Source organism: Streptomyces sp. NPDC033221 (genome assembly GCF_055577005.1).
The window spans coordinates 1,037-55,032 of record NZ_JBVIQN010000045.1 but is presented as its reverse complement, the minus strand read 5'-3'; the positions used below and the strand labels follow the sequence as shown (position 1 = coordinate 55,032).

Annotated in this window: 46 protein-coding genes; 15 read left to right on the top strand and 31 right to left on the bottom strand. The window is 72.8% G+C overall.

The genetic code is table 11. The features are described from left to right. Positions 1–189: 189 nt before the first annotated feature. From der to ACZ53K_RS37835, 6 genes are all read right to left on the bottom strand, one after another. Positions 190–1,650, bottom strand: coding sequence for a ribosome biogenesis GTPase Der (gene der, locus ACZ53K_RS37860; protein ID WP_468846220.1), 1,461 nt, complete (start codon positions 1,648–1,650; stop codon positions 190–192). A gap of 65 nt (positions 1,651–1,715) precedes the next feature. After that, positions 1,716–2,303 (bottom strand): lysophospholipid acyltransferase family protein, encoded by a 588-nt coding sequence (locus tag ACZ53K_RS37855; protein WP_468846233.1) that lies wholly within the window; start codon positions 2,301–2,303, stop codon positions 1,716–1,718. A gap of 89 nt (positions 2,304–2,392) precedes the next feature. Then, positions 2,393–3,106, bottom strand: coding sequence for a (d)CMP kinase (gene cmk, locus ACZ53K_RS37850; RefSeq protein WP_468846217.1), 714 nt, complete (start codon positions 3,104–3,106; stop codon positions 2,393–2,395). 147 nt (positions 3,107–3,253) lie between these two features. Beyond that, positions 3,254–4,339: a prephenate dehydrogenase gene (locus ACZ53K_RS37845; protein ID WP_468846215.1), complete on the bottom strand. Its 1,086-nt coding sequence runs from the start codon at positions 4,337–4,339 to the stop codon at positions 3,254–3,256. Next, positions 4,336–4,698, bottom strand: coding sequence for a chorismate mutase (aroH, locus tag ACZ53K_RS37840; RefSeq protein ID WP_468846212.1), 363 nt, complete (start codon positions 4,696–4,698; stop codon positions 4,336–4,338). Before aroH ends, ACZ53K_RS37845 begins: the two co-directional genes overlap by 4 nt. 345 nt (positions 4,699–5,043) lie before the next feature. Then, positions 5,044–5,511, bottom strand: a complete 468-nt coding sequence (locus ACZ53K_RS37835) for a YidB family protein (RefSeq protein ID WP_468846209.1) — start codon at positions 5,509–5,511, stop codon at positions 5,044–5,046. Positions 5,512–5,652: 141 nt separating this feature from the next. On the opposite strand from ACZ53K_RS37835, the gene ACZ53K_RS37830 reads away from it, so the two are divergent. Then, positions 5,653–6,399 carry a nucleotidyltransferase domain-containing protein gene (locus tag ACZ53K_RS37830; RefSeq protein ID WP_468846207.1) on the top strand — a complete coding sequence of 249 codons (747 nt, stop codon included), beginning with the start codon at positions 5,653–5,655 and terminating at the stop codon, positions 6,397–6,399. Here the strand turns inward: ACZ53K_RS37830 and ACZ53K_RS37825 are convergent. The 11 genes from ACZ53K_RS37825 to ACZ53K_RS37775 all read right to left on the bottom strand — a co-directional run bounded on the left by ACZ53K_RS37825 (position 6,352) and on the right by ACZ53K_RS37775 (position 19,526). Next, complete coding sequence (locus ACZ53K_RS37825; protein ID WP_468846204.1) at positions 6,352–7,137, bottom strand: nucleotidyltransferase domain-containing protein; 786 nt, start codon at positions 7,135–7,137, stop codon at positions 6,352–6,354. The genes ACZ53K_RS37830 and ACZ53K_RS37825 overlap by 48 nt on opposite strands. After that, on the bottom strand, positions 7,130–8,137 hold the full coding sequence (locus tag ACZ53K_RS37820; protein ID WP_468846202.1) for an ADP-ribosylglycohydrolase family protein: 1,008 nt from the start codon (positions 8,135–8,137) through the stop codon (positions 7,130–7,132). Before ACZ53K_RS37820 ends, ACZ53K_RS37825 begins: the two co-directional genes overlap by 8 nt. A gap of 93 nt (positions 8,138–8,230) precedes the next feature. Continuing rightward, on the bottom strand, positions 8,231–9,433 hold the full coding sequence (locus ACZ53K_RS37815; RefSeq protein WP_468846199.1) for a pseudouridine synthase: 1,203 nt from the start codon (positions 9,431–9,433) through the stop codon (positions 8,231–8,233). Continuing rightward, on the bottom strand, positions 9,433–10,092 hold the full coding sequence (gene scpB / locus ACZ53K_RS37810; protein ID WP_468846196.1) for an SMC-Scp complex subunit ScpB: 660 nt from the start codon (positions 10,090–10,092) through the stop codon (positions 9,433–9,435). Before scpB ends, ACZ53K_RS37815 begins: the two co-directional genes overlap by 1 nt. Before the next feature lie 20 nt (positions 10,093–10,112). Further along, complete coding sequence (locus ACZ53K_RS37805) at positions 10,113–10,997, bottom strand: segregation and condensation protein A (protein ID WP_468846194.1); 885 nt, start codon at positions 10,995–10,997, stop codon at positions 10,113–10,115. Positions 10,998–11,289: 292 nt separating this feature from the next. Further along, positions 11,290–11,877: a hypothetical protein gene (locus ACZ53K_RS37800; protein WP_468846192.1), complete on the bottom strand. Its 588-nt coding sequence runs from the start codon at positions 11,875–11,877 to the stop codon at positions 11,290–11,292. Beyond that, a complete protein-coding gene (locus ACZ53K_RS37795) occupies positions 11,874–12,890 on the bottom strand; it encodes a ParA family protein (RefSeq protein ID WP_030019435.1) in 1,017 nt (338 codons plus the stop codon). The genes ACZ53K_RS37800 and ACZ53K_RS37795 overlap by 4 nt, the downstream gene beginning before the upstream one ends. 495 nt (positions 12,891–13,385) lie before the next feature. Continuing rightward, positions 13,386–14,501: an alanine dehydrogenase gene (gene ald / locus ACZ53K_RS37790; RefSeq protein WP_468491542.1), complete on the bottom strand. Its 1,116-nt coding sequence runs from the start codon at positions 14,499–14,501 to the stop codon at positions 13,386–13,388. A gap of 165 nt (positions 14,502–14,666) precedes the next feature. Further along, positions 14,667–16,907, bottom strand: a complete 2,241-nt coding sequence (locus ACZ53K_RS37785) for a tetratricopeptide repeat protein (RefSeq protein ID WP_468846188.1) — start codon at positions 16,905–16,907, stop codon at positions 14,667–14,669. A gap of 185 nt (positions 16,908–17,092) precedes the next feature. Beyond that, positions 17,093–17,719 (bottom strand): NUDIX domain-containing protein, encoded by a 627-nt coding sequence (locus ACZ53K_RS37780; RefSeq protein WP_468846185.1) that lies wholly within the window; start codon positions 17,717–17,719, stop codon positions 17,093–17,095. A gap of 127 nt (positions 17,720–17,846) precedes the next feature. After that, on the bottom strand, positions 17,847–19,526 hold the full coding sequence (locus ACZ53K_RS37775; RefSeq protein ID WP_468846182.1) for a CTP synthase: 1,680 nt from the start codon (positions 19,524–19,526) through the stop codon (positions 17,847–17,849). Positions 19,527–19,961: 435 nt separating this feature from the next. On the opposite strand from ACZ53K_RS37775, the gene ACZ53K_RS37770 reads away from it, so the two are divergent. Further along, positions 19,962–21,773 carry a glycoside hydrolase family 15 protein gene (locus ACZ53K_RS37770; protein ID WP_468846180.1) on the top strand — a complete coding sequence of 604 codons (1,812 nt, stop codon included), beginning with the start codon at positions 19,962–19,964 and terminating at the stop codon, positions 21,771–21,773. 147 nt (positions 21,774–21,920) lie between these two features. Here the strand turns inward: ACZ53K_RS37770 and ACZ53K_RS37765 are convergent, their stop codons facing one another. Further along, positions 21,921–23,087 (bottom strand): beta-1,3-glucanase family protein, encoded by a 1,167-nt coding sequence (locus ACZ53K_RS37765; protein WP_468846177.1) that lies wholly within the window; start codon positions 23,085–23,087, stop codon positions 21,921–21,923. Further along, a complete protein-coding gene (locus ACZ53K_RS37760; protein ID WP_468846175.1) occupies positions 23,084–24,049 on the bottom strand; it encodes a glycoside hydrolase family 16 protein in 966 nt (321 codons plus the stop codon). Before ACZ53K_RS37760 ends, ACZ53K_RS37765 begins: the two co-directional genes overlap by 4 nt. Before the next feature lie 174 nt (positions 24,050–24,223). Between ACZ53K_RS37760 and ACZ53K_RS37755 the strand changes: the two genes are divergently transcribed. Both ACZ53K_RS37755 and ACZ53K_RS37750 read left to right on the top strand, forming a co-directional pair. Next, on the top strand, positions 24,224–25,270 hold the full coding sequence (locus ACZ53K_RS37755) for a LacI family DNA-binding transcriptional regulator (RefSeq protein ID WP_468846172.1): 1,047 nt from the start codon (positions 24,224–24,226) through the stop codon (positions 25,268–25,270). 76 nt (positions 25,271–25,346) lie between these two features. Then, the gene (locus ACZ53K_RS37750; protein WP_468846169.1) at positions 25,347–26,972 is read left to right on the top strand and encodes a PucR family transcriptional regulator; all 1,626 of its coding nucleotides are present in this window, start codon (positions 25,347–25,349) and stop codon (positions 26,970–26,972) included. A 221-nt stretch (positions 26,973–27,193) separates the two neighbouring features. On the opposite strand, the gene ACZ53K_RS37745 is transcribed toward ACZ53K_RS37750, so the two are convergent. From ACZ53K_RS37745 to recN, 3 genes are all read right to left on the bottom strand, one after another. Continuing rightward, on the bottom strand, positions 27,194–28,336 hold the full coding sequence (locus tag ACZ53K_RS37745; protein ID WP_468846166.1) for a glycosyltransferase family 4 protein: 1,143 nt from the start codon (positions 28,334–28,336) through the stop codon (positions 27,194–27,196). 270 nt (positions 28,337–28,606) lie between these two features. After that, on the bottom strand, positions 28,607–29,464 hold the full coding sequence (locus tag ACZ53K_RS37740) for a hypothetical protein (protein WP_468846164.1): 858 nt from the start codon (positions 29,462–29,464) through the stop codon (positions 28,607–28,609). A 189-nt stretch (positions 29,465–29,653) separates the two neighbouring features. Further along, positions 29,654–31,381, bottom strand: coding sequence for a DNA repair protein RecN (gene recN, locus ACZ53K_RS37735; protein WP_468846229.1), 1,728 nt, complete (start codon positions 31,379–31,381; stop codon positions 29,654–29,656). Between the two features lie 178 nt (positions 31,382–31,559). Between recN and ACZ53K_RS37730 the strand changes: the two genes are divergently transcribed. From ACZ53K_RS37730 to ACZ53K_RS37720, 3 genes are all read left to right on the top strand, one after another. Next, entirely contained in the window at positions 31,560–33,110 is a 1,551-nt protein-coding gene (locus tag ACZ53K_RS37730; protein ID WP_468846161.1) for an ABC transporter permease, read from the top strand. A gap of 178 nt (positions 33,111–33,288) precedes the next feature. Next, positions 33,289–34,866, top strand: a complete 1,578-nt coding sequence (locus ACZ53K_RS37725) for a S41 family peptidase (protein WP_468846158.1) — start codon at positions 33,289–33,291, stop codon at positions 34,864–34,866. Between the two features lie 47 nt (positions 34,867–34,913). Continuing rightward, entirely contained in the window at positions 34,914–35,849 is a 936-nt protein-coding gene (locus tag ACZ53K_RS37720) for a CPBP family intramembrane glutamic endopeptidase (protein ID WP_468846156.1), read from the top strand. On the opposite strand, the gene ACZ53K_RS37715 is transcribed toward ACZ53K_RS37720, so the two are convergent. The 3 genes from ACZ53K_RS37715 to ACZ53K_RS37705 all read right to left on the bottom strand — a co-directional run bounded on the left by ACZ53K_RS37715 (position 35,785) and on the right by ACZ53K_RS37705 (position 38,010). Beyond that, positions 35,785–36,657: an NAD kinase gene (locus tag ACZ53K_RS37715; protein ID WP_406526324.1), complete on the bottom strand. Its 873-nt coding sequence runs from the start codon at positions 36,655–36,657 to the stop codon at positions 35,785–35,787. The genes ACZ53K_RS37720 and ACZ53K_RS37715 overlap by 65 nt on opposite strands. Positions 36,658–36,761: 104 nt before the next feature. Next, positions 36,762–37,577, bottom strand: a complete 816-nt coding sequence (locus ACZ53K_RS37710; RefSeq protein WP_468846153.1) for a TlyA family RNA methyltransferase — start codon at positions 37,575–37,577, stop codon at positions 36,762–36,764. A gap of 7 nt (positions 37,578–37,584) precedes the next feature. Beyond that, on the bottom strand, positions 37,585–38,010 hold the full coding sequence (locus ACZ53K_RS37705; protein WP_468846151.1) for a hypothetical protein: 426 nt from the start codon (positions 38,008–38,010) through the stop codon (positions 37,585–37,587). A gap of 76 nt (positions 38,011–38,086) precedes the next feature. Between ACZ53K_RS37705 and ACZ53K_RS37700 the strand changes: the two genes are divergently transcribed. Next, complete coding sequence (locus tag ACZ53K_RS37700; protein ID WP_468846149.1) at positions 38,087–38,434, top strand: sterol-binding protein; 348 nt, start codon at positions 38,087–38,089, stop codon at positions 38,432–38,434. Between the two features lie 46 nt (positions 38,435–38,480). On the opposite strand, the gene ACZ53K_RS37695 is transcribed toward ACZ53K_RS37700, so the two are convergent. The 3 genes from ACZ53K_RS37695 to ACZ53K_RS37685 all read right to left on the bottom strand — a co-directional run bounded on the left by ACZ53K_RS37695 (position 38,481) and on the right by ACZ53K_RS37685 (position 41,595). Next, positions 38,481–39,293, bottom strand: coding sequence for an ABC transporter ATP-binding protein (locus ACZ53K_RS37695; RefSeq protein WP_468846146.1), 813 nt, complete (start codon positions 39,291–39,293; stop codon positions 38,481–38,483). A 149-nt stretch (positions 39,294–39,442) separates the two neighbouring features. Continuing rightward, the gene (locus ACZ53K_RS37690) at positions 39,443–40,555 is read right to left on the bottom strand and encodes a FecCD family ABC transporter permease (RefSeq protein WP_468846144.1); all 1,113 of its coding nucleotides are present in this window, start codon (positions 40,553–40,555) and stop codon (positions 39,443–39,445) included. After that, complete coding sequence (locus ACZ53K_RS37685) at positions 40,552–41,595, bottom strand: FecCD family ABC transporter permease (protein ID WP_468846141.1); 1,044 nt, start codon at positions 41,593–41,595, stop codon at positions 40,552–40,554. Before ACZ53K_RS37685 ends, ACZ53K_RS37690 begins: the two co-directional genes overlap by 4 nt. Before the next feature lie 186 nt (positions 41,596–41,781). Between ACZ53K_RS37685 and ACZ53K_RS37680 the strand changes: the two genes are divergently transcribed. Both ACZ53K_RS37680 and ACZ53K_RS37675 read left to right on the top strand, forming a co-directional pair. Beyond that, entirely contained in the window at positions 41,782–42,807 is a 1,026-nt protein-coding gene (locus tag ACZ53K_RS37680; RefSeq protein ID WP_468846138.1) for an ABC transporter substrate-binding protein, read from the top strand. Between the two features lie 110 nt (positions 42,808–42,917). After that, positions 42,918–43,808 (top strand): siderophore-interacting protein, encoded by an 891-nt coding sequence (locus ACZ53K_RS37675; protein ID WP_468846136.1) that lies wholly within the window; start codon positions 42,918–42,920, stop codon positions 43,806–43,808. 168 nt (positions 43,809–43,976) lie between these two features. On the opposite strand, the gene ACZ53K_RS37670 is transcribed toward ACZ53K_RS37675, so the two are convergent. Further along, positions 43,977–45,005: an HAD-IIA family hydrolase gene (locus ACZ53K_RS37670; protein ID WP_468846133.1), complete on the bottom strand. Its 1,029-nt coding sequence runs from the start codon at positions 45,003–45,005 to the stop codon at positions 43,977–43,979. Positions 45,006–45,147: 142 nt separating this feature from the next. Between ACZ53K_RS37670 and ACZ53K_RS37665 the strand changes: the two genes are divergently transcribed. The 5 genes from ACZ53K_RS37665 to ACZ53K_RS37645 all read left to right on the top strand — a co-directional run bounded on the left by ACZ53K_RS37665 (position 45,148) and on the right by ACZ53K_RS37645 (position 52,239). Further along, complete coding sequence (locus ACZ53K_RS37665; RefSeq protein ID WP_468846131.1) at positions 45,148–46,410, top strand: DUF1015 family protein; 1,263 nt, start codon at positions 45,148–45,150, stop codon at positions 46,408–46,410. A 295-nt stretch (positions 46,411–46,705) separates the two neighbouring features. Then, a complete protein-coding gene (locus ACZ53K_RS37660; RefSeq protein WP_468846128.1) occupies positions 46,706–48,292 on the top strand; it encodes a pyridoxal phosphate-dependent decarboxylase family protein in 1,587 nt (528 codons plus the stop codon). 241 nt (positions 48,293–48,533) lie between these two features. After that, the gene (locus ACZ53K_RS37655; RefSeq protein WP_468846125.1) at positions 48,534–49,856 is read left to right on the top strand and encodes a lysine N(6)-hydroxylase/L-ornithine N(5)-oxygenase family protein; all 1,323 of its coding nucleotides are present in this window, start codon (positions 48,534–48,536) and stop codon (positions 49,854–49,856) included. Continuing rightward, positions 49,853–50,425, top strand: a complete 573-nt coding sequence (locus ACZ53K_RS37650; RefSeq protein WP_468846122.1) for a GNAT family N-acetyltransferase — start codon at positions 49,853–49,855, stop codon at positions 50,423–50,425. The genes ACZ53K_RS37655 and ACZ53K_RS37650 overlap by 4 nt, the downstream gene beginning before the upstream one ends. Continuing rightward, positions 50,419–52,239, top strand: coding sequence for an IucA/IucC family protein (locus ACZ53K_RS37645; protein WP_468846119.1), 1,821 nt, complete (start codon positions 50,419–50,421; stop codon positions 52,237–52,239). Before ACZ53K_RS37650 ends, ACZ53K_RS37645 begins: the two co-directional genes overlap by 7 nt. An 88-nt stretch (positions 52,240–52,327) precedes the next feature. Here ACZ53K_RS37645 and ACZ53K_RS37640 read toward each other — a convergent pair whose 3' ends face one another. Continuing rightward, a complete protein-coding gene (locus tag ACZ53K_RS37640; RefSeq protein WP_468846225.1) occupies positions 52,328–53,155 on the bottom strand; it encodes a tetratricopeptide repeat protein in 828 nt (275 codons plus the stop codon). After that, positions 53,092–53,996, bottom strand: a 905-nt coding sequence (locus ACZ53K_RS37635; protein ID WP_468846223.1) for a hypothetical protein, incomplete at its 5' end; no start/stop codon positions are given. The genes ACZ53K_RS37640 and ACZ53K_RS37635, both read right to left, overlap by 64 nt.

Here is a 53,996-nt window from a genome sequence, read left to right as displayed (position 1 = left end):
GTCGTGGCGTTCCTTGAGAGCCCGCAGGATGCGGTCCCGTTCGGGGTGGCGGACGACGTACAGGTAGTACACGTGGTCGTTGCCGGGGGCCGTGGGGGGGGGGGAAAAAAACACCCCCCCCCCCCCCCCCTCCTCCCCCCCCCCCCCCCCCCCCCCCCCCCCCCCCACCGTCCGCCGCTGAAGCGGCGGCTACTTCTTCTTGCTGCGCTTCTCGCGCACCCGTACGGAGATGTGGATCGGCGTCCCCTCGAAGCCGAACTCCTCACGCAGCCGGCGCTCGACGAAGCGGCGGTAGCCCGCCTCCAGGAAGCCGGACGCGAAGAGCACGAAGCGCGGCGGCTTGGTGCCCGCCTGCGTGCCGAACAGGATGCGCGGCTGCTTGCCGCCCCGGATCGGGTGCGGGTGGGAGGCGACGATCTCACCGAGGAAGGCGTTCAGCCGGCCGGTGGGGACGCGGGTCTCCCAGCCGTCCAGCGCCGTCTCGATCGCCGGGACCAGCTTCTCCATGTGGCGGCCGGTGCGCGCCGAGACGTTGACCCGCATCGCCCACGGGATCTGTACGAGGTCCCGCTCGATCTCGCGCTCCAGGTAGAAGCGGCGCTCCTCGTCCAGCTGGTCCCACTTGTTGTACGCGATGACCAGCGCGCGGCCCGCCTCCACGGCCATCGTGATGATCCGCTGGTCCTGGACGCTGATGGACTCGCTCGCGTCGATCAGGACGACCGCGACCTCGGCCTTCTCCACGGCGGCCGCGGTGCGCAGCGAGGCGTAGTAATCGGCGCCCTCCTGGAGGTGGACGCGCTTGCGGATGCCCGCGGTGTCCACGAACTTCCAGGTCTTGCCGCCCAGCTCGATCAGCTCGTCGACCGGGTCGCGGGTGGTGCCGGCCATCTCGTTGACGACCACCCGCTCCTCGCCGGCGACCTTGTTCAGCAGCGAGGACTTGCCGACGTTCGGGCGGCCGATCAGCGCGATCCGGCGCGGTCCGCCGAGCGCGGTGCCGAAGGTCTGCGCGGGCGCCTCGGGCAGCGCGTCGAGGGCGGCGTCCAGCATGTCGCCCGTACCGCGGCCGTGCAGCGCGGAGACCGGGTGCGGCTCGCCGAGGCCCAGCGACCACAGCATGGCGGCGTCCGCCTCGCCGGACGGGCCGTCCACCTTGTTGGCGACCAGCACGACGGGCTTGCCGGCCCGGCGCAGCAGCTTGACGACGGCCTCGTCGGTGTCGGTGGCGCCGACCTTGGCGTCCACGACGAAGACCACCGCGTCGGCGGCCTCGATCGCGAACTCGGCCTGGGCGGCCACGGACGCGTCGATGCCGAGGACGTCCTGCTCCCAGCCGCCGGTGTCGACGACCTTGAAGCGGCGGCCGTTCCAGTCGGCCTCGTAGGTGACCCGGTCGCGGGTGACGCCCGGCTTGTCCTCGACGACCGCCTCACGGCGGCCGATCATGCGGTTCACCAGGGTCGACTTACCGACATTGGGGCGGCCGACGACGGCGAGGACGGGCAGCGGGCCGTGCCCGGCCGCGGCGATGTCGCCCTCGACCTCCTCCAGGTCGAAGCCCTCCTGCGCGGCGAGCTCCATGAACTCCGTGTACTCGGCGTCACCAAGCGCACCGTGCTCGTCGCCGGTGGGGGTCTGGTCGTTCATGAAGTCCGTTCCTCGTTCTCCGTCATCGGTGCCCGCTCGTGCGCGGGCCGCCGTTCAAGTCTCGTTCAGTGCCCGGTCAGGCGCCTGGCCTGGGCAAGGTGAGCGGTCAGCCGCTCCTGTATGCGTACGGTGGCCGCGTCCAGCGCCGTACGGGTGCGCCGGCCGCTGCCGTCGCCCGCCTCGAAGGCGTCGCCGAAGACCACGTCGACGCGGCTGCGCAGCGGCGGCACCGCCTTTATCGCCCGGCTCCGGCGCTCCGCGCTGCCCAGCACGGCCACCGGCACCACGGGCGCGCCGGAACGCACCGCGAAGTACGCCAGCCCGGCGCGCAGCGACGCGAAGTCGCCCTCGCCCCGGGTGCCCTCGGGGAAGATCCCCAGCACGCCGCCCTGGTCCAGCACCGCCAGCGCGTCGGTGACGGCCTTGCGGTCGGTGCCGGAGCGGTCCACCTTCAGCTGGCCGATGCCGCGCAGGAACGGGTCCAGCGGGCCGACGAACGCTTCCTTCTTGATCAGGAAGTGCACCGGCCGCGGCGCGGTGCCCATCAGCATCGGGCCGTCCAGACCGTGTGCGTGGTTGACCGCGAGGATCACCGGCCCGGTGGACGGCACCCGCCAGGCACCCAGCACCCGCGGCTTCCACAGCCCGTACATCAGGCCGATGCCGATCCGCCGTCCGACGGCGGCGCCGCCCGCGCTGGGCAGCCGGTCGCCGCCCGCGCCCGCCGCTGTGCCGCTGCGCGTCACCGCGCCGCCTTCACGGCCATCGCCGCCTCGGTCAGCGTGACCACGCACTCGATGACCTGCTCCAGCGTGAGGTCGGTGGTGTCCACCTCGACCGCGTCGTCCGCCTTGGCCAGCGGCGAGGTCTTCCGGCTGGAGTCGGCCGCGTCCCGCTTGACCAGGGCCTCGCGGGTGGCCGCCAGGCCGGCGGCGTCCTTGCCGGTCAGCTCACCGCTGCGGCGGGCCGCGCGGGCCTCCGGCGACGCGGTCAGGAAGATCTTCAGGTCGGCGTCGGGCAGCACCGTGCTGCCGATGTCCCGGCCCTCGACGACGATGCCCTCCGGGGCCCCGGCGGCGATCTCCCGCTGGAGCTCGGTGATCCGGGTCCGTACCTCGGCGACCGCGCTGACCGCGCTGACGGCCGAGGTGACCTGCTGGGTGCGGATCGGGCCCGCGGCGTCCAGGCCGTCGACGGTGATCGTCGGCGCGGCCGGGTCGGTACCGGAGACGATCACGGGCTTGGCCGAGGCGTCCGCCACGGCGATGGCGTCGTTCACGTCGACGCCGTTGTTCAGCATCCACCAGGTGATCGCGCGGTACTGGGCACCGGTGTCCAGGTAGCCCAGCCCCAGCTTGGCGGCGACGGCCTTGGAGGTGCTGGACTTGCCCGTGCCTGCGGGGCCGTCGATGGCGACAATCACTGCAGCCGGGGCGGTCCGGGCGGGGGTTTCCACGGTGTCGGGCACCTTCCTCGATCACGGGGCGGGACGGGGGCCGCTGCGCGGGGCCCCGCACAAGGTTACTGGCAAGCAGCGGCGCCCCGTGCAGCCCGTACGCCCCTGCCGTCGGCACCGGTCCCCGCCCCGGGCACCGGACCCCGGCTACTGGCGTATCGACCAGCCACGCTCGCGCAGCTCCGCCGCGAGCACCGACGCCGCCTGCGGCTCGACCATGAGCTGGATGAAGCCCGCCTGCTGGCCGGTGGCATGCTCGATCCGTACGTCCTCGATGTTGACCGCGGCCCGCCCGGCGTCCGAGAAGATACGGGCCAGCTCGCCGGGCTGGTCGCCGATGTGCACCGAAACGATCTCGTACGCGGCCGGGGCGGCGCCGTGCTTGCCCGGCACCCGCTCGCGGCCCGCGTTGCCGCGCCGCAGCACGTCCTCGACGCCGCGCGCGCCCTCGGCGCGCTTGTCCTCGTCGGCGGCCTGCAGCGCGCGCAGCGCCCGTACGGTCTGCTCCAGGTCGGCCGACACCTCGCTGAGCACGTCGGCGACCGGCCCCGGGTTGGCGGAGAGGATGTCCATCCACATCCGGGGCGCGGAAGCGGCGATCCGCGTCACGTCCCTGATGCCCTGCCCGCACAGCCGTACGGCGGTCTCGTCCGCGCCCTGCAGGCGGGCGGCGACCAGGCTGGAGACGAGCTGGGGCGTGTGCGAGACCAGGGCCACGGCCCGGTCGTGGGCGTCCGCCTCCATGACGACGGGCACCGCGCGGCACAGCGCGACCAGTTCCAGCGCCAGGTTGAGCACCTCGGTGTCGCCGTCGCCGGCCGGGGTGAGCACCCAGGGCCGTCCCTCGAAGAGGTCGGCGGTCGCGGCGAGCGGCCCGGAGCGCTCCTTGCCCGCCATCGGGTGGGTGCCGAGGTACGCCGTCAGGTCACAGCCCAGCGCCTCCAGCTCCCGGCGCGGGCCGCCCTTGACGCTGGCGACGTCGAGGTAGGCGCGGGCGGCGCCGCGCCGCATCACCGCGGCCAGCGTCGGCGCGACGTGGGCGGGCGGTACGGCCACCACGGCCAGGTCGACCGGGCCCGGCGGCTCCTCGGCGGTGCCCGCGCCGAGCGCGGCGGCGGTCTCGGCCTGCGCCGGGTCGTGGTCGGCCAGGTACACCTGGACGCCGCGGGCGTGCAGCGCGAGGGCGACGGACGTGCCGATCAGGCCGGTGCCGATGACGAGCGCGGTCCTCACTGGGCGATGTCCTTCCGGAGGGCCCCGGCGGCACCGAGGTAGACGTGCGCGACCTCGGCCTTGGTGCGGTCGGTCTCGATGTGCGCGAGGACGCGCACCACGCGCGGCATGGCGCCGGCGATGTCCAGTTCCTGCGCGCAGATCAGCGGGACGTCGGTGATGCCCAGCTGCCGCGCGGCGACCGCGGGGAAGTCGCTGTGCAGGTCGGGGGTGGCGGTGAACCACACGCTGATCAGGTCGTCCGGGGCCAGGTCGTTGCGCTCCAGGACGGCCGTCAGCAGCGCGGACACCTGCTCGTGCATGTGCCCGGCCTCGTCCCGCTCCAGTTGCACGGCCCCGCGTACCGCTCGTACCGCCACGTCACCGCTCCCCTGACATTCCGTGTCCGGCGCCCGGCACGTACCCCGCGCCCACCGGCTTCCTCCCCGTCAGCCTAGGCCCTGTCGTCAAATTCCCGTCTGCCGCGCGACGCCTGGCACGCACGCTCGCCGCGTTGTCGGGATCGTCCACGTAGACCCACTACGAGGACGACCCTCCGCCTTGCGATCGCACGCACCAGACGCCGCGCGGCCCGCCCTTCGGGCGAACGACGGGAATTTGACGACAGGACCTAGCCAGGTCCACGACCCGAGCACGACGCCGGCCGGTCCATCAGACACGGACCGGCCGGGTACGGGACGCGAGGCCGCGCCCGGGGGGGGGCGCTAGCGCTGCCCGGCGGTCCGGTGCCGGCGGGCGATGAGGTCCTGGAGCTCGGGGTCCTGCGGTATCTCGCCGTCGGGCGTCAGCCGGTCCACGGCCTGCGGCAGGGTGTGCGCGAGCTGCTGTGCGGCCTCCTGTGCGCTGACCCCGTTCTCCTCGGCGATCCGCCGCAGGGTATCGCCGGGCAGCGCCTGGGCGACCTGCTCGGGGGTGACCGGTTCGTTGGCGCCGTGCCCCACCCAGGAATGCGCCTGGCGTCCCAGCTCTCCTTGGAGGAGCTTGCCCAGTACGGTCCGTATGCCACCGCCGTGTCCGGGACCGCCGCCGTGTCCGGGTGCGCCGTGCCCTCCGGTACCGGTACTGCCGCCGAGCGCCCCCAGCAGCGATCCGATGAGGTCTCCTGCCGCGCCGCCGTGGCCGCTGCCGGGCCGCCGGCCCATCAGTCTCCCGAGGTCTGGTGATCCCGTCATGTCCGTGCCTTTCCACGCATTCCCGGCAGTGTCGATGAGGCCCACGCGACGAGTGACTTCATTCCAACGTACCGACGCGCGGCGTTTCCGCCACCCGAAACCGGCTGGCGCAGACCGCTCCCACCAGCCACAATCCCCCTCATGCCGTCCCCCGTCACCGGCCACGCCCCGCTCGCCGACCACGCCCTGGTCACCGGCCACACCGTCTACGCCTGCGTCATGGGTTCCCGTGCCTTCGGGCTCGCCACCGACGGAAGCGACACCGACCGGCGCGGTGTCTATCTCGCGCCCACCCCGCTGTTCTGGCGCTTCGAGAAGCCGCCGACGCATGTGGAGGGGCCGCGCGAGGAGGAGTTCTCCTGGGAGTTGGAACGCTTCTGCGAACTGGCGCTGCGCGCCAACCCCAACATCCTGGAGTGCCTGCACTCCCCCCTCGTCGAACACCTCGACGCCACCGGCCGCGAACTGCTCGCCCTGCGCGGCGCGTTCCTCTCCCGCCACGTGCACCGCACCTTCACCGGCTACGCGGCCGGCCAGCTCAAGAAGCTGGAGGCGGACGTACGGCAGCACGGCGCGCCCCGCTGGAAGCACGCCATGCACCTGTTGCGCCTGCTGCGCAGCTCCCGTGACCTGCTGCGTACGGGCGTGCTCACGCTGGACGTCGGCGACGCGCGCGACGAGCTGCTCGCCGTCAAACGCGGCGAGGTGCCCTGGGCCGAGGTCGAACGCCGGGTGACCGTACTGGCCGAGCAGGCCGCGGCGGCCGAGCCCGGCTCCCCGCTGCCGCCGGAGCCCGACCGCCGCCGCGTCGAGGACTTCCTGTACCGCGTCCGGCGCGCGTCAGCGCTCCGCTGCGCCGAGCCGGGCCCGTACGACGAGGTCGTGTAGCGCGTCGTACCCGCCGGGGGCGTCCGGCAGCGCGGAGGCGGCCTGCGCCGCGTCCAGCCGGCCGTGCAGCTCCGCCACGTCGGCCCGCAGCCGCTCCACGTCCACCAGCTCGGCGGCGGACCCGTGCTCCGCCGCGGCCTTGGCCTCGACCAGCTCGGGCACGTACGAAGGCGCCGGCACCAGCCCGATCAGCGTGGGCAGATGCGCCTGCACCTCACCACTGCCCATCAGGTGAATGCCGGTCAGCAGCACCCGCAACGTGTAGAGCAGCGGCTTCAGCTCGCCGGTCTTCTCGAAGAGCCGCCACTGCGTGGTCGCGAAGCCCCGGTAGTGGTGGGCGTGATGGCGGGTGAGGACGGCGGGCGCCAGCGCCACCAGTTCCTCGTGCACCGCGCTCGTCCGCACCACCAGCGGTGAGAGCAGCTGCTCCAGTACGTAGCCGTTGCGCCGCAGCATCAGCCGCGCGAACTTGCGCAGGTCGTGCGTGACGAGGTCGACCTCGACGCCGTCCCGGTCCGCCATCCAGGACCGCGTCTCGTCCGGCTCCCGCAGTCCGACCAGCGCGGCAGCCGGCAGCAGGTGCGCGCCGCGCAGGTCCACGTCCGAGTCGCGGGAGGGAAAGCCGTACAGGTGCGCGCCGGAAACCGTCGCGAAGACCAGCGGATCCCCCTCCCCCGCCGTCACCACACCCAGGTCGATCTCCGGCAGCCCGGCCGCCGCCAGGACAGCGCTACGCATCCCACGCCTCCCCAAGGGCCAGCAGCTGGTCGCGGTACTCGATCCGGCCCGCCCACTCCTCGGGCCACGCCCCGGCGCCCAGGTGGGCGCCGGCGAAGGCACCGGCGAGGCAGGCGATCGAGTCGGAGTCGCCGGAGGAGCAGGCGGCCCGGCGCAGCGCGGTCAGCGGCTCTTCGGGGAAGAGCAGGAAGCACAGCAGGCCGGTGGCGAACGCCTCCTCGGCGATCCAGCCGGCGCCGGTGGCCGGGCACGGGTCGGCCTCCGGGTCGGGCGCGCGCAGCGCGGCGTCCAGCCGGTCCAGCACGCCGAGGCACTCGTCCCAGCCGCGCGCGATGAAGTGCTCCGGAGACGCGTCCTGGGCATACCGCCACAGATCACCGAGCCAGTCGGCCCGGTACACGCCACGGCTCCCGACCGCATAGGAGCGCAGCAGCCCGGTCAGCTCGTCCGGCCGGGCACCCTGCGCGAGCACGTGCACGGCGTACGCCGTCAGGTCACTGGCGGCGAGCGCGGTCGGATGCCCGTGCGTCAGCGCGGACTGGAGCTGTGCCGCCCCGGAACGCTGCTCCGGGCTCAGCCCCGGAACCAGCCCCACGGGCGCCACCCGCATATTCGCGCCGCACCCCTTCGAGCCGGTCCTGCTGGCCTCCGCCCACGGCCGCGTACCGTCGCTGAGCAGCCGGCAGGCCGTGAGGCAGGTGTTGCCCGGCGCCCGGTTGTTGTCCGGGGAGCGCCACCAGTCGACGTACTCCTGCCGTACGGGCGGCAGCAGACTCGCGGCGTCCAGGACGCCACCGCCCGCCATGGCCGTCCGCAGACCGCGCCCGAGGGCGATCGTCATCTGCGTGTCGTCGGTGACGTACGCGGGGTCGGGCAGTGCCATCTCCCGCCACGGGCCGCACTGCGCCAGAATCGCGGGTACGTCGTTGAACTCGGTCGGAAACCCGAGCGCGTCACCGAGCGCCAGCCCGATGAGCGATCCGGTCGCGGCGGACGCCATGAAAAAACCACCCCTTAATCGTCACAGTGACAATAAGGGGTGGTCCGGCCCACCGGCAAGGCACCCGGCCCGGGTGCCCGGCTCCCGTGACCGCTACATGTCCACCTCGCGCATCAGCATCCCGACCTCGGTATTGGTCATCCGCCGCAGCCAGCCGGACTTCTGGTCACCCAGCGAGATCGGCCCGAACGCCGTCCGCACCAGCTTGTCCACCGGGAAGCCCGCCTCGGACAGCATCCGGCGCACGATGTGCTTGCGGCCCTCGTGGAGGGTCACCTCGACCAGGTAGTTCTTGCCGGTGTTCTCCACCACCCGGAAGTGGTCGGCGCGCGCGTAGCCGTCCTCCAGCTGGATACCGTCCTTGAGCTGCTTGCCCAGGTCACGCGGCAGCGGGCCCTGGATCGCGGCCAGGTACGTCTTCTTCACGCCGTACCGCGGGTGGGTCAGCCGGTGGGCCAGCTCGCCGTGGTTGGTGAGCAGGATGATGCCCTCGGTCTCCGTGTCCAGCCGGCCCACGTGGAACAGCCGCGTCTCGCGGTTGGTCACATAGTCGCCCAGGCACTGCCGCCCGTCCGGGTCCTCCATCGTCGAGACGACACCGGCCGGCTTGTTCAGCGCGAAGAAGAGGTACGACTGCGTGGCGACCGTCAGGCCGTCCACCTTGACCTCGTCCTTCTCCGGGTCGACGCGGACGCCCTGCTCCATGACGATCTGCCCGTTGACCTCGACCCGCGCCTGGTCGATCAGCTCCTCGCACGCGCGGCGCGAGCCCATGCCCGCACGGGCCAGCACCTTCTGCAGGCGCTCGCCCTCCTGGTCACCGAACGTCTTCGGCGTCTTGATCTGCGGCTTGCTGTGGCGAGCGCGGTTACGCTCCTCCACCTGCGCGTCGTACTCACGGGGCCGCGCCGGGGCCTGCCCCCGGCCACGCTGCTGCGGGCCCTTGCCGCCGGGCTTGCCGCCGCTCTTCGGGCTCGTACGGGGGCCGCCCTTGGCGCCGCCGCGGGCCGCCGCGCCGCGGCCCCTGCGCTCCTCGCCACGGTCCGGGGACCCGCCACGGCCGCCGGAGCCGCCGCGACCGCCCTGGCCGCCGGAGCCGCCCTGGCCGCCACGGCCGCCGGAGCCGCCACGGCCCGCGCCGTCGCCACGGCCCTGGCCGCCCTCGCCCACGTCGTAGCGGCGCTCCTCGGGACGGGGCCGGCCGGCGCGCTGCTGCTTCTCGTCCTTCTTGTTGCCCGCACCCCGGTAGTTGTTGCCCCTACCGGTGTCCCTGTTGTTCCTGCCGCTGCTTCGCATCAATGATCCGTCTGAGAGTCGCCGCTGTCGTCTACGTCGAACGACGGAACACCTTCCCGGGAATCGCCCTCGACCGCCTCCGCCTCCGGGAGGAAGGGAGCGAGCTCCGGGAGCTCGTCCAGGCCGCGCAGGCCCATCCGCTCCAGAAAGTAGTTCGTCGTCCTGTACAGGATCGCACCTGTTTCAGGTTCCGTCCCCGTCTCCTCCACCAGACCGCGCTGGAGAAGAGTGCGCATCACACCGTCACAGTTCACCCCGCGAACGGCCGAGACCCGGGAACGGCTGACCGGCTGACGGTACGCGACCACGGCCAGAGTCTCCAATGCGGCCTGCGTGAGCCGGGCCTGCTGGCCGTCCAGCACGAAACTCTCCACGGCGTCCGCGTACGCCGGCCGCGTGTAGAAACGCCACCCCCCGGCCACCAGCCGCAGGTCGAAACCGCGCCCCTGCCGGGTGTAGTCCTCCGACAGCTCCCGCAGCGCGAGCGCCACCTCACGGCGGGACCGCTCCAGTACCCTGGCCAGGTGTTCCTCGGTCGCCGGCTCGTCCACGACCATCAGCACCGCCTCCAGCGCGGGCCGCAGCTCCAGATCCGCGACGGCAAGCGCGCCGACCGGGCCCTCGGCCGAATGGGCCACAGCCGAATCGGCCTCGGCCACGCTCTCCTGCTCCACGCCGCTCACCCCGGCTCCACCTGCTCTCCCTCGTCCTCACCGGCCCGCGCGTCCCGCTGCCCCGGCTCCCGGTCGAACTCGTCCGTCACGACCGGCTCCGCCTCCACACCACCCGTCCACCGGACCGTCAGCGTGCCCAGCGCCTGATCCTGGTCCAGCTCCACCACACGCTCCCGGTACAGCTCCAGCAGCGCCAGGAAGCGGGCGACGACGGTGAGCGTGTCCGGCGCGTCCTCGGTCAGCTCCGCGAATGCGGCCGTACCGGCCGCGCGCAACCGGGCCACCAGCACCTCCGCCTGCTCCCTGACACTCACCAGCGGCGCATGAATGTGATCCACATACACCTGCGGCCTGGCCTTGGGCTGCATCGCCTTCACCGCGAGCCGGGCGAACCCCTCCGCGCCGATGCTGAGGGCGACCTCGGGCAGCAGCTCCGCATGATGCGGCTCCAGCCCGACCGTACGGGGGTAACGGCGCCCCTCGTCCTCCAGGCGCTCGCTGAAGATGTCCGCGATCCGCTTGTACGCCCTGTACTGGAGCAGCCGCGCGAACAGCAGATCCCGCGCCTCCAGCAGCGCCAGGTCCGCCTCGTCCTCCACCTCGGCCACGGGCAGCAGCCGCGCCGCCTTCAGATCGAGCAGCGTCGCCGCCACGACCAGGAACTCCGTGGTCTGGTCCAGGTCCCAGTCCGGCCCCATGGCCCGGATGTACGCCATGAACTCGTCCGTCACCCGGGACAGGGCAACCTCGGTGACGTCCATCTTGTGCTTGGAGATCAACTGAAGCAGAAGATCGAACGGCCCCTCGAAGTTCTCCAGCCGAACGGTGAACCTGCCGTCACCGGTCTCACCGTCCGCGAGCGACGGGGCAAGGTCTTCGGTGGTGGCCATCCCCCAAAGCGTAGCCGTCCCGGGGGGCAGCCGAATTCAAGCTCGGCGTTGCCGGCGTGGGTGGGGTTCGGCTTCCCGGCGTCGTGGTTGCCGCTCAGGTGTCCTCAAACGCCGGACGGGTTGGGGCTGCGCGGGGCGGGTGGTGGGGGGCTCGGGCCCCGCAGGGGTCCCGCACCCACCACCAAAACATTGCGAACCCGGCGCAAAGCGCCACCCCCTCGCGCGGAGCGCGAGAACGTTCACACCCGTGGGGGCGCGCCCACGATTCAGGGTTCAGCCCTCTGAGGCCGTCTCACCGGCCCCGCAACCTCCGCACCAGAATGCTCGCGTCGCCCCGGGACTCCAGGTCCGCCAGGACCACCGCCACCGCCTCGCGGACGATGCGTCCGCGGTCGACCGCGAGTCCGTGCTCGCCCCGCAGGACCAGCCGCGCGTGTTCGAGGTCCATCAGCTCTTCGGCGGAGACGTAGACCGTGATCTTCTCGTCGTGCCGTTCCCGGCCGCTGGGGCGCCGGTTCGCGCCCCGCCCGCGGCGCCGGGAGGAGCCGGCTTCCTGGGGCGTGCCGGCCGACGCCGGCCGCCCCTCCGCTTCGGGGCCGCGTCCACGCCCGCCGTGCTCGGCGGGCGCCGTCCCGTCCGCACCGGCTTCCGGTTCGGCCCGTCGCTGCCGCGGGGTCGTTTCCTCGCCGGCCGCGGGCACGGCCGCGGCCTCGGCTCCCGGCTCACCACCGGGTGCCGGCACCCGAGGCGTTCCCCCGTTACCCGGCGGGACCCCGTCCCCGTTCGCCGCTGCCGGGCCGTTGGACTTGCGGGGCGCCGGGGACTGCAGCCCCGACCCCCCGGTCGTGCGGAACAACTCGTCGGCTCCGGGCAGACTCACTCGGCGTGACACCGGGCGAGCACCTCCCTGGCCAGCTGACGGTAGGCGGCGGCACCGACGGAGTTGGACGCGTACGTGGTGATCGGCTCACCCGCGACGGTGGTCTCCGGGAAGCGCACGGTACGGCCGATGACCGTGTGGTACACGTGGTCGTCAAACGCTTCGACGACGCGCGCGAGGACCTCGCGGCTGTGGACGGTCCGCGAGTCGTACATGGTCGCCAGGATGCCGTCGAGTTCCAGGTCGGGGTTGAGCCGTTCCTGGACCTTCTCGATCGTCTCGGTGAGCAGCGCCACACCGCGCAGCGCGAAGAACTCGCACTCCAGCGGGACGATGACCTTGTGAGCCGCCGTCAGGGCGTTGACGGTGAGCAGGCCGAGCGAGGGCTGGCAGTCGATGACGATGTAGTCGTAGTCGGCCATCAGCGGCTTCAGCGCGCGCTGGAGTGTCGATTCGCGCGCGACCTCGCTGACCAGCTGGACCTCGGCGGCTGACAAATCGATATTGCTGGGCAGCAGGTCCATGTTGGGGACCGCGGTCTTCAGCAGTACCTCGTCGGCCGACATGCCCCGCTCCATGAGCAGGTTGTAGACCGTCAGGTCCAGTTCCATCGGGTTGACTCCGAGCCCGACGGACAGCGCGCCCTGCGGGTCGAAGTCGACGAGCAGCACCCGTCGGCCGTATTCGGCGAGCGCGGCACCCAGGTTGATGGTCGAGGTGGTCTTTCCCACCCCGCCTTTCTGGTTGCACATCGCGATGATTTTGGCGGGGCCGTGGTCCGTCAACGGTCCTGGAATCGGGAAGTAGGGAAGGGGGCGCCCGGTGGGGCCGACGCGTTCGCGGCGCTGGCGGGCGGCGTCCGGCGCGAGCGTGGCCGCGTATTCGGGGTCCGGTTCGTACTCCGCGTCCGGGTCGTAGAAGTGCCCCTCGGGCAGGTCGTCGTAGTCGGCGAGCCGGGTGGGATCTGAGCCGCCCCGGTCGCCGGCCATGGCGTTCACGTGATGGCCGTCCATGCTCTGGTGGGCTGTCGTCGTGGGGCTCTGTTGGGTCGCGAAGGTGTGGACAGCGACGGAGCCGACAGCCTGGAGCCCCGAGGGACCCTGGCCCCGTGCAACCGCTCCTGGTCGACCACCTCCGGGAGTAAATGTCGACTCATTCACAAGTCGTCTTACCTCCTTGGATGTGACCAGGAAACTTATCGATAGGTCAGCGTGGCACTATGCCGACGGTTGGCGACTCTATGGCGTGTCGGGCGTTCGCAGCAACACAATCCGCCGGACCCGGCCCGATGTGTCGGCAATCGAACATGCCGATGTCAAGGGTGCAAGCCGCACAAGCCCGAGGTTTCGAGGGTGTGCGAATCGGTTAAAGGGTTACGTTCTCGGCGAGTTGAGGACCGCCCGCGCGGTTTCGGGCGTGCGGCGTGTCGGTGAACGGCCGCGGCCGGGCCTTGAGGACAAGGCCCGGCCGGCAGTGCGTCATTGACGCGCGCTATTGACGTCCGCGCCTCAGCCGAGAAGCGTGGCCAGGTCGGTGGCCTCCAGGCCGTGCGCCTCGGCGACGGGGCCGTAGACGACCTTGCCGTCGTGCGTGTTCAGGCCCTTGGCCAGGGCGGCGTCGCGGCGCAGCGCCTCGACCCAGCCGTTGTTGGCCAGCGACACGATGTAGGGCAGCGTGGCGTTGGTCAGGGCGTAGGTGGAGGTGCTGGGCACCGCGCCCGGCATGTTGGCCACGCAGTAGAAGACCGAGTTGTGGACCTGGAAGGTCGGCTCGGCGTGGGTGGTGGGACGGGAGTCCTCGAAGCAGCCGCCCTGGTCGATGGCGATGTCGACAAGGACACTTCCGGGCTTCATCTTGGCGACCAGCTCGTTGGTGACCAGCTTCGGGGCCTTGGCGCCCGGGATGAGGACCGCGCCGACGACGAGGTCGGCCTCGACGACGGCCTTCTCCAGCTCGTAGGCGTTGGAGACGATCGTCTGCACCTTGGTGCCGAAGATCCGGTCCGCCTCGCGCAGCTTGTTGATGTCCTTGTCGAGCAGGGTGACGTGGAAGCCGAGGCCCACGGCGATCTGCACGGCGTTCCAGCCGGAGACGCCGCCGCCGATGACGACGGCCTTGCCCGCGGCCACGCCGGGCACGCCGCCCGGCAGTACGCCGCGGCCGCCGGCCTGGCGCATCAGGTGGTAGGCGCCGACCTGCGGGGCGATACGGCCCGCGACCTCGGACATCGGGGCGAGCAGCGGCAGCTGGCGGCCCGGGGTCTCGACGGTCTCGTAGGCGATGGCGGTGGTGCCGGACTCCAGGAGCGCGTCGGTGCACTCGCGGGAGGCGGCCAGGTGCAGGTAGGTGAAGAGGGTCTGGTCCTTGCGGAGGCGGTGGTACTCCTCCGCGATCGGCTCCTTGACCTTCAGCAGCAGGTCCGCGGTGGCCCAGACCTCGTCGGCGGTGTCGAGGATCTCGGCGCCGGCCGAGACGTACTCCTCGTTCGGGATGGCCGAGCCGAGGCCGGCGTCCTTCTCGATGACGACCTGGTGGCCGTGGCGGACCAGCTCGTGGACACCGGCGGGCGTGATCGCCACCCGGAACTCGTTGTTCTTGACCTCGCGGGGGATGCCGACCTTCACGTCGATCACGGTCCTTGTAAGAGAGCTTGCAGGAAAAATCCACGCATGGGAAACATGCCGGGACTGACCGCGGCGCCCGCGGCCTGGCCAGTCTATTTAAGGATTCCGAGTTGTCTAGCCTTGCAAAGCATCTATTACTGAGAGGAACACCACCGATTTCGTAGGTCACTGTGGGTGATCTGAGAGAAGACGTTCCCCCAGACCCCGGTGCAGCCTTGCGGCTGCCGGGTCGCCGAGCCGGTCGAGGGTGTCCGCGATCCGCAGCTGCAGCGCCGCCTCCAGCCGTCCGTCGCGGGCCTCGGCGGCCAGCGAGAGGGCCGCGGTGCAGGTCCGCAGCGACTCCTCGGGGCGGCCCGCGTACTCCTGCACCCGCGCCGCCTCGCCGAGCGCGCGGGCCTGGCCCGCCACATCGCCCAGCCTCCGGTACGCCCCGTAGGCGGCCCGCCACTCCTTGAGCGCCTCGCCCCACCGCGCCGCATACGTCAGCACCGCGCCGATCCGGCCGTGCAGCCGCGCCCCGTCCGCGTTCTCGCCCCGGGTCAGGCGCAGCTCCAGCGCCCGCCCGTACCAGTCGGCGGCCCGCTGCCAGTCCCCCAGCTCCGTGTACGTACCGCCCAGCGACTCCAGTGCCCGTACGGTCGCGATGGGGTCCCTGACCTCGCGCGCCGCGGTCAGCGCGCCCCGGTAGCGGGCCATCGCGTCCGCGGTCCGCCCGGCCTGCGCGTCCAGGTCGCCGAGGTTGAGCAGCGCCGCGGCCCGCTCCCGGGCCAGGCCGCGCCGTTCGGCGACTTCCAGGACCAGGCCGTGCAGCCCGTAGAGGTCGGGCGCGGCGGCCTCGGCGCCCTGGTGGGCGATGAGCGTACGGACGATGGCGGCCATCAGCCGCCGGTCCAGGGTGTCCAGTTCGCCTTCCTCGACGGCGATCCGGGCCGCCTCCAGGAGGGCGGGCCGGCGGCTGCGCAGCCAGGCGGCGGCGGAGGCGGTGGAGGCGAAGCGCAGCGAGCGCGGCAGGCCGGCCACCTTCTGCCGGGCCGGCGATCCGGCGGGTTCGCCGAGCGCCCGGCACGACTGGAGGAGCCGTACGGTGCGTTCCAGCATCCGGGCCCGGGCCAGCTGGATCTCGGCGGGCCGCTCCTTCTCGTGCATCGCGGCCCGTACGAGATGGACCAGGCAGCCGGGCATCCGGTACTGCGCCTGGAGACCGGCGCTCCCGGCGGCCGGGGCGCCCGGTCCCGAGGGCTGTGGCTCCGCGCCCTCCACCGGCCGCAGCAGCCCCCGGGCGGCGAAGTCCTGGAGCGCCGACTCGGCCGCGGCGACCGAGCAGCCCGCCAGGGCGGAGGCGATGTGCGCGTCCACCAGTCCGGCCGGGGCGAGGGTGATCAGCCGCAGGGTGCGGGCGGCGACCGGCGGCAGGGTGTCGTACACGAGGCGGAAGGCGCGGGCCATGGGCCGGCCGCCGGCCGGTTCGTCGGCCTGCTCCGGTACGTCGCGCAGCGCCTGGAGGAGGTCGGCGACGGAGTTCTTGGAGTGTCCGGCGAGCCAGCCGCCCGCCAGGACGAGCGCGGCGGGGCGGCCGCCGCACTCCTCGGCGACGGCGTCGGCGGAGCGGGGGTCGACGGTGATGCGGGTGGGGCCCGCGTACCGGCTGAGCAGTTCGACGGCGGACGCGTTGTCCAGGCCGCCCAGGGTGCAGGGCCGTACGTCCGTGATGCCGGTGAGCGGACCTTCGGAGACCGCGACGACGAGGCAGTCGGCGGCGTCCGGCAGCAGCGGTTCGACCTGCTCGGCGCCGGCCGCGTCGTCCAGGAGGAGCAGGGTGCGGCGCTCGGCGAGGGCCGCGCGGAGCGCCTCGGTCAGCTCGTCCTCGGCGGCGCCGGGTTTCACGGGGGCGCCGAGTGCGCTGAGCAGGTCGCGGGCGACGAGGTCGAGGGGTACGGGGCCGCCGCCGGGAGTGGTCAGGGTGGCGCGCAGTACTCCGTCGGGGTAATCGTCGGCGAGTTGCCGGGCGAGTTCGGCGGCGAGGGCGCTGCGGCCGGAGCCGGGGCGTCCGGCGATCAGCAGGACGCGGCTGCGGGCGCCGCGGCGCCCGGAGAGGGTGTCCAGGCCGGTACGGGCGATGTCGGCGCGGAGGGCCTTCAGCTCGCGGCGGCGGCCGATGAAGCCACCGGCCGCGGTGGCGGCGGGCGGAACGGTGCGGCGGGCGGGGGGACGGCGGCTGCCGGGGCGGTCCGCGGTGGCGTGCCCGTCCGGGGTCCGGCCGGCGGTGGCGCGGCCGGCGGCGGGCGGCGCGGCCGGACCGCCCGGCTCCGGCTCGGGTTCCGGCCCCGGTTGCCGCCGTGCCGCCGTCGCGGGTCCGCCCGCCTTCCCCGGCGGGACGTGTCCCCCGCCCACCGCCTGATCCGCCACGGGTCACGCTCCCGTCCACCTGCGCTTACGAGCCCGTCGCGGTCGCGTACGGGCACGCCGTCGAGCGTAGTTCACGACCCGTCACACGCCCGGTGGAGCACGACGGTTGAGTCACCCGTCCGGATCAGCGGATCATCGGACCGCGGGGCTGTGGCGGGGTGTGGAGGTGGGCGGAGCGGCGGTGCTCAGGCCTCGAACGGGCGGGCCGGCCACGGCGCGTCGGCCGGGCGCAGCGCGTCCAGGCCCTCCCCCGCGCGGGCGGCGGCCAGCGCGAGCACGCCCACCACCAGGCAGTTGTTGTGCAGTTCACCGGCGAGCGCGCCGTGTACCAGTTCGTTGACCGGCACCCGCGCCAGCTCCATGTCGGCCTCCTCCTCGGAGACCTCGAAGCGCTCCCCTTCGGCCTCGGACAGGTCGCGGGCCAGGAAGATGCGTACGGCCTCGTCGCAGCCGCCGGGGGTGGTGTAGACGTCCGTCAGCACCCGCCAGTCCTCGGCCTTGACGTGTGCTTCCTCGTACAGCTCGCGCTGGACGGCGTGCAGCGGGTTCTCGCCGGGTACGTCCAGCAGTCCGGCCGGGATCTCCCACAGCTTGTGCCGTACGGGGTGGCGGTACTGGCGCAGGACCAGCACCCGGTCCTCCTCGTCGAGCGCGACGACGGCCACCGAGCCGGGGTGGACCTGGTAGTCCCGGGTGGCCGTGGAGCCGTCCGGCATGACGACCTCGTCCGTACGCATGCTGGTCTTCTTGCCGGTGAACGGCGTCGCGGTGGCGGTGATCCGCCACGCTTCCGGGCTGTCCTGGATGGCCATGTACGTCCTTCCGCAAAGCAGTCGACCGGGGCGCCCGGCCGTGAAAGGCCAGGTGCCCCGGTCAACCGTACCCGGCGGGCGGCCGGCCCCCCGCGCGCGCTGCGCAAGGGACCGGCCGCCCGCGGGATCAGGCCTTGGCGCCCTTCTTGGCGCCGGCCGCAGCGCCGGTCTTGCGCTCGACGGCCGCCTTCACCAGGCCGGCGAAGAGCGGGTGCGGGCGGGTCGGGCGGGAGCGCAGCTCCGGGTGCGCCTGGGTGGCGACCAGGTAGGGGTGCGTCTCGCGCGGGTACTCGACGTACTCGACCAGCTTGTTGTCCGGGGAGGTGCCGGAGAACAGCAGGCCGGCCTTCTTCTCCAGCTCGCCGCGGTAGGCGTTGTTGACCTCGTAGCGGTGGCGGTGGCGCTCCTCGACGTACGGCTGGTCGTCGTAGACCTCGCGCACGATCGATCCTTCGGCCAGCTTGGCGGGGTACATGCCCAGCCGCATCGTGCCGCCCATGTCGCCCTCGCCGGCGACGATGTCCATCTGCTCGGCCATCGTGGAGATGACCGGGTCGGCGGCGGCCGGGTCGAACTCGGTGGAGTTCGCGCCCTCGATGCCGGCCAGGTTGCGGGCCGCCTCGATGACCACGCACTGCAGGCCCAGGCACAGGCCGAGCAGCGGCAGCTTGTTCTCGCGGGCGTAGGTGATGGCGCCGACCTTGCCGTCCACACCGCGGTCGCCGAAGCCGCCGGGGATGCAGACCGCGTCGCAGTCGGCGAGCTGCTGCTTGGCGCCGGCCGGGGTCTTGCAGTCGTCGGAGGTGACCCACTTGATCTTGACGCGGGCCTTGTTGGCGAAGCCGCCGGCGCGCAGCGCCTCGGTGACCGACAGGTAGGCGTCCGGCAGGTCGATGTACTTGCCGACCAGCGCGACCTTCACCTCGTGGTCGGGGTTGTGCACCCGGTCCAGCAGGTCGGCCCAGACCGTCCAGTCCACGTCGCGGAACGGCAGGTCCAGCTTGCGCACGACGTACGCGTCCAGGCCCTCGGCGTGCACGACCTTGGGGATGTCGTAGATGGAAGGCGCGTCCGGACAGGCGATGACGGCGGCCTCGTCCACGTCGCACATCAGCGAGATCTTGCGCTTGATGGCGGTGGGGACCTCGCGGTCGGCGCGCAGCACGATGGCGTCCGGCTGGATGCCGATGTTGCGCAGCGCCGCGACCGAATGCTGGGTCGGCTTGGTCTTCAGCTCGCCGGAGGGGCCGATGTAGGGCAGCAGCGAGATGTGCACGACGAAGACGTTGTCCCGGCCGACCTCGTGGCGGACCTGGCGGACGGTCTCCAGGAACGGCAGCGACTCGATGTCGCCGACCGTGCCGCCGACCTCGGTGATGACGACGTCGACGTCCTCGTGGGCCAGCCGGCGGATGCGGTGCTTGATCTCGTTGGTGATGTGCGGGATGACCTGCACGGTGTCGCCCAGGTACTCACCGCGCCGCTCCTTGGCGATCACGGTGTTGTAGACCTGGCCGGTGGTGACGTTCGCGGAGCCGTCGAGGTCGACGTCCAGGAAGCGCTCGTAGTGGCCGATGTCCAGGTCGGTCTCGGCTCCGTCGTTGGTGACGAAGACCTCACCGTGCTGGAACGGGTTCATCGTGCCGGGGTCGACGTTCAGGTACGGATCGAGCTTCTGCATCGTGACCCGCAGGCCCCGCGCCTTGAGCAGCGCGCCCAGGCTGGAGGCGGTGAGGCCCTTGCCGAGCGAGGAGGCGACGCCCCCGGTGACGAAGAGGTGCTTGGTCGTCGTGGATTTCGGCGGCATGGCCAAGAGGGGGCTCCCGTGGTCGCGTGGTGAAGAGGTGCGAATCAGCCACGCCCTGCGGATTTCAGGGGTGCCTTCGCTGCGGTCGGGGGTGCCGCGCGACTGGCGCGGGCCCCTCGGTCCACGGGGTACCAGGCTATCAGCGACCGGGCATGGTCGTGCCCGGCCACGCTCGCGGCGCACACGTACGGCCCTGCCCCGCGGGGCGCGCGGGCCCCCGCGTGACCCAGGCCACCCGTTCGGCGCAGTGCCGTCTTCCCGCAGCGGCAAGCGGATCACTGCCGTGCGTCGTATCCTGCTCGGACACTCGCCACGGGCCGTCCGGCAAGGCATCACCCCCGCCCGATTTCCGGACTCGCTGCTCGGCGGAGTTTCATGGGCAGGACGGACAAGATCACACGTCCCATGGGGGGCGTCACTCCAGTTCGACGGGAGATGCACGTGGCCGGGCGCATCGAGGACTACGCACTCATCGGCGATATGCAGACCGCCGCTCTTGTGTGCCGGGACGGCACGGTTGATTGGCTGTGCCTGCCCCGCTTCGACTCACCCGCGGTCTTCGCAGGACTGCTGGGCACGGAAGAGAACGGTTTCTGGCGGCTGGGGCCCGCGCACAGCTCCGAGGGCGGGCCGCTGCCCGCCGACCGCCGGCGCTACCGGGGCGACTCGCTCGTCCTGGAGTCCGAGTGGGACACCCCGCGCGGCACCGTTCGGGTCATCGACTTCATGCCGCCGCGCGAGGACGCGACGCCGCAGCTGATCCGTATCGTGGAAGGCGTCAGCGGGCGGGTGCCGATGCGCTCGGCACTGCGCATGCGGTTCTCCTACGGCTGGGTGGTGCCGTGGGTCCACAAGATCGACGAGCGTACCGTCGCCGTCGCCGGGCCCGACTCGGTGTGGTTCGACACGGACGCCGAGACCTACGGCAAGGACCTGACGACCTACGCGGACTTCACGGTCGGCCCGGGCGAGCGGATCGCCTTCACCATCAGCTGGCAGCCCTCGCACAGCCGCCCGCCGGGCGTGCCGGAGCCGGAGGCGGCGCTGGAGGCGACCGAGGACTTCTGGCGCGAGTGGGTGGACCACTGCACGTACCACGGCCCGTACCGGGACGCGGTGGTCCGCTCGCTGATCACGCTCAAGGCGCTCACGTACGCGCCGACCGGCGGCATCGTCGCGGCGCCCACCACCTCGCTGCCCGAGGACATCGGCGGCTCGCGCAACTGGGACTACCGCTTCACCTGGCTGCGCGACGCGGCGATCACCCTGTCCTCGCTGCTGCGCACCGGCTACCGCGAGGAGGCCCGCGCCTGGCGCGAGTGGCTGCTGCGCGCGGTGGCCGGCGACCCGGAGAACCTGCAGATCATGTACGGGATCGCGGGCGAGCGGGAGCTGGGCGAGAACGAGCTGACCTGGCTGACCGGCTACGAGAACTCACAGCCCGTACGGGTCGGCAACGGCGCCGCCGGACAGCTCCAGCTCGACGTGTACGGCGAGGTCACCGAGGCACTGCACCTGGCGCACAACACCGGTCTGGCCCGCAACGACTACGCCTCGCTGCTCCAGCTCAAGCTGATCCAGTGGGTGGAGAAGCACTGGGACGAGCCGGACGAGGGCATCTGGGAGGTGCGCGGCCCGCGCCGCCACTTCGTGCACTCCAAGGTGATGACCTGGGTCGCGGTGGACCGCACGATCAAGCTGATCGAGTCCGGTGACGTGGACGGCCCGCTGGACCGCTGGCGGCAGCTGCGCGAGACGATCCACCGGGAGGTGTGCGAGAAGGGCTACGACAAGGAGCGCAACACCTTCACGCAGTCCTACGGCTCCAAGGAGCTGGACGCCTCGCTGCTGCTGATTCCGCAGATGGGCTTCCTGCCGCCGGACGACAAGCGGGTGATCGGCACCATCGAGGCCATCCAGCGCGAGCTGGGCACCGAGGACGGCTTCATCCTGCGCTACCCGACCTCGGGCGAGGACGCGGGCGTGGACGGCCTGGAGGGCGACGAGGGCGCGTTCCTGGCGTGCTCGTTCTGGCTGGCCGACGACCTGGCGATGATCGGCCGGGTCGAGGAGGCCCGCATCCTCTTCGAAAAGCTGCTCTCGCTCCGCAACGACCTGGGCCTGCTGGCCGAGGAGTGGGACTCCAAGCTCCAGCGGCAGGTGGGCAACTTCCCGCAGGCCTTCAGCCACGTCCCGCTGATCGACACGGCGCTGCGGCTGACGGCGAGTGGGGCGTACGGCGGGTAGGCAGTGGCCGGGTGGTGCGGCGCGGTGCTCTGACGGTGGACGACCGCGCCTGGCCGGCCGTAGAGGCATCCGGCCGAGACCGCCGGCGCATGCGGCACGAGGGGCCACGGCAGTGCCGTGGCCCCTCGCCTGTGGTTTCCGGGCGGCTCAGAAGGCCGTCAGGGTGAGGGTCATCTCGCGCGGCGCTCCGTCCTCGATGTACGAGGCGAAGTTGGCCACGTCGTCGAAGGCGAAACCGTACGCCTTGCCGTCGGTGGCCTCGGCGTGCAGGACGCGCGCGTAGTGGTTGGCGAGCTGGCCCTTGTAGAAGGTGCCCGCGTTGGTGGTGGGCTGGGCCGCGTGGTCGGCGAGGGTGGCGCGGTTGAGGGCGGCGCCGAGTACCGCGGCGACCGGGCCGCGCAGTCCGTCGTTGGGGGCTTGCAGGGCGCCGTGGCAGAAGAGCACGTCGCGGGTGGAGGGCTTGGCGATGGAGAACTGGGCGGGGCCGCGGAAAGCGAACTGGCCGCCGCTGACCCGGCCGGTGAAGGTGCCGCGGTTGGTGGTGACCTTCAGGTCCTTGGAGGTGTACGTGTTCCAGGCGCGGTCGATGTAGGGCGCGAAGTAGTTGCGGTCGAACAGTCCGGCGTCCAGGCCGTGGCTGGGGGCGATGATCCGCTTGTCGCCGACGACGAGCTTGCCGAAGCCCGGCGTGCGGCCGATCTCGGAGAAGATGCGGGAGCGGGCCCCGGCCTTGAGCGCCCCGGCTGTCTGGTCCCGGGCGCCGACGAGGCGGATGGACATCGGAACGCTGAACATGTCGACGGCCGTGGTGTTGCAGTGCATGCCGGCCCCGTCGTAAGTGAACTCCGCGCAGTCGTGCACGATCGGGTAGTTGGGGTCGCCGGACACCCAGCCCGCCGGGTAGGCCAGGGCGGGCTTGCCGTTGCCGTCCTTCACGGCCTTGAACTTGAGCTTGGAGCCGAGCGACGCGTAGATGCGGCCGGACATCCGCGGGATCCGCAGGGTGGTGGTGCCGTTCGCGGCGAGCGGCATGGCGTAATCGGTGAAGCCGTCCGGGCGGTTGTCACCGAGGGCTATGGGCTTGAGTTCACCTTGTGGAGTGACACGTACCTGCTGGCCTGCAACGTTGCCGACGATGTAGATCCAGACGGCCGTGTTGGCGTACCGGCCCGTGCGGTTGACGATGTGCAGCGGCAGTCCGGCGGCCGCGGTGCCGGTCGGCGCGGCTCCGGCGGTACGGGCGAGCAGGCCCGCGCCGGCTCCGGCGGCGGTGGTCGCGGCGAGGCCGCCGAGGAGGGTACGACGGGAGATCATGCGGTGGCTCCTTGCTGTACGGAGACGGACACGTGGTCGACGAGGAGGGAGGCGCCGGGGCGTGTCGCGCCGGTGGGGGTGGGGCGGCCCGCGACGGCGTCCGGGAAGGCGCCGCCCATCGCGAGGTTGATCAGGAGGAAGTGGCCGTGGTGGGTCGCCCTGGCCCAGGTGCCGGCGTCCATCTGGGCGGAGCTGACGGTGTGGAAGCGCTGTCCGTCCACGGACCAGTGGAGGTATTCGGTGGCGCCGGTGCGGTCCAGTTCCAGGGCGTAGGTGTGAAATCCGGCCTGGCAGGAAGCACCGGGGCAGACGCGGGAATTGCCCTTGCCCTGCGTCTCGTTGCAGGGGCCGCCGGGGTTGACGCCGCAGTGCAGCACGCCCCAGACGCGGTTGGCGCCGTTGACGTTCTCCATGATGTCGAACTCGCCGATGCCGGGCCAGTTCCAGTAGTTGCCGCGGAATTCGGCGCCGAGCGTCCAGAACGCCGGCCAGTATCCGAGCGCCGCGTCGCCGGAGATGTCCGGCATCTTGACGCGCGCCTCGATCCGCAGCTTGCCCCGGGCCGGGGCGGCGAAGTCGGTGCGGCGGGTCTCGATGCGGCCCGAGGTCCAGGTGGCGCCGTTCTTGAGGGCGGTGATCTTCAGGTGGCCCGCGCCGTCGAGTTGCAGGTTCTCGGGACGGTTGGTGTAGGTCTGGTGTTCGCCGGTGCCCCAGTTGGCGGGGCCGCCCGGGTAGCTCGTACCGGTGTCGGTGATCCAGTCGGCGGCGGACGGGCGGGAGCCGGCCGAACCGTTGAAGTCGGTGCGCCACACTTCCTTGAACGCGGCGGCCGGTGCACCGGCCGAAGCGGTGGGCAGGGCGGGCGGCCAGGCGAGGACGAGGGCGAAGGCGGCGCCGAGTGCACCGAGCAGTGCCGCGGTTCTGGCCCCGGTCCGCTTCCGTACGGGTATTTTCGTGTCCATGACATAGCTCCTCGGCAGCGTGGGGGTGGTGAGGAGTTCCTTGTTCACACGCGGCCTGAGAAGATTTGAGAGCGCTCTCATGCCGTGTAGGGGCACACAGTGCCGACTTCCCGCCGAGCCGTCAAGGTTTGGCGTGGACCAATGAGTTGGCCCGTTTTCGTCGTCGGGGGTTGAATGGTGCGTACATCGAAAGACGGGCGTCCGACACTGGAGGCGGTCGCCGCGCGGGCCGGCGTCTCCCGCGCCACGGTCTCCCGCGTGGTCAACGACGGCGCCGGGGTTCGCGGCGAAGTCCGCGAACGGGTCCGGCGCGCGGTCACCGACCTGGGATACGTACCGAACAGCGCGGCCCGCTCCCTGGTGACCCGCCGCACCGGCGCGGTCGCCGTGGTGATCGCCGAACCGGAGGCCCGGGTCTTCGCCGACCCCTTCTTCGGACGCCAACTGCGCGGCATCAGCCGGGAATTGTCGGCAGCCGACATCCAACTCCTGCTGCTCCTCCAGGAGACCCGCGCCGACTGCGACCGCGTCGGCCGCTACCTGTCCGCCGGACACGCCGACGGCGTGCTGATGTTCTCGCTGCACCGCGACGACCCGCTGCCCGCGATGGCCGAGGCGTCCGGCCTGCCCACGGTCTACGGCGGCCGTCCCGGCTGGGCGGACGCCGGCCACGCGCCGCGTCCGCTGTACGTCGACACCGACAACCGCGACGGCGCCCGGCAGGCCGTACGTCACCTGAAGGACCGCGGCCGCCGCCGGATCGCCGTGATCACCGGCCCGCTCGACCAGACCTCCGCCCAGGACCGCCTGGACGGTTACCACGACGCCCTGGCCCCCGCCGCGCCCGACCCGCGGCTGATCGCGGACGGCGGCTTCACCGCCCAGGGCGGCGAGCGCGCGATGGCCCGGCTGCTGGCCGCCGCGCCGGACCTGGACGGCGTCTTCGTCTGCTCCGACCTGATGGCCTCCGGCGCGCTGCGCACCCTGCGGGCACACGGCCGCCGGGTGCCGGAGGACGTGGGCGTGGTGGGGTACGACGACCTGGACCCCGCGGCATGGACGGACCCGCCGCTGACCACGGTGCGCCAGGACGTCGAGGAGATGGGCCGGCTGATGGCGCGGCTGCTGCTGCGACGCCTGGGAGCCGGCCCGGAGGCCCCCGGGGACGAGCTGTCCCCGGTGGTCACGGCGGCGAAGCTGGTGGTCAGGGAGTCGGGGTGAGCGGCCCCTCCGGCGGGGAGGGGGAGCGACCGTCCCGGTACGTCCGGATAGCGGACTGCGGGTAGCGTTCCCCGCCATGGGGCCGGAAGCGAAGATCGAAGCGGTGATCACGGTACGCAGGGCGCTGGAGCTGCCCGCGCTGCGGCGCGGGCTGCCCGAGGTGCTGGCCGGCGAGGACCGTCTCGACCGCCCCGTACGCTGGGTGCACGCGGGCGAGGTGCCGCACATCGCCTCCCTCCTCAAGGGCGGCGAGCTGCTGCTGACCACCGGCCTCGGGCTGGGCGCCCGCCCCTCCGAACAGCGCGCCTTCGTCCGCGAGCTGGCCGACCGCGAGATCGCCGCCCTGGTCGTGGAACTGGGCTCCCGCTTCGAGGCGCTGCCGTCCGCCGTCGTCGACAGCGCGCGGGCCTGCGGCCTGCCGCTGGTGCAGCTGCACCGCGAGGTCCCGTACGTCACCGTCACCGAAGAGATCCACACAGAGCTGGTCAACAGCCACTACCTGCTGCTGCGGCAGGCCGACGAACTCCTGCGCAGCTGTACGGACGTCCTGCTGCGCGGCGGCGGCGCCCCAGAGGTGCTGGGGCAGCTGGCCGCCTTCACCGGCAACCCGCTCTGCCTGGAAGCCCCCGACGGCAGCCCCCTGTACGCGGCGGGGCCGGACGGCGGCGGGGCCGCGGACGCCGACCCGCTCCAGGCGTGGGAGGGGCTGCGGGAGACCGGCCTGCGGGTGGACGTGCCCGGCGGCGGGCCCGGCCCGGACGCCGTACGCGCCCGTCTGACCCTGCTCCCGGTCAACGCGCCCGTCGCGCCGGTGCACCGGATCGCCGCCGAGCGCGTGGCCGACCTGCTCGCCGTCGTGATGCTCCAGTCCCGGCAGGAGGAGGTGCTGGCCGCGCGCGGGCGCGGTGACTTCCTGGCCGATCTGGCGGCGGGCCGGATCACCGCGGGCGAGGCCCCGGCGCAGGCCCGCCTGCTGGGTTTCCGCCCGGGCGACGAACCGTTCCTTCCCGTGGTCATGCGGCTGCCCGCCCAGCTGCCCACCCCGGGCAGCTGGGCGGTACTGGCCCGCGCCCTGCGCGAGGAACTGGCCGCGCTGGGCGTACCCGTCCTGCTCGGCGTACGGCCCGTCGAAGGCCGGGTGCCGCTGCTCGTCGCGCTGCGCGCGGGCCAGGACCGTACGCACGTCGCCGACCGGATCGCCGAGGCCCTTCGCGCGGGAGTCGTACGGGCCGGAGCGGACTCCCCCGCGGCGCGGCGCCCGGTGGTCGTGGTCGGCGCGGCGGGCGACTGGGCGGCGGCGGGCCCCGGACTGCGGCACGCGACGGAAGCGGCCGCCGCCGCGCAGGGCCTGCCGGAACAGCCCTGGCACGACGCGCGCCGGCTGGACATCGAACTCCTGCTGTGGCGGATGCGCGAACACGGCGAGCAGGGCGTCCTGACGGACTTCGTGAACCGCGCCATCGGCCCCCTGCTCGTCCACGACCGGACCGCCCGCCAGCCGCTGCTGCCGACACTGGAGGCGTACTTGGCCAGCGCGGGCCGCAAGGCGGAGACGGCCCGCGACCTGAACGTCAACCGGCAGACGCTGTACGACCGGCTGGCCCGGATCGCCCAGCTGCTGGGCACGGACCTGGACGACCCGCAGACAGTCCTCGGCCTGCGGCTGGCCCTACGGGCCCGGAGGCACACGGACCGGGGGTGAGAGCCTGGGAGGCGGCCTGGGCTGCGACTGCCCGGCGTCCGTCAGGCCGTCAGGCCGTCAGGCCGTCAGGCCCGTAGCGTCTGCGCCGCTGTGCCGATCCAGCGCGAGCAGGACACCGCCGGTGCCGCGGCGACTGTACCCGCCGGTGGTCTGTCGAGGCGCGGCACATCGCTGAGGCCCGGGCCCCGCCCCTGCCCGGGTGGCCCGCCTGTTCGGGTCGCTCAGCGCTCCCGCCGCTGCATCAGCTCGTCGTACACGCTCAGCACCTGCGCGACCGTGGCGTCCTCGGTCGGCCAGCCCGCGGCCTGGGCGCGGCCTGCGGCGGCGAGCGTGTCCCGGCGGTCGGGGTCGGCGAGCAGGTCCAGGACGATGCGGGCGAGGGCTGCCGCGTCGCCGTACGGAACCAGTTCGGCGGCGCGGCCGACCAGTTCGCGGGTGCCGCCGACGTCGGTGGCCACCAGCGGGACTCCGGCTCGCAGTGCCTCCTGGGCGATCAGCGAACGGGCCTCCCAGCGACTGGGCAGCACCAGGAGGTCGGTGGCGGCGAGGAGTTCGAGCACGTCGTCGCGCCGGCCGAGCAGGCGCACCGGCAGCTGCTCGGCGTCGATGCGCCGCTGGAGCACCGCACGCTGGCCGCCCTCCCCCGCCACCACGACCATCGGCTGCGGGTCCAGGGCACACCAGGCGTGCGCCGCGTCCAGCAGGAAGTCGAGGCCCTGGTGCGACTCCAGGCGGCCGACCACGACGATCAAGGGGCGGTCCACCGCGCCCATTTCGGCACGTTGCTTATGGGCGGGGCGGTCCTCCGCCATGAGCGGACGGCCGCCCGGCCGCGGGTTCGGGATCGCGACGGGGGCCAGCCGCGCGTCGCGGGCGCCGCGCTCACGCGCCCGGTCCACCAGGTCCGAGCACGCGCCCAGGACGACCGCGGCGGCCCGCGCCACCCGCCGTTCCAGCAGATGGACGAGGCGGGCCCGCGGCCCGTCCGTATGCGCCTTGGTGTGCCAGGTGACCACGAGGGGAACCCGGCGGCTCCGCGCGCCCTGGAGGGCCAACGCGGCGCGCAGGCCCGCCCGCAGGCCGTGCGCGTGCACGAGGTCGGCGTCCCCGCAGGCGGCCCGCAGCGACGTCACGCTCGCCGGGTCGGCGCGCGGCGGGACCGGTACGAACCGCGCGCCCGCGTCCGTGTAGTCGTACGTGTCCTCGGTGGCGGGCGGGGCACACACCGTCACCCGGATCCCGCGGGCGACCAGTCCGGCGGCCAGCGAACGCACATGGGCGGCGCTGCCCGCGCTGCCACGGCCCAGCACCTGGACCGTGCGCAGCGGCGACTGTCCGTGCGGCGGGGCCGGGGTGCTGGTCACGTGGGCGGTGCTCCTGGGGTCGGTGGGCGGGCCGGGCCGCGCTCCGCGGGTTCCGTCCGCCGCCCGGGGCAGGTGCCGGTACGGTGACGCGGTCGCGCGCGGCCGTTCGCGCTGCGCCACCAGGATGCCAGCCCCGGCTGTGAATACGGCACCGCCGACGGGCCGTTCCAAAGGCGCACATCGCCCATACACTCACGCGACCACCCATATGGGCGACAAACCGTCCACTCTGGTGGCCCAGCGGCAGTGACCTGGTGCGGTGCCCGGGCGTTACGCGCGGGCGGTACCGGCGGCGGGACCGCTTGGGGCGCCGGCGGCACCGGTCCCGCGGCCGCTCCAGTCACCACCGGCACCAGCGGCACCGGCCGCCCGGCTGACCCGGTCGCCGGCCGCCGCGGCCGCGATCAGTGCGGCGGCGTGCGCGGCCAGCCCCGCGCGGCCGCAACCGGCGGCGACGGCGAGGCCGAGCCCTGCGCCCAGGGCGTGCGCACCCGCGTCGCCGATCATGGTGCGCTCCCCCAGGTCGTCCGCCAGGATCACCGCAGCGGCGCCCATCGGCGCGGCGGCCAGGGCCCGGGCCGGGCCGCGCCGCAACAGCCCCGGTGCCGCGGCGGCGAGCGTGACCCCCGCCGCCCGGCCCGGCCGTACGTCCACCAGGTTCACGAAGTGCGCGCCGCCCGCGATCACCACGCCCGCGAGCACCTTGTCCAGCGGCCGGTCCTTGAGCAGCGCGCCGGCAGCCAGCCCGGCCGCACCGATCCCGAACAGTTTCACCGCGCCGCTGGTCAACTCACCGCCCCGCAGGGCCGCCAGGTGCGCCCGGAAGCCACGCCGGGGGTCGCCCGCCCCGGCGAGGTCGTCGTACGTACCGCAGCCACCGGCCGCCAGGACGGCCAGCGCCGCCGCCGTACGCGTACGGGCGGACAGCCCCGGCGCGGTCACGGCCGCGAGCGCGGTGCCTGCCGCGATGGCGGGACCGCTGTACAGGTCGACCGTGCGGCCGGAGTGGTTCGTCCGCTCCCAGCGCCCGTGCCCACCGGGCGGCCGACGCCGGAACTGTCCGTACACGGCACGGGTGACGCCTGCCGCGGTGGCGAACGGCAGGCTCTTGCGCAACGTTCCGATCATGATCAGCAGCCTAGAGCGAGGCAGGGGCGTGCCGTACGGGAGTACGGGAAGTCCGTTCCGCTGTACGGCTACCGGCGGCGCTAGTGCGGCTACCAGCGACCCTTGTTGGCATCCGTCCTATCCGTACGGCTGCCAGCGGCCCTTGTGCGGTATCCGTCCCGTCTGTGCGGTTTCCGGCCGCGGCCCGGCTCAGCGTCCCGCGCGGGCGGTCTCCAGCAGTTCTTCCGCGTGGGCCCGTGCCGTCTCGGAGTCCTCCTGGCCGGCGAGCATCCGGGAGAGTTCGCGTACCCGGTCCTCGCCCTCCAGGACCGTGACGCCGCTGCGGGTCACCGAGCCGTCGTGGGTCTTCTCCACCAGCAGCTGCCGGTCGGCGAAGGCCGCGACCTGCGGGAGGTGGGTGACGACCACGACCTGGGCGGACCGGGCCAGCCGGGCCAGCCGGCGGCCGACCTCCACCGCGGCCTTGCCGCCGACGCCCGCGTCCACCTCGTCGAACAAATAGGTCGGTACGGGGTCGGAACCGGCGAAGACCACCTCGACCGCGAGCATCACCCGGGACAGTTCACCGCCCGAGGCGCCCTTGGCGATCGGGCGGGGCGGCGTGCCGGGATGCGGGGCGAGGAGGAGTTCCACCTCGTCGGCGCCGGTGGGGCCGAAGGTCACCGTACGGCCGTTGACCTCGACGCCGTCGTTCTCGTCGGCTGCCTCGGTCTGGCTGATCTGCACGCTCACCCTGGCGTGCGGCATGGCCAGCTCGGCCAGCTCGGCCGTCACCGCGTCGGCGAATCGCTTCGCCGACGCCTCGCGGGCGTCGGTCAACGCCTGCGCCAGCTCACCCAGTTCCGCGCGCAGCGCGTCGTGCTCCGCCGTCAGTTCGCCGATCCGGTCGTCGTCGCCGTCCAGTTCGGCGAGGCGGGCCGCGCTCTCCTCGGCCCAGGCCAGCACGGCGGTGATGTCCGCGCCGTACTTGCGCGTCAGGTGGGTGAGGGCGGCCCGGCGCTCCTCGACGGCGCCCAGCCGCAGCGGGTCGGCGTCCAGCCCGTCCGCGTAGCTGGCCAGTTCGCCCGCCACGTCCGCCATCAGGATGCCGATCTCGCCCAGCCGCTCGGTGAGCGCGGCCAGCGCCGGGTCGTGGCTGCGCACGGCGTCCAGCGCCCGGTGCGCGCCCGCGACCAGGGTGGTGGCGTCCACGGCTTCCAGGTCCTCGGGGTTACCGGCGAGGGCGGCGTGCGCGGCCGCGGCGGCGGAGGCCAGTGCCTCGGCGTGCCCGAGCCGTTCGGCCTCGGCGGCCAGCTCGGCGTCCTCGTCCGGCTGCGGTTCGGCCGCGGCAATCTCGTCCAGGCCGAAGCGCAGCAGGTCGGCTTCCTGCGCCCGTTCGCGGGCGCGGGTGGTCAGCTCGTCCAGTTCGGTGGCGACGGCACGCAGCCGCCGGTACGCGGCGGTGTACTTGACGAGCGGTACGGACACCGCGTCGCCCGCGTAGCGGTCCAGCGCCTGCCGCTGGCGGGCCGGGCGCAGCAGCCCCTGCTGGTCGGTCTGGCCGTGCACGGCGACCAGGTCGTCCGCCAACTCCCCCAGCAGCCCGACCGGGACGGAACGCCCGCCGACATGCGCCCGCGAGCGGCCCTCGGCCGAGACGGTGCGGCTGATCAGCAGCGTCCCGTCGTCCAGCTCGGCGCCCGCCTCCTCGGCACGTACCGCGGCCGGTGCCGCCGGGCCCACCGCTATGCGGCCCTCGACCACCGCCGACCTGGCTCCGATCCGCACCAAGGCGGGGTCGGCGCGCCCGCCGAGCAGCAGCCCGAGGCTGGTGACGACCATGGTCTTGCCCGCGCCCGTCTCGCCGGTCACCGCCGTGAAACCAGGCGACAGCTCGACGACGGCATCGTCAATGACGCCCAGGGACCTGATCCGCATCTCCTCCAACACGGATACGACCTTACGAGGTCCGGGGCCCACCCCGCGACGGCCTACCCCCCGCCTTACCGCTCCGTCCTGCGGAAAACCCCACCCCGAGAACGGATGTTTTCCTCATGGCGGCGCCCCCGCCCCGCCCGTCACGCTGAAAAAGAACACGAACCGAAGGGTGGGCCACATGTCCGGCGGAGCGACGGCGGAAGGCGGGGCGGGGCCGGGGGCCGCCGCGTGCGGGGAGCCCGCGGGCGGCAGCCGGACTGGCGCGGGCCGTCCTGGCGCGGGCACGGGTGCTGCGAACCGGAGCGCCGCGGGCCGGGGTGCTGCCGGCCAGGACGCCGCGGACCGGGGCGCTGCGGGCCGGACGCCTGGGGCGGCCCGCGCCGCGACGAGCGGGCTCGCGCGTGCGGCGCTGCGCGGCCACCGGGCGTCCTTCGCCGGTACGGCCGTCGCGGCCCTCTTCGCGGCCACCGTGGTCAGCGCCTCGACGATGCTGCTGGCCACGACCGGCGCGCAGACCGTCCCCGCCGCCGCGCGACGCGCCCTGGCGGCCTCCGACGTCGGCATCATGGCCACCGCTTTCCTGCTCGTCTCCATCTACCTCTCGGTCTTCGTCCTCGCCTCGACGATGGGCACGGCCGTCACCCAGCAGCACCGCGAATTCGCGATGCTGCGCGCGATCGGCGCCCGTCCGTGGCAGATCCGGCGTGCGGTCGCCGCGCAGGCCGTGGCGGCGGCGGTCCCGTCGGCGGTGGCCGGGTTCGCACTCGGCGGGGTCCTCGCGCGCTGGTGGTTCACGGGCATGGCGGACCACGGCCTGATCCCGCCCGGCGTCGGGTTCACGTTCAGCTGGGTGGCACTGCCCGTGTGCCTCGCGGTGGCGACGCTCACCTCGGCGCTCGCCGGGGTGCTCGCCGCGAGCCGGTTCGCCGGGCTGCGTCCCGCCCGCGCCCTGGAGGAGGCCGCCGCGGGCCGTCGGAAGCTGGGGCTGCTGCGGCTGCCGCTGGGCCTGGCCGCGGTCGCGGGCGGGGTGCTCGTCTCCCTGCTGCTGGCCGACCGGCCGGAGAAGGCGGGCAGCGGCGCGTTCCTCGTCCTGCTGCTGTTCTGCTTCGGCGTCGGCCTGCTCGGGCCCCGCATCATCGGCCCGGTGGCCTGGCTGGTCGCCCGGTCGGCGGGCCGCCTCGGCAGCGCCGCCGAGCTGGCCATGCTGAATGTGACGACGCAGTCGCGCCGCTTCTCCGCCGCCGTGGTCCCGCTGATCCTGGTCGTCGCGTTCGGCATGACGAAGATCGCGATGCTCACCACCGCCCGACACGAGACGGGTTCGGCCGGCCCGGCCTCCTCGGTCTGGATGGACTCCGTCGGCACCGGTCTGTACGCGGGCTTCGCGGCCATCGCCGCCGCCAACACCCTCGCCATGATCACGACCGAGCGCCGCCGCGACCTGGCCCTCCTCCGCCTGATCGGTACGCACCCGCGCCGGGTGCGGTCCATGGCCGCCTGGGAGGCGGCGGTCGTCGCGGGCACGGCGCTGCTCCTGGGCACCGCCGTCGCGCTCTGCACACTCGCCCCGATACTGCGCTCCGCGTACGGGAGCCCGCTGCCGTATCTGCCCTGGACGGCGGCCCTCGGGATATCCGGCGGCGTGCTCCTGCTGACGCTGCTCGCCACCGGTCTGCCGGTCCACGCGGCCCTGCGCCGCCGCGCCGTGGAGACGCTGGCCGCGGCGTGACGGGCCGGGCCCAGGGCCCGGGGAGCACCAGGCACCGCAGCGCCGAAGGACACCCGTCCGCGTCCGGCCGCCTCAGCCGATACCCACTGCCGCTACCCATCGCGGCTGCCGCTGCCGCCGCCTACCCGCCGATCCCTACCTGAACCACCGCAAATTCCGCAAACCGGGGGACACCATCATGACCGGCCAGCCGACCGAACCACCACCATCACCGCAGCCCGCTTCCAGCCCACCACCAGTACCAACAACACCACCAGCACCGCCGACCCCGCGCACCACCGCCGGAAGCCCTCTCCGCCGCCCCACCCGGCGGGCCGCCCTCCTCCTGGCCGTCACCGCCCTGGCGACCGCCTGCACCCCGCCCTCCGACGCCCACACGGCCCGTACACCGTCCGAGGGCGCCACAGCGCGGCCTGCTGCGGAAGGGCGTGCCGCCTCCTTGGAGGGCGTATGGCGGATGGACGGGTACGGCACCCTCGTCGCGATCGACGGGCGGCGGCTGCGCACGTACGAGACCACGGCCGTCAGCTGCCTCCCCGGTTCCGTCAACGGTGTCCGTACGGGCTCGCCCGGCGCGGGTGGCCGGGTGGACTTCGCCGTACCGGACTCGGCACGCGTCACGGTCGCGCCGCAGAGCGCCGGAGTGGCCCGGCTGAGCATCCGGGACAACGTCGGGTACCGCACCCTCCACCGGATCGCCAGGCTGCCCGCCAGCTGCCACCAGCGCCCGGCGAAGGACCCCCGTACGGTCTTCGACGTCTTCTGGCGCACCTACGCCGAGAACTACCCGTTCTTCGCCGCCAAGGGGGTCGACTGGGCCGCCGTCCGCGACCGTCACCGTCCGCGCGTCACCGCGCGGACCACCGACGACGAACTCTTCGCCGTCCTGCGCGAGATGATCGAGCCGCTGCATGACGGGCACACCAACCTCGTCGCGGGCCCCGGCCGGATGTACGCGGGATCGCGGCCCGGGACGACCGCTCCGACCCCCGCGTTCCTGAAGCAGGTGGACGCAGCGATCGCTGCCGGCCTCGGCCGGGACGTCACCCTGAACCAGTGGGCAGGCGGCGCGCTCTCCTACGCCGACCTCCCCGGCCGTCTCGGCTACCTCCGCATCACGTCCTTCACCGGCTACACCGACCAGGACACCTACGAGAGCGACGTCGCGGAGCTGGACCGCGCGCTGGACGCGGTGTTCACCAAGGCCCGTACGTCCGGGCCGGAGGCCCTGCGCGGCCTTGTGATCGATGTGCGGCTGAACGGCGGCGGATCGGACCCGCTCGGGCTGCGCGTCGCCTCCCGGCTGACGGACCGCCCGTACCTGGCGTACCGCAAACACGCGCGCAACGACCCGGACGACCCGGGCAAGTTCACCCCCGACCAGCCCGTACAGGTCCGCCCGCACGCCGGCCCGCGCTATACGGGCCCGCTCGCGCTGCTGACCGGGCGGCTCACCATCAGCGCGGGCGAGACCTTCACCCAAGCTCTGCTGGGCCGTACGCCCGCGCCGGCCCGCATCGGCGAGGAGACCCAGGGCGTCTTCTCCGACACCCTGGACCGCACCCTGCCGAACGGCTGGAAGTTCGCCCTCCCCAACGAGGAGTTCCGCACCGCGAACGGCCACACCTTCGACGGCACGGGCATCCCCCCGACCGTCCGCGCCCCGGTCTTCTCCCCCGACGACCTGGCGGACCGCCGCGATCCGGCCCTGACCCGCGCTCGCGCTCTCCTGGCCACCGGCCGCCCGAAGCCATGACTCCGCCCCGTCCGAGTCCTCCGACCCCGGCGGCGCGCAGATCGCCCGTGGCGTTCGTCGCGTTACTGACCGTCCTTTCCGTCCCGTTCTGGGTGGCCGGCGCGGTCTTCGACCTCTCCGGGTCGCTGCCCATGGGGATGCCCTTGAGCGCGTTCCAGTTCGTCCTGCCCGTCACCGTGGCCTCGGTCCTCCTCTTCCGCGAAGAGGGCGGGCGCGGAGTGTGGAAGCTGCTGAGACGGACCGTGTCCCCGCGCGGTGCGGCACGGCCGGGCTGGTGGGCGCTGTCCGTGCTGCTGGTGCCCGCCATGTTCCTCGTGACGTACGGGCTGCTGTCGCTGACCGGCGGGCCGCCCGCCGGGGCGCACTCCCCGCGCGCCTCCCTGCCGCTGCTCCTCGTCCTGTACTTCGCGGCGGCCGTGGCCGAGGAGGCGGGGTGGACGGGTTATCTGCTGCGGCCCTTACGGGAGCGGTGGGGAGTGCTCGGCGCGGGTCTGGTCATCGGTCTGGTGTGGGCGGCCTGGCACATCGTGGCGTACCTCCAGGCCGGCCGTCCCGCCTTGTGGACAGCCGGCCAGGTCGTCGGCTCGGTCGCGGTGCGGGTCCTGATGGTCCGGCTGGTCCACGGCTCCGGCGGAATCGTGCTGACGGCCGTCGTGACGCACACCACGATCAACGTCGTCGAGTCGGTGTTCCCGGGCTACACCGAGCACACCGCACCCGCCCTGATCCACGGCGCGGTCGCCTCACTCACGGCCGCGGCGGTGGCCTTCCGCGGGCATGGCCTCGGTGGCGGTTCCCGCAGGTCCGGCCGCGGTGATGGCTTCCTCGGGCACGGCCGCGGTGGTGGCTTCCACGGGCCCGGAGCCATGCACCCGCTCCAGGCCCGTGGAGAGCCGACAGCCGTCCGTCCGGGCGCCGCTACTGCGGCGCCCCCCGCCACCCCGCCACCGGCAGGGCGAACTTGGCCACCAGGCGGTCGGTGAAGGAGGCGTGATGGAGGCGGGCGAGGCGTACCGGAGTCGCGCCGCGGCGGACTTCCACGCGCGCGCCCGCGGGCAGTTCGACGCTGCGGCGGCCGTCGCACCACAGCACGCCGTGCGGCGTTTTGGGCTGCACCTCCACCGCCAGTACCGAATCCGGCGAGGTGACCAGCGGCTTGGCGAACAGCGCGTGCGCGCTGATCGGCACCATCAGCAGGGCCTCGACCTCGGGCCAGACCACCGGGCCGCCCGCCGAGAAGGCGTAGGCGGTGGAGCCGGTCGGCGTGGCGCAGACGACGCCGTCGCCGCCGAAGCGCGAGACGGGCCGCCCGTCGACCTCGGTGACGACCTCCAGCATCCGCTCCCGGGCCGCCTTCTCCACCGACGCCTCGTTCAGGGCCCAGTCGGTGTGCGCGATGCTGCCGTTGTTGCGTACGAGGACGTCGATGGTCATCCGCTCCTCGACCTCGTAGGAGCGGGTCACGACCCGGTCGACGACCTTGTCCAGGTCGTCCCGTTCGGCCTCCGCCAGGAAGCCGACCCGGCCGAGGTTGACGCCGAGCATCGGCACCCCGGACGTACGGGCGAAGTCCGCGCCGCGCAGCAGCGTGCCGTCCCCGCCGAGGACCACCAGCAGTTCGCAGCCCTCGGCCGCGCACTGTTCGGACTCGACGCGCACCACGGACGCCGGCAGCGGCAGGTCCGCGGCCTCCTCGGCCAGGACCCGCACGCCGATGCCGCTGCGCAGCAGCCCCTGGACGACAAGTTCGGCGCTGCGCACGGCCGCGGGTCGGCCGGTGTGCGCGAGCAGGAAGACCGTACGTTCCCCGGACGGCTCCGGGCAGCCTTCCGGCGGTGCGGTACAGGTGGTGCGCGAGCCGGCTGTCTCAGCCGCTCCGGATGCTTCAGAACTGGTCAACGGGGCCCCTCCGCCACTGCTCGGTCGACGTCCGCCGGGTCCAGTGCAGCCGCCCCGGCGCGCAGCCACAGAAAGTACTCGACATTGCCGGAGGGTCCGGGCAACGGGCTGGCGGTCACGCCGGCCACGCCCAGTCCCAGCGCGGCGGCCCGCTCGGCGACGCCGCGTACCGCCTCGGCCCGCAGCTCGGCGCTGCGCACCACGCCGCCGCTGCCGAGACGCTCCTTGCCGACCTCGAACTGCGGCTTGACCATCAGCACCAGGTCGGCGTCGGGCGCCGCGCAGCGGACGAGGGCGGGCAGCACCAAGCCCAGCGGGATGAAGGACAGGTCGCCCACGACGAGGTCGACGGGCTCACCGTCGATCTGCTCCAGCGTCAGTTCGCGTACGTTGGTGCGGTCCTTGACCGTGACCCGGTCGTCGCTCTGCAGCGACCAGGCGAGCTGCCCGTATCCGACGTCCGCCGCGACGACGTGGCCCGCGCCGGCCCGCAGCAGGACGTCCGTGAAGCCGCCGGTGGAGGCGCCGGCGTCCAGCGCGCGGCGGCCCGTCACCTTCAGGCCGAGGGGTTCGAACGCGGCGAGGGCCCCGGCCAGCTTGTGGCCGCCGCGTGAGACGTACTCGGGGTCGCTGTCGTCCTCGCGCACGACCAGGGCCGCGCTGGTCTCCACCTGGGTGGCGGACTTGGTCGCCGTCGTCCCGCCGACGGTCACCCGCCCCGCGGCGATCAGCTGGCTCGCGTGCTCGCGTGAGCGGGCCAGCTTGCGGCGCACCAGCTCCGCGTCGAGTCGGCGTCGTGCCACTCCTGCCACCTGTGGTTCAGCTCCTGTTGTCGTACGTCGCGGACGGCTGCGGGGAAGGGGGCGCGCCGGACGGGCCGGTACCGGACTGGCCGACGGGCCCTGGGCGCCGGTCGAGCGCGGCCAGCGCGTCACGCAGTCCCCGGTGCACATCCTCGTACACCTCCAGATGCCCGCTCGCGGCGAGGTGGTCGGCGTCGGCCAGGCGTCGCAGCTGGGCGTCGACGGCGGCCTCCCCGGTGGGCCTGACCACGACACCGAGCGGCTGCGGCCCGGCGGGCCCGCCCGGCACCTGCCGGTCCGGCTCCGAACCGTCCGCATCCGCACCGACCGGCTCCGGACCGTCTGCACCCGGACCGAACGGCTCCGGACCGTCCGCGCCCAGCCCCTCCGGGTCCGTACCGACCGGCACCTCGCCGGTCACCGGCTCTCTCGGCTCTTCCATGCCTTGACGCTACCTCGAACCACCCGCCGAACGGGTCACCGCCCACCCGCCCCGCAGCGGCGTATCGTCGATCGTGATGGCAACCCTCGAAGAGTGCCGCGCCGCCCTCGGCCGGCTCGCACAGAATCTCTCCGCCGCGAACGGCGACGTCCGCAGCGCGGCCGCGCTCGACCGTTCGCTGAGCTGCTGGATCACCGACCTGGACGTCACCTTCACCGGCCGGCTGGCGAACGGCACCCTGGAGGACGTCACGAGCGTCCCCGGCCCGCCGCCCGAACGCGCCCAGATCCGTCTGACGATGCGCGGCGACGACCTGGTGGCGATGGTCGACGGCGAGCTGCACTTCGCCAAGGCGTGGGGCAGCGGCCGGATCAAGCTGGAGGCGGGCTTCCGCGACTTGCTGCGGCTGCGGACACTGCTCTGACGGCGGCCGGGTCCGGCCGCCGTACTCCCGGGCCCGGCCGCCGTACTCAGGACACCGCGGCCGCCGCTTCCGTACGCGCCTTGCGCGCCGCCGGGACCACCAGCGGCGTGCCCGTCTCCGGGTCGTCGATGACCTGGCACTTCAGGCCGAAGACCCGCTCCACGAGGTCGGCCGTGACGACTTCCTCCGGCGGCCCCTCGGCGACGATCTCACCGGCGCGCATCGCGATCAGGTGGGTGGCGTAGCGCGCCGCGTGGTTGAGGTCGTGCAGGACGGCGACGAGGGTGCGGCCCTGCTCCTCGTGGAGTTCGGCGCACAGGTCCAGGACCTCGATCTGGTGCTGGATGTCGAGGTAGGTGGTCGGCTCGTCCAGCAGGAGCAGCGGTGTCTGCTGGGCGAGGGCCATCGCGATCCACACGCGCTGCCGCTGTCCGCCGGAGAGTTCGTCGACGTAGCGCTCGGCCAGTTCGCCGACGCCGGTGGCGTCCATCGACTCGCGTACGGTCCGCTCGTCCTCGCCCGACCACTGGCGCAGCAGCCCCTGGTGCGGGTAGCGGCCGCGTGCCACCAGGTCCGCGACGGTGATGCCGTCGGGCGCGATGGACGACTGCGGGAGCAGCCCGAGGGTGCGGGCGACCTTCTTGGCGGGCAGCGAGGAGATGGCCGAGCCGTCCAGCAGTACGGAGCCGGCGGCCGGCTTGAGCATCCGTGACAGCGCGCGCAGCAGGGTGGATTTGCCGCAGGCGTTCGGTCCGACGATGACCGTGAAGGACTGGTCCGGTATGGCCACCGAGAGGTCCTCGGCGATGACCCGCTGGTCGTAGGCGAGGGTCACGTTCTCGGCCGTGAGACGGCTCACTGCGTTGCTCCTTGTAGCGGTCTGCGGCGCGGGGGCCTGGGGCGGCTCGGTCGGTGTCGCGGAGACGGAAGCGGAAACGGAAGCGGGGGACGACGGTACGGACCGCCGCGGAGCGTCCGGTGGGGCATCCAGAGGGGCGTCCCGCGTGCTCATATCCGCCCCGCCTTGCGTTCGGAGGCCAGCAGCCACAGCAGATAGCCGCCGCCGAGCACACCGGTCACCACTCCCACCGGGAGCTGGTCGGCGCCGAAGACCTGCTGGGAGACCCAGTCGGCGGTGACCAGGAGGGCGGCGCCCATGAGGGCGGACGGCAGCAGGTTGGGGCCGGGCGAGCGGGTCAGCCGGCGGGCGAGCTGCGGCGCGGTCAGCGCGAGGAAGGCGATCGGCCCGGCGGCCGCGGTCGCCGCGGCGACCAGCAGCACGGCCGCCGTCAGCAGGACGACGCGCACCTGGGTGCCCCGGACGCCCAGCGCGTACGCGGCGTCGTCGCCCATCTCCAGCATCCGCAGCGGCCGCCCGTACAGCAGGGCCGGCGGGATCAGTACGGCGCAGACGAGGGCCAGCGGCCAGACCTGGTCCCAGTCGCGGCCGCTGAGGGTGCCGGTCATCCAGGTGACGGCCTCGGCGGCCTCGACGATGTTCGCCTTGGTCATCAGGTAGAGGACGATCGCGTAGAGCATCGCCGCGGCGCCGATGCCGACCAGCACGAAGCGGTAGCCGTGGATGCCGCCCTTCCAGGCCAGCAGGAAGATCACCAGCCCGGTGACGATGCCGCCGGCGACCGAGCCGACGGCGATGGCGAAGGCGCCGCCCTGGAAGAAGACGATGACGAGCAGCGCGCCGACCGTCGAGCCCTGGGAGAAGCCCAGCACGTCGGGGCTGCCGAGCGGGTTGCGGGAGACGGCCTGGAAGACCGCGCCGGCGACCCCGAAGGCGGCGCCGACCAGCAGTCCGACCAGGACCCGCGGCAGCCGCAGGTCGTTGACGATGAACTCCTGCGCGGTGGTGCCGGACCCGGTGAGGGTGGCGAGGACGTCCCCCGGGCCCATCGGGAAGTCGCCGGTGCCGATCAGCAGCACGCTCGCGAACAGGGCCACGGCCGCCAGCAGTACGCCGACGACGAGGGTCCGTACGTCCAGGCGCAGGGACAGCCCGCCGGCGGTGCGTACCGCCCGTACGGGCCGGCCGGTGTGCGCGGCGGCGGCCCGGCCGCTCGCCGTGGGGTCGTTCCGGTCGGTGCCGGTCTTGACGGTGGAACTCACAGCTGGGCCATCCTCCGACGCCGTACGAGGTAGATGAAGACCGGGCCGCCGACGACGGCCGTCACGATGCCGACCTGGATCTCGCCGGGCCGCGCCACGACGCGTCCCAGGACGTCGGCGCCGAGCAGCAGGACCGGGGAGAGGACGGCCGAGTACGGCAGGATCCACCGCAGGTCGGGGCCGGTGACGGCGCGGACGACGTGCGGGACCATCAGGCCGACGTAGACGATCGGGCCGCAGGCGGCGGTCGCGCCGCCGCACAGCAGGGTGACGGCGATCATGGCCAGCACGCGGGTGCGGGTCAGCCGGGCGCCGAGGGCGCGCGCCTGGTCGTCGCCGAGGGCGATGGCGTTCAGGGGGCGGCCGACGGCGAGTGCCAGTACGGCGCCGGCCAGGAGGAAGGGCGCGACCTCCTGCACGGTGGTCATGGTGGCGGAGGCCAGCGAGCCGACCGTCCAGAAGCGCATCCGGTCCAGTGCCGCGGTGTCCAGGAGGTTGACGGCGTTGATGTAGCCGATCAGTGCGGCGGACAGGGCGGTACCGGCCAGCGCGAGCCGTACGGGGGTGGCGCTGCGGGTGCCACCGAGTATGTACACGGCGACCGAGACGACCGCGGCGCCGAGGAAGGCGAACCACACGTACCCGGTCAGTGAGGTGATCCCCAGGAAGCTGATGGCGGAGACGACGGCCGCGGAGGCGCCGGCGTTGATGCCGAGGACGCCCGGGTCGGCGAGGGGGTTGCGGGTCAGGGCCTGCATCACCGTGCCGGCCAGGCCCAGGGCGGCGCCGGCCAGCAGGCCGAGGAGGGTGCGCGGCAGGCGTACGTCCCGTACGACCACGTCGGTGTCGTCACCCGTGTAGTGGAAGAGGGCGTGCCACACCTGGTCGAGGGGTACCTGTTTCGCGCCGACGGCGATGCCCAGGGCGGTGACGACCACCAGCGCTCCGACGGAGGCGACGAGCCCCGCCGAGCGAGTGATCTGCCGCCGCCGCGGTGCCGCGGGGGCTTTTGCTGCTTCGGGGGGACTGTCAACCAACACGGGAGTTAGGTTAGCCTACCCTCACGATCAGACATCAAGTCGTTCCGCAGGGCCTTTTACCGGCCCTTTGCCGTACGTCCTGAAGTCCGACCGAAAACCTACCGAAGACCGTGAACGACCGGCTGAAGTCCCGTCAAGCCCTGCCGGCCGCGCCCGAGGCCCCGCCCAGAGAGAAGTACATCAGCCATGAGCACCACCCGCAGCGTATCCCTGTCCCGACGCGGTGTCCTCGCCGCCGGTGGCGCCGTCGGTATCGGCGCCCTGCTGGCGGCCTGCGGAGGCGGCAAGGACTCGGGCTCCACGGGGGGCACCAAGGGCGGCTCCTGGTCCTTCACGGACGACCGCAAGAAGAAGGTCTCCCTCGACCACACGCCGCAGCGCGTCGTCGCCTTCACCGGCACCGCGGCCGCGCTGTACGACTTCGGCATCGACAAGCAGATCGTCGGCGTCTTCGGCCCGACCAAGCTCAAGGACGGCAAGCCCGACCCGCAGGCCGGCGACATCGACGTGGACCGGCTGACCGTCATCGGCAACGCCTACAACCAGTTCGCGGTCGAGAAGTACGCGGGCCTCAACCCCGATCTGCTGATCACCAACATGTACGAGCCGGACGCCCTGTGGTTCGTGCCGGACCAGAGCAAGGACAAGATCGTCAAGCTGGCCGAGACGGTGGCCATCACCTCGGCCCGGGTCCCGCTGGTGAAGATCATCGAGCGGTACGCCGAGCTGGCCGAATCCCTCGGCGCCGACCTGAAGGCCAAGAAGGTCACCGACGCCAAGGCCCGCTTCGAGAAGGCCGCGGCCGAACTGCGCAAGGCCGCCAAGTCCAACCCGGTCCGGGTGCTGGCCTGCTCCGGCAGCGCCGACCTCTTCTACGCCTCCAACCCCGGCATCAACTCCGACATCATGTATTACAAGTCCCTGGGCGTGGACATCATCGTCCCCGACAACCTGGACAAGGGCGGCTACTTCGAGAACCTGAGCTGGGAGAACGCCGACAAGTACCCGGCCGACGTGCTCATGCTCGACAACCGCACCTCCGCCCTCCAGCCCAAGGACCTCGCCGCCAAGCCCGCCTGGTCCAAGCTGCCCGCCGTCAAGGCCGGCCAGGTCACCGGCTGGTCGAGCGAGCCGCGCTTCTCCTACGCGGGCGCCGCACCGCTGATCGAAGAGCTGACCAAGGCCATCCAGAACGCCAAGAAGGTCGCCTGACGCCCGCCGCCGCCGGCCACCGCACCGGCCGGCGGCGGCCCGGCACCCCGCACCGCCACGCCACGCCCCCACCGCAGTCACCGAGTCACGGTTCCGGGAGGTTCCTCCGCATGACCACGACCGCCGCACCCGCCACCACCCCGTTCCGCTTCTTCGACGTGCACGTCGTGCGCACCCGGCGGCTCGGACCCTCCATGGTCCGGATCACCTTCGGCGGCGAACGGCTCGGCGAACTGGCCTCCGGCGGCCGTGACCAGCGCTTCAAACTGTTCCTCCCGCAGGCCCACCAGTCCGAGCCGGTCTTCGCCGACCAGGGCGAGAACTGGTACCCCGCCTGGCGCGCCCAGGACCCGGCCGAGCGGCCGCTGATGCGCTCGTACACCATCCGCGAGCAGCGCCACGAGCCGGCCGAGATCGACGTGGACTTCGCGCTGCACGGCGCGGACGCCCCGGGTGCCGCGGCCGGCGGCCCGGCCTCGCGCTGGGCGGCGTCCGCCGTGCCCGGCGACCGCGTCTCGGTCCTCGGCCCGGCCGTCGAGGACAACGGCGGGGTCGACTTCCGCCCGCCGCCCGGCACCGACTGGATCCTGCTGACCGGCGACGAGACGGCACTGCCCGCGGTGGCCGGCATCCTGGCCTGGCTCTCCCCCGGCACCCAGGCCAAGGTCTTCCTGTCCGTCGCCCACGCGGCCGACCGCCAGGACCTGCCCACCTTCGCGGACGCCGACATCACCTGGCTCGCGGCCGACGAGCAGCCGGCGAACGGACAGGACGCGCTGCTGGCGGCGGTCCGTGCCGCCGAACTGCCCGAGGGCACGCCGTACGCCTGGATCGCGGGCGAGGCGGGCAACGTGAAGATGCTGCGCCGGCACCTCGTGCGGGAGCGCGAGTTCGACCGCAGGGCCGTGAAGTTCACCGGCTACTGGCGGCGCGGCGCCAGCGAGGAGGACCTGCTGGCGGAGTACGTGGCGGGCACGGCGGCCGCCACCGACGAGGACTGACGGCAGTCTCCGCCGGCGAGGACCGCCCTGTCGCGGTTCCCCCATACCGTGCGCGTACGACGGTCCGTACACGCACCCGTGGGAGGGGCCCGCTCTTCACCGAGCGGGCCCCTCCCACCTTTTACGCCACGCGGCGCGGCCCTTTCTCCGGACCGCGCGGCGCGCGCGTCACAGGCCGAGCCGCGCCAGCGCCTTCCCCGCGTCGGCACCACACGTGCCGTCCCCCGCCGCCGTCCAGGCCGCCGCGCACAGCGCCCGCAGGCCGTCCAGCGGTTCGCCGTCGCCGTCCAGCACCAGAGCCTCGTCACGTACGGACGCCGTCCAGCCGCCGCACCCGAAACCGCCGTCCGTCCCCTCGGACACCTCCGGCTGCGGGCCGAGCACACCGCGCAGGTCCGCGTCGACGTACGTGGGGCGGTGCTGCGGCGGGGCGGCCAGCAGTTCGGCTGCGGTGGTCACGCCCGTCAGCACCAACAGCGAGTCCACGACGCCGTTGTAGGCGCCCTCGATGTCCGTGTCGAGCCGGTCGCCAACCACCAGCGGCCGCTGCGCGCCCGTACGCAGCACCGTCTCGCGGTGCATGGGTGTCTCCGGCTTACCCGCCACCTGGGGCGTGCCGCCGGTGGCGGTCCGTACGACCTCCACAAGGGCGCCGTTTCCCGGCGCGATCCCGCGTTCCTTGGGGATGGTCAGGTCCGTGTTCGAGGCGAACCAGGGCACCCCGCGCTGTACGGCGTAAGCGGCCTCCGCCAGCCGTTCCCAGTTCAGTTTCGGGTCGAATCCCTGCACCACGGCGGCCGGGTCGTCCTCCGCGGAGTCCACCGGCACAAGCCCGCGCTCGCGCAGCGCCACCCGCAGGCCCTCGCCGCCGACCACCAGCACCCGCGCGCCCTCGACCACCTGCCCGGCGATCAGCCGGGCGACCGCCTGCGCCGAGGTGATGACATCCGTCGGGGCGGTGGGCAGCCCGAAGCCGGTGAGCTGGTCCGCGACCGCGTCCGGCGTCCGGGAGGCGTTGTTGGTCACGTACGCCAGGTGCATACCGCCGTCCCGGGCCGTGCCGAGCGACGCGACGGCGTGCTCGATCACCGAGCCGCCGGCGTAGACGACTCCGTCCAGGTCCAGCAGCGCCGTGTCGTACGCCTCACTCAGTGCCCGCTCGCACCGTCCGGGCTGCTTGCGCACCCGCTCGCTCATGCCGTTTCGCTCCTTATGCACACAGGTACTCAGGTGGGCCGGCGGGCCCCGCGAAGCGGAACCCGGCATACCGATATATCCAGCAGGACAACGGTTTCCCCCCGATCATCCCGCACTCCGCGAGGCGGCATAGCATTCCCCAATGACCAGCACCGACGGCCTTCGCCTCCACCCCTTCCGCGGGCTGCGCTACACCCCGGACCGCGTCAGCAGCCTCACGGCCGTCACCTCGCCGCCGTACGACGTCGTCGTACGGCCGGACGGTGTGCGCCACCTCGAAACGGCCGACCCGTACAACATCGTGCGGCTCATTCTCCCGCAGGCCCCGGACCCCGCCACCCGGCACCGCCAGGCCGCCGACACGCTGCGCCGCTGGCGCGCGCAGGGCGTTCTGGCGACGGACGACCGGCCCGCGCTCTATGTGTACGAGCAGAGCAAGGGCAGCCTGCTGCAGCGCGGGCTGATCGGCGCGCTCGAACTCGACGGCCCGGTCCTGCCGCACGAGGACGTGATCCCCGAGGTCGTCGAGGACCGCGCCGCGCTGATGCGCGAAGCCGCCGCCAACTTCGAGCCGCTGCTCCTGTCCTACGTCGGCCAGGGCACCGGCAACGGCGCCACCGGCGTCATCGAACGCACCGTCCTGACCACGCCGCTGCTCGCCACCACCACCGAGGACGGCTTCGCGCACCGGCTGTGGGCCGTCACCGACCCCGCCGACCTGGCCGCCGTCGACGAGGACCTCGCCGTACGGCACGCCCTGATCGCCGACGGGCACCACCGCTGGGCCACCTACCAGCGACTGCGCGAGGAGCACCCCGGCAACGGCACGGTGAGCCCCTGGGCGAGCGGCCTGGTGCTGCTCGTGGACTCCGCCCGCCACCCGCTCCAGGTGCGGGCCATCCACCGCGTACTGCCGCATCTGCCGCTGGACGAAGCACTGGCCCGGCTGGGTGACGCCTTCCGCGTCCGGCCGGTGGACGGCCCGCTCGACACGGCGCTGGCGGCGCTGGACGGGACGTCCGGCAGCGCCTTCCTGCTGGCGTCGGGGCCGGAGCGGTTCTGCCTGCTGGACCGCCCCGACCCGGAGCTGCTCTACCGGACGATCCGCCACGACCGGCCCGCGGCGTGGCGCGAGCTGGACGCCACCGTGCTGCACTCGGCCCTGCTGGACGAGGTGTGGCGGATCCGCGACCACCCGTCCGAGATCAGCTATCTGCACAGCGCCGGGGACGCCGTCGAGCAGGCGGCGAAGCACGGCGGTACGGCCGTACTGCTGCGTCCGGTCCTTGAGCAAACCGTGCGCCAACTCGCGCTGGACGGGGTGACCATGCCGCGCAAATCGACGTCCTTCGGCCCCAAGCCGGCCACCGGTCTGGTACTGCGCGTACTGGACGAAGAGGCGTGATTCCAGGGCGTATCGACGCCTGACCCCGTGCGCACCGACGCCTGGTCCCGGGCCGCACCGGTGCCTGATTCCGGGTCGTACGGCTGCCCGCTGCCCGCTGCCGGCCCGGCGCGCGTGTCCCGCGCCGGTGCCTCGGCACCCCTTTCCCTCCCGTCACACAAGTTAGGTTAGGCTTACCTCATCACGTAAGCGGATGGAGCCGTTCCCCCCCTGCGCCTACACCCTTCTGCCCAGGCGCGGGCGTTCCATGCGCATCCCCCCACGTGAGCAAGTCCGCATCAGGGAGGACACGTTCATGAGTCTCCTCGCGCACTCCGCCGAGGACCCGTCGCCCACCGCACGCACCGGGGCGCCGGACAGCCGGTCACAGCTGTTCAACGGCAGCACCACCGAGCACTACCGCCGCTCCGTCGCCGAAGGCGTCGGTCGCATAGCCGACAAAATATCCGGTACCGAACGCCCCTTCACCGGCGTCACGGTCGACGGCCTCTCCCCCACCGTGGCCGGCATCGACCTCGAACAGCCGCTGCACGACCCCGCCGCCGCCCTCGACGAACTCGAAGAGGTCTACCTCCGCGACGCGGTCTACTTCCACCACCCGCGCTACCTCGCGCACCTCAACTGCCCGGTGGTCATCCCCGCCCTCGTCGGCGAGGCCGTCCTCTCGGCGGTCAACTCGTCCCTGGACACCTGGGACCAGAGCGCCGGCGGCACCCTCATCGAACGCCGCCTGATCGACTGGACCGCCCGGCGCATCGGCCTCGGCGAACGCGCCGACGGCATCTTCACCAGCGGCGGCACCCAGTCCAACCTCCAGGCCATGCTGCTGGCCCGCGACGAGGCCTGCCGTACAGCCCTCGCCCGCGAGAACGAGCCGGATAAGAACGCCCAAAGCGGGGCAACTCCGGTACGCCGTACCGACATCCTGCCCCGGCTGCGCATCTTCGCCTCCCAGGTCGGCCACTTCAGCATCGAGAAGGCCGCCACCCTGCTCGGGCTGGGCGCGGAAGCCGTGATCGCGGTGCCGTGCGGCCCGGACAAGCGGATGCGCGCCGACGCGCTCGCCGCCGAACTGGCGCGCTGCGAGGCCGAGGGCCTGATCCCGATGGCGGTCGTCGCCACCGCGGGCACCACCGACTTCGGCAGCATCGACCCGCTGCCCGAGGTCGCCGACCTCTGCGTACGGTACGGCGCCTGGATGCACGTGGACGCCGCGTACGGCTGCGGCCTGCTGGTCTCCCGCCGCCGCGCCCTCCTGGACGGCATCGAGCGCGCCGACTCGGTGACGGTGGACTACCACAAGTCCTTCTTCCAGCCGGTCAGCTCCAGCGCCGTCCTGGTACGCGACCACGCCACCCTGCGGCATGTCACGTACCACGCGGACTACCTCAACCCGGCGCGGATGGCCGAGCGCCGCATCCCCAACCAGGTCGACAAATCGATCCAGACGACCCGCCGCTTCGACGCCCTCAAGCTCTGGCTGACGCTGCGCACCATGGGCGCCGACGGCATCGGCGAGCTCTTCGACGAGGTGATCGACCGCGCCGCCGACGCCTGGAAGATCCTCAACGACGACCCCCGCTTCGACGTCGTGGTCGAACCCCAGCTGAGCACCCTGGTCTTCCGCTACCTGCCGTACACCGACGACCGGGACCCGGTGCTGAGCGACGAGGTCAACCTGCACGCCAGGGAAGCGCTGTTCGCCTCCGGGGCCGCCATCGTCGCGGGCACCGTCGTCGACGGCCGCCACTACCTGAAGTTCACCCTGCTCAACCCCGAGACCACGCTGGCCGACATCGCCACGGTCCTCGACCTGATCGCCGAGCACGCCGGCGCGTACCTCGCCGCGCGCCCCGAACCGGCCCTCAGCGCCGGTCTTTGAACCCCCGTCTGCGCCCCGACGCCCAGCACGCACGATCGGCGCACGGCGCCCCAGGACAGGTGGCTCCGCCACATGACCTGGAACACCGCACACCGATCGCACGCACCGACCGCCGCTGCGCCGCGCTTCGCGCGAACGACGAGGGTTCAAAGACAGGCCCTGAGCGCCGCGAGCTGACCGTCCCCGCCGACCGGCCCCCACTGCCGACGGCCGACCGACACCCCGCAAACGGAGACCCCACGTGCCCGCCCCTCACGACTTCATCGCCATCGGCCTCGGGCCCTTCAACCTCGGCCTCGCCTGCCTGACCGAGCCCATCGACGAGCTCGACGGCCTGTTCCTGGACAACAAACCGTCCTTCGACTGGCACCCGGGCATGATGCTGGAGACCAGCACCCTCCAGGTGCCCTTCATGGCCGACCTGGTCACCCTCGCCGACCCGACGTCCCCGTTCTCCTTCCTGAACTACCTGAAGGAATCGGGACGGATGTACTCCTTCTACATCCGCGAGAGCTTTTACCCGCTGCGCGCCGAGTACAACGATTACTGCCGCTGGGCCGCCGCCAAGCTCGACACCGTCCGCTTCGGCCACCAGGTCACCACCGTCGAGTACGACGAGGCCGAGCAGGTCTACGTCGTCCACGCCGACCACCTGCCCACCGGCGGGAAGAAGACCTACCGCGCCCGCAAACTGGTCCTCGGCACCGGCACCCCGCCGCACATCCCCGAAGCCTGCCAGGGCCTCGGCGGCGACTTCGCGCACAACGCCGACTATCTGGAGAACAAGGCCGCTCTCCAGGCCAAGGACTCCATCACCATCGTCGGCAGCGGCCAGAGCGCGGCGGAGATCTACCACGACCTCCTCCAGGACATCGACAGCCACGGCTACCACCTGACCTGGGCCACCCGCTCCCCGCGGTTCTTCCCCCTCGAATACACCAAGCTCACCCTGGAGATGACCTCTCCGGAGTACGTGGACTACTTCCACGCCCTGCCGCCGTCCACCCGCGACCGGCTCAACGCCCAGCACAAGAACCTCTACAAGGGCATCGACTCCGAGCTGATCAACGAGATCTTCGACCTGCTCTACCAGAAGAACCTGCACGGCCCCTGCCCGACCCGGCTGCTCACCAACACCGCGCTCTCCGAAGCCACGTACGACGCGGCCTCCGGCACGTACACCCTCGGCCTGCGCCAGGAGGAGCAGGACCAGGACTTCACCCTCGCCACCCAGGGCCTGGTGCTGGCCACCGGATACCGCTACGAGACACCGAAGTTCCTCGCCCCGCTGACCGACCGCATCGCCTGGGACGACGCCGGCCGCTACGCGGTGGCCCGCAACTACAGCGTCGACACCGCAGGCCGCGACATCTTCGTGCAGAACGCCGAACTGCACACCCACGGCTTCGTCACCCCCGACCTGGGCATGGCCGCGTACCGCAACTCCTGCATCATCCGCGAGCTGCTCGGCCGCGAGTACTACCCGGTCGAGAAGTCCATCGCCTTCCAGGAGTTCGCCGCTCCGGCCGGCCCGCACCACCCCGTGGAGGTCTCGCCCGTATGACCGCGCCCGTCTTCACCCGCACCCACGCCTCGCTCGGCGAGTTCGCGCTGCGCCCGGTCGCCCCGGCCGGCGACGCGGAGCTGCTGCACCGCTGGGTCACCCACCCCAAAGCCGTCTACTGGATGATGCAGGACGCGGACCTCACGGCCGTCGAGAAGGAGTTCGCGCGCATCGCGGCGGACCCGCACCACGACGCCTTCCTCGGTCTGCACAACGGCGTCCCCGCCTTCCTGATGGAGCGCTACGACCCGGCGCACCGCGAGGTGACCGAGGTCCACGAGGCCGCGCCCGGCGATGTCGGCATGCACTTCCTGACCGCGCCGACCGACGCCCCGCTGCGTGGCTTCACCCTCGCCGTGATCACCACCGTCATGGACATGCTGTTCGCCGACCCGGCCAACCGGCGCGTCGTCGTCGAACCCGCCACCGGCAACACCGCGGTGCACGCCCTGAACAAGGCCGTCGGTTTCGAGATCCTGCGCACCGTCACGCTGCCCAAGGGCGAGGCGTACCTGAGCACCTGCACCCGCGACCAGTTTCTGGCCGCCCGAGGAGAAAACCCATGCTGAACCCCACCGCCGACGCCCAGGCCCCGGCACGCGACGCCGTCCGCCACCTCACCCCGGAACTGTGGGCGCGCGCCAACCGCCTCCTCGTACGCAAGGCGCTGGCCGAGTTCGCGCACGAGCGTCTCCTCACCCCGCAGCGGCTCCCGCAGGACGGCCAGTACGTCGTCCGCAGCGACGACGACCGTGTCGAGTACCGCTTCACCGCCCGCAGGCTGAGCCTGGACCACTGGCACATCGACGCCGACGACATCACCCGCCGGCGCGACGGCGCCGAGGTCCCCCTGGACGCTCTCGACTTCTTCATCGAGCTGCGCCGCACCCTCGCCCTCAGCGACGACATCCTCCCGGTCTACCTGGAGGAGATCAGCTCCACCCTCTCCGGTACGGCGTACAAACTCGCCACGGGCCCCCTGGCCGCCGCGGAACTGGCGAAAGCGGACTTCCAGACCATCGAGACCGGCATGTCCGAGGGCCACCCCTGCTTCGTCGCCAACAACGGCCGCCTCGGCTTCGGTGTGCACGAATACCACTCCTACGCCCCCGAGGCCGCGAGCCCCGTCCACCTGATCTGGCTCGCCGCCCGCCGCGACCGCTCCACCTTCACCGCGGGCGAGGGCCTGGACTACGACGGGCTGGTCCGGGACGAGCTGGGCGGCGCCACCCTGGACCGGTTCGCCGCCACGATGCGCGACCTCGGCCTGGACCTGGCCGATTACCACCTCATCCCCGCCCACCCGTGGCAGTGGTGGAACAAGCTCTCCGTCACCTTCGCCGCCGAGGTCGCCCAGCAGCACCTGGTCTGCCTCGGCCCCGGCGACGACGCGTACCTGGCCCAGCAGTCCATCCGGACGTTCTTCAACACCAGCGACCCGTCCAAGCACTACGTCAAAACGGCGCTGTCGGTCCTCAACATGGGCTTCATGCGCGGCCTGTCCGCCGCCTACATGGAGGCCACCCCGGCGATCAACGACTGGCTGGCCGGCCTGATCGCGAGCGACGAGACGTTCCGGGCCGCCCGCTTCTCGATCATCCGTGAGCGCGCCGCCATCGGCTACCACCACCGCCAGTACGAGGCCGCCACCGCCAAGGGCTCCCCGTACCTGAAGATGCTCGCCGCCCTGTGGCGCGAAAGCCCGGTGCCCACCCTGGAACCCGGCCAGCGGGTCGCCACCATGGCCTCCCTGCTGCACACCGACCCCGAGGGCGGGTCGCTGGCCGCCGCCCTCATCGAGGAGTCCGGCCTGGCCCCGGCGGACTGGCTCCGCCGCTACGCGGACGCCTACCTCACGCCCGTCCTGCACGCGTTCTACGCCTACGACCTGGTCTTCATGCCGCACGGCGAGAACGTCATCCTGGTCATCGAGGACGGCACCGTACAGCGCGCGATCTTCAAGGACATCGCCGAGGAGATCGCGGTGATGGACCCGGACGCGGTGCTGCCACCGGCCGTCGAGCGCATCCGCGCCGACGTCCCCGAGGACAAGAAACTCCTCTCCCTCTTCACGGACGTCTTCGACTGCTTCTTCCGCTTCCTGAGCGGCATCCTGGTCACGGACGACGTGCTGGACGAGGACACCTTCTGGCGTACGGTCGCCGACTGCGTGACCGCCTACCAGGAGGCCAACCCGCAGCTCGCCGACAAGTTCCGGCAGTACGACATGTTCGCGGACGAGTTCGCGCTGTCCTGCCTCAACCGCCTCCAGCTGCGGAACAACGAGCAGATGGTGGACCTCCAGGACCCGGCGGGCGCCCTCCAGCTGATCGGCACGCTGGAGAACCCGATCGCCCGCTTCGCCCCGGCCGGCGGAGCGTGACACACGGGCAGAAACGAGTGAAGGGCGGGATCCCGGTGGGGTCCCGCCCTTCACTCATATGCCGTCAGGCAGTCGGGCCGCGATGGACTCAGCCCTGCTCGGGGCGCCCTTCGCGCGGGGCGTCCGCAGAGGTGTCGCCGTCGGAGGAGTCCTGCCGCTCGGGAGCGACCGCCTCGGTCGCGGCCGCGTCCCCGGCCTCGGGGGCCTCGTCCGCGGTCGCGTCCTCTTCCTCGTCCTCTTCCAGCGCGTCCGTGAACTCCACGCCGTCCAGCTCGGCCAGCCGGTCCGAGGCGTTCGTGGTGCCGCCCTGGTCGGCCTCCAGCGCCTTGGCGAACCACTCGCGTGCCTCGTCCTCGCGGCCGACCTCCAGCAGCGCGTCGGCGTACGCGTAGCGCAGGCGGGCGGTCCACGGCTGTACGGAGTTCGACGCCAGCTCGGAGCTCTGCAGCGTCACCACGGCCGCGTCGGACTGGCCCATGTCGCGCCGGGCACCGGCCGCGACCAGCCGCATCTCGACCTGACCGGCCCGGTCCAGCTTCTGCACCTCGGGCTCACCGGCCATCGCGAGGGCCTTCTCGGGCCGGCCGAGGCCACGCTCGCAGTCGGCCATGACGGGCCACAGTTCCACGCTGCCGGTCATCCGGCGGGCCGCGCGGAACTCCGCCAGCGCCTCGCCGTACTTGCTGTTGGCGTACGCGGCGAAACCGGCCGCCTCACGTACGGCGGGGACACGCGAGGCGAGCCGCAGCGCCACCCGCGAGTACCCGTACGCCTGCTCCGGCTCCTCGTCGAGCAGCTTGGCCACCATGACCAGGTTCCTGGCGACGTCGTCGGCGAGCGTCTTCGGCAGGCTCAGCAGTTCCTGCCGTACGTCCTTGTCGATCTCCTCGCCCGTGACGTCGTCCGGGATCGGCAGCCGCTTGATCGGCTCCCGGTCGCGCCGGTCGTCCCGGCGGTCGTCGCGGTAGCCGCCGCGGTCACCACGGTCGTCGCGGCCGCGCCCGGCACCGTACGGGCGGCGCCCGCCCCGGTCGTCGTCACGGCGGAAGCCACCGCGGTCGTCGTCACGGCGGAAGCCACCGCGGTCGTCGTCACGGCGGAAGCCACCGCGGTCGTCGTCACGGCGGGGGCCGCGGTCGTCGCGACGGAAACCGCCACGGTCATCCCGGCGGTCGTCGCGGCGCGGGCCGCGGTCGTCACGTCGGTCGTCACGGCGGAAGCTGCCACGGTCGTCGTCACGGCGCGGGGCACGGTCATCGCGGCGGAAGCTGCCACCACGGTCGTCATCGCGGCGCGGGCCACGGTCGTCACGGCGGAAGCCACCACGGTCGTCATCGCGGCGCGGACCACGGTCGTCGCGACGGAAGCCACCACGGTCGTCACGGCCACCACCGAACCCGCCACCGGTGGGACGACCACCACGGTCATCGTCACGGCGCGGGCCACGGTCGTCACGGCGGAAGCCACCGCGGTCGTCGTCACGACGCGGGCCGCGGTCATCGCGACGGAAACCACCACGGTCGTTGTCGCGACGGAAACCGCCACGGTCATCACGGCCACCACCGAACCCGCCACCCGTGGGACGACCACCACGGTCATCGTCACGGCGCGGACCACGATCGTCACGGCGGAAGCCACCGCGGTCGTCGTCACGGCGGGGGCCGCGGTCATCGCGACGGAAACCACCACGGTCGTTGTCGCGACGGAAACCGCCACGGTCATCACGGCCACCACCGAACCCGCCACCCGTGGGACGA

Excerpts from the sequence above, each read along its gene's own strand:
- ACZ53K_RS37665 (WP_468846131.1), top strand. The coding sequence starts at position 45,148 with ATGACCAGCACCGACGGCCTTCGCCTCCACCCCTTCCGCGGGCTGCGC.
- ACZ53K_RS37700 (WP_468846149.1), top strand. The coding sequence starts at position 38,087 with ATGGCAACCCTCGAAGAGTGCCGCGCCGCCCTCGGCCGGCTCGCACAG.
- ACZ53K_RS37805 (WP_468846194.1), bottom strand. The coding sequence starts at position 10,997 with ATGGCCACCACCGAAGACCTTGCCCCGTCGCTCGCGGACGGTGAGACC.
- ACZ53K_RS37725 (WP_468846158.1), top strand. The coding sequence starts at position 33,289 with ATGACCGGCCAGCCGACCGAACCACCACCATCACCGCAGCCCGCTTCC.
- ACZ53K_RS37855 (WP_468846233.1), bottom strand. The coding sequence starts at position 2,303 with ATGTACGGGCTGTGGAAGCCGCGGGTGCTGGGTGCCTGGCGGGTGCCG.
- ACZ53K_RS37675 (WP_468846136.1), top strand. The coding sequence starts at position 42,918 with ATGACCACGACCGCCGCACCCGCCACCACCCCGTTCCGCTTCTTCGAC.
- ACZ53K_RS37755 (WP_468846172.1), top strand. The coding sequence starts at position 24,224 with ATGGTGCGTACATCGAAAGACGGGCGTCCGACACTGGAGGCGGTCGCC.
- ACZ53K_RS37660 (WP_468846128.1), top strand. The coding sequence starts at position 46,706 with ATGAGTCTCCTCGCGCACTCCGCCGAGGACCCGTCGCCCACCGCACGC.
- ACZ53K_RS37835 (WP_468846209.1), bottom strand. The coding sequence starts at position 5,511 with ATGACGGGATCACCAGACCTCGGGAGACTGATGGGCCGGCGGCCCGGC.
- ACZ53K_RS37670 (WP_468846133.1), bottom strand. The coding sequence starts at position 45,005 with ATGAGCGAGCGGGTGCGCAAGCAGCCCGGACGGTGCGAGCGGGCACTG.
- ACZ53K_RS37770 (WP_468846180.1), top strand. The coding sequence starts at position 19,962 with ATGCACGTGGCCGGGCGCATCGAGGACTACGCACTCATCGGCGATATG.
- ACZ53K_RS37815 (WP_468846199.1), bottom strand. The coding sequence starts at position 9,433 with ATGCGAAGCAGCGGCAGGAACAACAGGGACACCGGTAGGGGCAACAAC.
- ACZ53K_RS37730 (WP_468846161.1), top strand. The coding sequence starts at position 31,560 with ATGTCCGGCGGAGCGACGGCGGAAGGCGGGGCGGGGCCGGGGGCCGCC.
- ACZ53K_RS37825 (WP_468846204.1), bottom strand. The coding sequence starts at position 7,137 with ATGCGTAGCGCTGTCCTGGCGGCGGCCGGGCTGCCGGAGATCGACCTG.
- ACZ53K_RS37760 (WP_468846175.1), bottom strand. The coding sequence starts at position 24,049 with ATGGACACGAAAATACCCGTACGGAAGCGGACCGGGGCCAGAACCGCG.
- ACZ53K_RS37645 (WP_468846119.1), top strand. The coding sequence starts at position 50,419 with ATGCTGAACCCCACCGCCGACGCCCAGGCCCCGGCACGCGACGCCGTC.
- ACZ53K_RS37830 (WP_468846207.1), top strand. The coding sequence starts at position 5,653 with ATGCCGTCCCCCGTCACCGGCCACGCCCCGCTCGCCGACCACGCCCTG.
- ACZ53K_RS37740 (WP_468846164.1), bottom strand. The coding sequence starts at position 29,464 with ATGATCGGAACGTTGCGCAAGAGCCTGCCGTTCGCCACCGCGGCAGGC.
- ACZ53K_RS37750 (WP_468846169.1), top strand. The coding sequence starts at position 25,347 with ATGGGGCCGGAAGCGAAGATCGAAGCGGTGATCACGGTACGCAGGGCG.
- recN (WP_468846229.1), bottom strand. The coding sequence starts at position 31,381 with ATGCGGATCAGGTCCCTGGGCGTCATTGACGATGCCGTCGTCGAGCTG.
- ACZ53K_RS37820 (WP_468846202.1), bottom strand. The coding sequence starts at position 8,137 with ATGGCGTCCGCCGCGACCGGATCGCTCATCGGGCTGGCGCTCGGTGAC.
- ACZ53K_RS37775 (WP_468846182.1), bottom strand. The coding sequence starts at position 19,526 with ATGCCGCCGAAATCCACGACGACCAAGCACCTCTTCGTCACCGGGGGC.
- der (WP_468846220.1), bottom strand. The coding sequence starts at position 1,650 with ATGAACGACCAGACCCCCACCGGCGACGAGCACGGTGCGCTTGGTGAC.
- ACZ53K_RS37650 (WP_468846122.1), top strand. The coding sequence starts at position 49,853 with ATGACCGCGCCCGTCTTCACCCGCACCCACGCCTCGCTCGGCGAGTTC.
- ACZ53K_RS37705 (WP_468846151.1), bottom strand. The coding sequence starts at position 38,010 with ATGGAAGAGCCGAGAGAGCCGGTGACCGGCGAGGTGCCGGTCGGTACG.
- ACZ53K_RS37780 (WP_468846185.1), bottom strand. The coding sequence starts at position 17,719 with ATGGCCATCCAGGACAGCCCGGAAGCGTGGCGGATCACCGCCACCGCG.
- ACZ53K_RS37765 (WP_468846177.1), bottom strand. The coding sequence starts at position 23,087 with ATGATCTCCCGTCGTACCCTCCTCGGCGGCCTCGCCGCGACCACCGCC.
- ACZ53K_RS37795 (WP_030019435.1), bottom strand. The coding sequence starts at position 12,890 with ATGGACGGCCATCACGTGAACGCCATGGCCGGCGACCGGGGCGGCTCA.
- ACZ53K_RS37680 (WP_468846138.1), top strand. The coding sequence starts at position 41,782 with ATGAGCACCACCCGCAGCGTATCCCTGTCCCGACGCGGTGTCCTCGCC.